The following is a 57,671-nucleotide window of genomic DNA, read 5'->3' as shown; positions in this document are numbered from 1 at the left end:
GAAAAAATTCTTCACATTAAAGGTCTGCTGCCCGTGAGCTTGGTCTTGTTCAATCTGATAGAAATAGTAGTGATTACCCCAACGTAAGAACACGCCAAAAAACTGCTTGGTCTGCACGACTTGACCGTTGATATCATAACCAACATAACGCATCTTTGAACGGCCATTCTTCAGATCCAGCGTCAGCACTTCATAACCGACGTTTTCATAGATACCCTCAAACTGATAAGCCCCTCGAGTCATCACACCAGAAATGACACCAAACAGTAAGATAGCGGACAAGGTAACCACGATAGGGAGCCAAAACTTACGCTTCATCGACCGTTCCTTCTGTTGCTTGGTTTATTCCCAGTCTATTAATGGGTTCGATCTCGTAGAGCCCGGCTTGCGCGTCGTTACAGTGCGTTAATTCAAAGCTTGAGCTGATGTCTTTCCAGCCACTTTGGTTCAATATCACCACTTGTATGGCGCCGCAATCAACACCCATACGATGCAGGTATATTGCTTCGACTCCAGGTTCAGCAATCGATGATAAGTCTTCCACCAGCATCGAATCTAAATTGACGCTATCGTGGTACACCGCAATTCCATTGATGGACGTTCTTTCCATGAATAAACCGAGGTAAGAGAGCACAACGACTAACAAAGCACTCACCACGATACCTGCAGTTAGTGGCACTAGATGAGGTTTACCTTTGCGATTAAAATAACTAAGCGATGTGTGATGCTTAGAAGCAGGCACCTCAATCACATCGTGATCAGTCATCGAACCACCAGTGATTGGGTTCTCAACTGCATCTACTACGGTTTCTGTCGTATCATCAATAGAGTTATCTATCAGCTCATCCGCATTAGCCACGTCGTTTTCAGGCGCGACAAAGCAGTATCCCTCTTTCTGGACAGTAATCACCTTACAATCAGAACCAACAGTTCGAAGTGCAGTACGAACATTCTTAACCGCTACATTGAGAGAGCTATTGGTTACCACCCTTCCCGGCCAACAATGTGTCAGAAGAAACTCTCGTCCTATGGTTTGTGTGCAGTTGTCCATCAAGTGCTTTAAAAGCAAACATTCTGATGGTGATAAAGTGATGTGCTTATTAACAGAAAGATTAAGCAATTGGCGGTTATCAAGGTCAATAACCAAGTTATATTCTTGTATTTTATTATTCATAAGGCGAGTTAAAAGTGTTAAATAACTCACCTTAGAATAGCATGAGAATTTACTTTATTTCAAAATCACAGCGCGAGTTTAAAACCTAATTCGCTGATATTTACAGTAGCGAACCCTAGCTTAACGGCATTAAGATCGTTAGCAATTTCGAGTGCGTGTTTTTCATTTCGAGCTAACACAGCAATAGAATATATTGGTCTGATCATAGCGGTTTGATTTGGTTGAGATTCAGCAATCGCTTGGTTTTTTAAATAAGCCGAAGTAATAACGCCTTGAGCACTCCAATCAACCACTTTTTGCAAATCCACACTGATTATTTTATCTGCAATTAATTGGTCTTCTGGCTCTTTCCAAGACAACTCAATCGCATAATTGGTAAACACGACTTCCGTATCCAACCACTTACTACCAATGTCTCTCACTTCTGTTATTTCAGCTAACTCTTTAAATTGCAAAGGAAGGTTACCAATAACACGTCTTACTTCTTCTTCACTGTCCGCTTCCATAACGAATTTAATGATTGGAAATGCTTGGTCACCAATAAAGCTTTCAGAAACAAACATATCGTGAATTAACCCTGCATCAATCAAATTGGCGAACGCCTTTTTCTGATTAGGCATCGCATCAAATACCGCTTGGGCATCCTGTGTTTTCCATGCGACCGAAACGCCATAAGCCGCAGAATAACTGCTGACGGAGAATAAAAAACTAAAAAGAACTAAAAACACTCGTGGTACATATTTCATTTGAACAGACTCTCAATTAATGGCGGATAACTTCGTAAAGATTAGGATCGGCAGTCACACCCTCAATATCGAGTGCTGGCAGCTCATTCCTCATCACAGAGATCGCATCTAAGAAGTGCTTTTGGCTCTCCCAATTAGCAACATTCACGTATCGATAGGTAGCATCAGCACTCAGCGAACGATGCAATGTGGTTGAGATATAACCCGGTTGCTCTACAAGTACATCCCTAGCGCTTTCCCAATACGCTAACGTTTCGGCGTCTTTGCTTGCTTCAACTGAAATGTGTTAATCAGTACTACAGGGTGTGCGAACAGTAATGGGCTCACACTCAATAAACTCAATGTAATGGTTCGCTTGATCAAACTCTTGATGCTTTGGTACTTCATGATCTTATTCTCCATGCTCTTGCTCTCCATAAAAGCCTCCGTGGGTTAGTTGCAAACACGCTAACAGAGATATCCGCACCATCAAGAGCAAGAGGAACGATTTAATATTAATTAAATCGATGCATGATTATTAATATTAAACATCGAGCAAACATATTCATAACACATCGTCGGTAAATATAATGGTGAATTAAAGACCAATAATGGATTATCGAATGAACCAAGAAATAATAAGCAGCAGTATAAATAATAGTGGTGATGCAAAAGAGAATAGAAAAGTTGATTCACTTCATTGGGCAATGTTTTGTGCAGTCATGGTTACCTTAACTCTTGGATTTATATCGAGCCGACTACTCCCGTTTCCTGAAAAATATCCAACGATATTGATACACCAAATTTTTGGCTCTGTTGTTTTAGTGCTCATAAATCTTCTGATTGCAAGAATGATCGCCAAACCCAAAAGAGGCGAAAATAGATTTACTCTTCCTAAGTTGGTGCAAATTGTTCAAGCAGTGACACTGACCTTTATCGCTGTGTCCGAATTAAGCATTGCACTAATCGAGACCCCCGTATTCAGTGTCTATTCATGGGTATTTAGTGAAGGAGCAACGAAGAAAGAAATGGTTGGCATGTTGTTTTTTATTCACGCGACAGCGATTAAAGTTTTCATGTCATTAGTGACGTTACATCTTTTAGGGGCAATGAAGCATCACTTTTTCGACAAGGGTAATAAGCTTAATAAAATGCTAGGTAAGTAACTATCTTGGATAAATAGCTGAAATAAATAGCTGAGATGAATTATGAAACTGAATAACCAACCTAAATAACTAGAATCAAAAGTTTGATTTACTTTTCGCCTTTCTCCAAATAACAAAAAGCCACCCAGTCTTTTATATAATGACTTAAAGGTGGCTTCTTATTTTCTGCTGTTTATCCACAGACCAAACGTTGTCAAAAACTACAGCATGGTCAATGTGAGTTTCGCAAGGTTATAGGCATCAACATAACCCGAGTGCTGACGACCTTCCCACTCAATGTTTTTGGCTTCTTGAGCAGCGCGGTGACCAATGCGTTTGTCTTTCAAGCGATTCTGAACACGGTAAAGCGTTGCGATGTTTAAGAACTCGCTAAACGGAGGTTCAATGCCTTTCTCTATACACTCTTTGTGTAAGATCAGGTCATCACGACCCCAGGCTGCATAGATCTTGTTTGGACCACCAAAGTTCTTAATCATCGACTTGATGACAGACTCTAGCGGGCGACCCTGCTTTTCGATCTTGCGAGGTGTAATGCCCGTGAGTTCGGCGCAGAACAGAGAGACTTCGTCTTTCTCTGGCTTAACGTAATATTGTGCGCGCTTCACGATAGTACCGGATGCGAGATCAATCTCAGCAAGACCAACTTCAATGATCTCACCTGTTGTCCCTACACCGTCTTCGCTCCAACAGCACATTTCCAAATCGAAACACACCACTCGATTGTGATTCATACGTCGCCTAATTCTCTCGTCAAAAATTTCGTGAAATTGTACATGAGCCCAATAAAGAACTCGACCCCAGTTGTATCAAGTGCTCATTTAGCCTGCAATTGTGACTCTATTTCGGCCATTTGACTTACTTTGGTAGAGCATGCTGTCCGCTTTTTGCATGATCTCTTCAGAGTCCTCGCCACTACGAATGGCAGCACCAATACTCAGGGTACAACTAAGTTGTCGACCTTTGTGTTCACAGTGAGAGTGACTCACGGTATTTAGAATGCATTCTAAATAACGATTCAACGCTTCATGATTTGAGATGCTAGAGATGATGCAGAACTCATCCCCCCCCAAGCGGAACAGGTCGTCCCCTTGTTTCAGGTTCACAGAAATCAACTTGATGACATGAATCAGTAAAGCATCGCCTGCCGGGTGACCAAACTCATCGTTAATGCCTTTGAACTTGTCGATATCAAACCCAATCAAACTAAAAGGTTGGTCTCGCTCAATCGCCTTGTCCAGCTTCTTATTGAAAGCGCGTCGGTTATAAATCTCCGTCAGGCTGTCGTGGTCAGCTAAGAAACGAAGCTCCTCTGTCCTTTTATCCAGCATTCGATACAAGCGCTCTTTTTCTCTGATTTGCATGTTAACGATATACGCCAACAGTAAAGAGATGGTTGTGCCAACCAAAGCGATTCCGGTTAATACAAGGTAACCATAAAAAGAGATGCACGAGTCGATCTTGTAGTCGATCTTCCAGTCACGATTAGTCAGTGCGATCGTTTTAGTAATATGGTGCCCAGATACCGCTTCATAACCTTCGGTTTCAAATAAGATTGGTGAATCCTCTGCCTCGAACCCGGTATCGGTAACACGAATATACACATCCATGTCACCCACCGCTGACGCCAAAAGGTTTTCAAAATAATAAGTGGTGCGCACTACACCAATCACAACACCGAGCAAATTGTCGCTTTCGCCTTCAAACACTGGGTGGTAAACCAACATGCCGCTCTTTGGGGTATCTCGATCTAGGCCGTCTTGTATCAGACGCACCTTATCTGAAATATTCGCTTCTCGGGTTTGTTTAATGTTTTCTAGAACACGTTTGAATCGCTCACGAGAAGAGTAAAAGCCAAGAACCTTGTCGTTAGCAGCAGTATTGGGATACAAGTCAGTCGCGATAAAAGCTGGCTCGCCATTTAAGACGTAGCCATAGGTTTTTGCTTCATGCTTCGGGATGGTGAACAGCTTATAAGATGGATACTTTTCTTTCATCTGAGCCGTATGTTCAGCAATCTCATCCGGCTCCACTTTTTGCATCCACTGCAAGCCAATCAGACTCTTTGAATCATTAATGGTTTGCTGAGCAAAACGGTCAAATTTATCCCAGTTCTCAGGATCATTCGAATAGAAGAAATTGGCGCCGGAACCTATGTAAGCCACATCATTGTCGATAAACGCTTCCAAGCTCAGTGTCTGGTGAGTAGCAAAGCTATTCAAATTCATATTCAGGGCGCGGTTTTGGTTCAGCGCGACTAATATAAAACACAACACAGTAATCAAAAAGCTGACCGAAAATACGACCAATGGGAGAGTTCGTCTCTTCAACCCTGTTAGAGGGTCGGTAGTGTGCGGCATAGATGTTCCAATTAGGCGTTAATGAGCTAAAAGTATATAACGGAAGGGATTCATGCTCCATTTCTGTTTCGTCTTAAAACTGACATAAAACGGGCATTGTTTACCTCTCGCTTACATCAGCGGCCAATATTCAGGCAAATCTCGGCTAAATTTCAAGCTAACACACCAAAAACACACTTGATTGAAAACATTAAATACCACTCTTAAGCCTTGAATATGCTAGTATCCATCCATATTTATAGCTTGAAAGTGACCATTTTGGCCTTGTGCCACTGCGTTCCTTTCCAACCTGTATATTCCTTTGAACCGACGAATATACCGTTAAATCAATTTTAAAGAGAAATCACTATGATCGTTGATTTGAACCTAATCCCACAAACGTTTGATATGCTTCACGCAGGCTTAACTGCATCAAGCGTTTTACTACTGCTTATTGCCGTTTCTCGTAAATCCAAAGTGGTTGAGAAAGTCGTAGAAAAACCAGTAGAAAAGATCGTTGAAGTTGAAAAGCCAGTTGAAAAAATTGTCGAAGTAGAGAAAGTTGTTGAAGTTGAAAAAGTGATCGAGAAAGTAGTCGAAGTTGAATCTAAGCTTGCTACAGCACCGACAGATTCTGCAATGCAACTTCTGTCTATCATGCAGCAAGAGGCGCGCTTAATCGACTTCCTAAAAGAAGACCTAACGTCATTCTCTGACGAAGAAGTTGGCGCAGCAGCACGTGTTATTCACACTGGCGGCCAAAAAGTATTAGCAGACTACGTAACGCTTTCTCACATCCGTAGTGAAGATGAAGAAACGCGCATCACGGTAGCTGAAGGTTTCAACCCGCAAGAAATCCGCCTAACAGGCAATGTAACGGGTAATGCACCATTCAACGGCACACTTGTTCACAAAGGTTGGAAAGCAACTGACATGAACCTTCCAAAACTTGCTGAGAACTATGATGCATCTGTGATTGCCCCAGCAGAGGTGGAGCTATAATGGAACACCAAAGTCATTCAGCTCAAGAGCATTCTTCTCAAGAGCATCAGGCACCTAAGTTCAGTGTTGGTATTGATTTAGGTACTACACACTGCGTTTTATCTTTCATCGATACGACCAATGAAGACGCTCGCGTTGAGGTAATGCCAATCCCTCAACTGACGGCTCCAGGTACAGTAGAAACTCGCAGCCAACTTGGCTCGTTCCTATACCAGCCGCACGAACATGAAATGAATGCGGGCTCTCGCGTTCTTCCTTGGTCTTCTGAGCCTAAAGCCCTAGTTGGTGCTATTGCGCGTAACCTTGGTTCGAAAACCCCTATTCGTTTGGTAGCCAGTGCAAAATCTTGGCTATGCCACGGTGGTGTAAACCGTCGTGATGCATTCCTTCCTGCAGGTAGCCCTGAAGAAGTGGAAAAGGTATCTCCGCTTAAGACTACTGAACTGTACCTTGAGCACCTTAAAGATGCTTGGAACCACGCGAACCCAGAACACAAACTGGCAGACCAAGACGTAACAATCACGGTTCCAGCTTCGTTTGATCCTGCTGCACGCGACCTAACAGCTGAAGCTGCACGTAATGTGGGTTTCACTCATCTAACGCTTTTAGAAGAGCCTCAAGCTGCTCTTTATAGCTGGATCGATAACAGCGATGACAAATGGCGTGACGAAGTTGACGTTGGCGACATCGTTCTTGTTGTTGATATCGGTGGTGGTACTACCGACCTCTCGTTAGTTGAAGTAACGCAAGACGACGGCAACCTAAGCCTGAACCGTATAGCAGTAGGTGAACACATCCTACTGGGCGGCGACAACATGGACTTGGCTCTTGCTTACCGCTTGAAGATGAAACTGGCGCAAGACGGCAAAGAACTGGCACCTTGGCAAGTTCAAGCGATGACTCATGCTTGTCGCGATGCTAAAGAAGCGCTTCTTAACGATGCTGAACTGCAATCTGTGCCAATCGTAGTACCAAGCCGTGGCTCTAAACTGCTTGGCGCGACACTGAAAACAGAACTGACTCAGCAAGAAGTTCAACAAACATTAGTGGACGGCTTCTTCCCTAAAGTTGCTGTAACTGAGCACCCTGTACAAAAGACGCGTGGCGCACTGACTCAAATGGGTCTGCCTTACGCTCAAGACGCAGGCATCACTCGTCACATTGCTGCATTCCTTTCTAAGCAAGCGAACGCGCTTTCTGGAAATAGCGAAGCCGCTCAACAAGATTTCAACCCGTTTGCAAACATGCCTGGTATGCCAGGTGCAGAAGCGCCTGCAGCTGACTTCATCAAGCCAACAGCAATCCTGTTCAACGGTGGTGTTCTAAAATCTAACCTACTTGCTGATCGTCTTTCAAACACCATCAACGAGTGGTTGATCAATGCTGATGCAGAATTTGCTAAACAGCTTTCAGGTTTAGACCTAGACCTAGCAGTTGCAAGCGGTGCTTCTTACTACGGCGCAGTACGTCGTGGTCAAGGCGTTCGTATCCGCGGTGGTATCGCATCTTCTTACTACGTAGGAATCGAGAGCGCGATGCCAGCAATCCCAGGTATGGCTCCTCCTATGGAAGCGCTGTGTGTTGCACCATTTGGTATGGAAGAAGGTTCAAGCGTTCAAGTGCCTAGCCAAGAGTTCGGTCTAGTGATTGGTCAGCCTGTTCACTTCCAATTCTTCGGTTCAACGACACGCCGTGAAGATGAAGCCGGTACTCACCTTGATCACTGGACACCAGAAGAGCTAGACGAGCTTCCTGAAATCCAAGTGACACTGCCTGTTTCTGAAGGCCGTCACGAAGGTGAAGTGGTTCCGGTTACTTTAGCTTCTCGCGTTACTGAACTAGGTACTCTATACCTAGAAGCGATTGCCACTGACAATGGTCAAAAATGGCACGTTGAGTTCGACGTTCGTGAAGATTCGAACAACGACTCAAGCGAAGAAGCATAATGAATCAACGGCACCTTAGCGGGTGCCGTTACTTTATCAGTACCGTTCCCAACCTAGTCCTGCCTGTATCTCAGGAATGACGTTTACGAATAACAACAATAAGACCAAAGCATCAGCAAACTGGTCATCACTCTGGAAGAATAAGGTTTTGTATGGCAACTCCTCGTTTTTTAGTCGGCATTGACTTAGGCACAACCAACACTGTGGTTGCCTACTGTGAAATCAACGACGACCTACAACACGCTCCCGTTTCTCTTTTCGATATCGATCAGCTCATCGGCCCCGGTGAAGTGGTTCGTAAGCCCTTACTTCCATCATTTCGTTACCACCCAGCACAAGGTCAAATCTCCCCTTCTGACCTGACGATGCCGTGGGAACCAAGCCCAGTACAAGGCGACATTAAAAATGTGATCGTCGGTGAATGGGCACGTGAACTAGGCGCTAAGGTCGAAGGCCGCCAAGTATCGAGTGCGAAGAGTTGGCTATCGCACCAAGCGGTGGATCGTAGCTCAGACATTCTCCCTTGGGCTGGCGCAGCGGATGTCGATAAAGTATCGCCGGTTGTCGCAAGTGCGAGCTACCTGAATCACATCCGCCAAGCGTGGAACTACCGTAATCCAAGCAACAAACTTGAAGACCAAGATGTTGTTGTAACGGTTCCTGCATCATTCGATGAGACAGCACGTAAGCTGACACTTGAAGCCGCAGAACTTGCTGGCTTAGGTAAGATTCTATTACTCGAAGAGCCTCAAGCGGTTTGTTATGACTGGTATGCTCGTCACCAACAAACGGCTGCGGAAGAGCTTCAACAGATCCCATTAATCTTAGTGTGTGATGTCGGTGGTGGTACCACCGACTTGAGCTTAATTGAAGCTAAATTCGATGCAAATAACGATGCGAGTAACGCTGGTCATAACGAGCTCGCTCTCGATCGTATCGGTGTTGGCGAACACTTAATGCTGGGTGGTGATAACCTAGATTTAGCCCTCGCTCACCAAGCCGAACAGCGCTTCAATCAAAACAAGAAGCTGAACGCCTCTAGCCTAACCAAACTGATTCAACAAACTCGCGCTGCAAAAGAGAGCTTACTTTCTGCTAATGCGCCTGACGATGTAAAGATCACCATGTTGGGTAGTGGCTCGAAGCTGCTAGGCGGCACCAAGAGTATTGGCTTAACCAAGCAAGAAGTTCATCAAATCGCTTTAGAAGGCTTCTTCCCTCTTTCTGAATTTACGGAAACACCAGACAAACGTCGCAGCGCCGTGGTTGAATTCGGCCTGCCTTACGTTGCCGATCCTGCGGTCAGTAAGCACGTTGCAGAATTCCTAACGACACACCAACAAGTGTCTAAAGCTGCACTGGAAAACTCTGAGTCTATTGAATTCGATGACACCAAGCCGGCTATCCCTGTCGGTGTGCTGCTTAACGGTGGTGTGTTCAACAGTGAACTTGTGACTGAGCGTATTACTCAGCTACTGGGCAATTGGAACGGTTCTCCAATCACAGTATTAGATAACCCTCATCCAGATTGGTCAGTGGCGTTAGGTGCAGTTGCGTTTGGTAAAGCTCGCCGTGGTGCACAACTGAAAATCGGTGGTGGTGCTGCTCGTTCTTATTTCTTACATCTACAAGAAAAGAACAAGATGGGTAAGGCACTGTGTCTCCTGGCCAAAGGTACTGAAGAAGGTCAAGAAATCCGTTTGAACAGCCGTCGCTTCTCGCTGACATTAGGCGAACCGGTTCGTTTTAACCTACTAACTTCAACACACGATCAAATCGCTCACGACACTGCCATCCAAAACGGTGTGATGGTGGATGTGGATGCCGATCTGTTCTCCCCTCTTCCACCTTATATTTCTACGTTGGAAGGTTCGGGCACTGCAGAGCTGCAAGCTAACCAGAAAGAACGTGTTGAAGTGCTACTCGCTTGTCAGTTAACCGAAGTCGGCACACTGAAAATGGAATGCGTGAGCACTGAAGACGACTCGAAACGTTGGTTGTTAGAATTTGAAGTCAGAAACAAACAGGGTGACGAATCCGATAACTCTAAACTTCATCCGAGATTGGATGAGTGTAAGGAACTGATTTCTCGCCTGTACAGCGGCAATAAAAAGAGTGCTGAATCGAAAGAGATCAAAACTCTGTCTAAAGATCTTGAGAAACGACTCGGTAAACGCGATGAGTGGGACTTCACGACTCTTCGTCACCTTTTCGATAGCTTCTCATTGGGTCGCAAACGTCGTCGCCGCTCAGAAGCACACGAGAAGAACTGGCTGCGTTTAGCGGGTTACTCGCTGCGTCCTGGCTTTGGTGATCCAACGGACTCATGGCGTATTGAGCAGATTTGGGGTCTTTACCAACAAAACATCCAGTTTAAGAACCACCAAGGTTGGACGGACTGGTGGGTATTCTGGCGTCGTGTTGCAGGTGGTTTAAACCAAGAGCAGCAAGAGACTATCTTGGCAGACATTGCTAAGTACCTTCACCCGGGCGCAATGAAGAACCCTAAAACGGCCAAAGATGCACAAGACAATGGCTATGAAGCCATGGTGCGATTGGCTGCATCGCTTGAGCAACTGGAAGTGGAAGACAAGGTACTGCTAGCAACATGGTTCTTAAGCAAAGCGATTAACCATAATCAGTTTGAGCAAGCGCACTGGTGGGCTCTGGGTCGATTGGCTTCAAGAACGCCTTTGTATGGCAGCCAACACAGCGTGATTCCTCGCGAGCAAGCAGAACAATGGTTACCCAAACTGCTTGAGCAGAACTGGCAGAAAGAGCAGATGATTGCCTTCGCTGCTGTGATGATTTGTCGTAAGACCGGCGACCGACAGTTTGATATCTCTGACGATTACCGTAATCAAGTTGTTGAGAAGCTGAAGCAAAGCAAGGTGCCAGAGTCTTGGTTAACACTCGTCAGTGAAGTAACTGAGCTTTCTGAAAGTGAGTCTAAGCGTGTGTTTGGTGATGCATTACCAAGCGGCTTAAGCCTAATCAATAACTAGGTTTAGAAACGATTAGCTTTCGTTGTTAATGGTAAAGAAGCTAACAAGAAAAGAAAAAGCCACTTTCGATTCGTTGAAAGTGGCTTTTTTATTGGTGGCTTAAGGCTGGTATGTGTCGTTGATCATCAGCTTTCGGGTTAAGAGCCTCAGCCGCGTTGCAGTTAATCATTGTTAATGTTTCGTTCCAGTTGGGTTGATAGGAAAATCCGTGTTTTCATAAATATCGGACAATTTTTTCGGTTTCTTCTCTTTGACTCCTTTCTGAGATTGGTTATGAGTTTCGCTTAAAAGCCATTCCTCATGCATTTTTGCTGAATCCAAAAACTCTGGATCCTCCATTGCTTCCTTGCGAAGTTTATTTACACGTTCGAGAGTATCCCAAATCATAATACTTCACCTCCACTAAGGCAGTACTATAAAGATAGCCCAAAGGCATAAAACTTCAACTAAGCCAATGAGATAGCGATCTCAATTTCGTAAATTTCCGTCTTTAAACGAGTAGGAATGCGATTCAATTTTCAAGGTCAAACAGTGGGTGTTTCGCAACAATCTTCAAAGATCCACCGGCACAAAAAAAGCGAGCTCGATGCTCGCTTTTTTCAGCTTAAAACTCGTTGTCAGATTATGCTCGGTTACCGATTTTCACAGTACCGTTTGTTGCAAACCACAGTGCTTCTGAACGACGGCGACCTAGTAAAATCGGGCCATCATCGTAGAACAAAAAGTTCTTCCAATGCTTCTTGAAAATCGCCCACTTGGTCTCAAGTACATTGTATTTTTCATAGCAAAAATAAACAGTTACGTCATCTTGCCAATCAATGAATTTCAAGATCTCTTCTGGCATTTCTGGCTCATCGGCTTCCCAATGTGCCATCCAGCTGATCTCTTCATTCCAGTTCGATGCTTTGCTCGGCCAGTCTTGCGAGCTTAGTCGTTCTGCGTCTGGGCTTTGAGGGCTTACGTTCTCTTTCCAGAACTGAGATGCTCTTGCCTGTGTCATTGGCTTAATCTTTTCCAAGTCCTCAGCGGGTAGTGGCATCGACTGGTGAGTGAAAATCCATTTTCTTTGGTATTCGTCCAAAGTTGTGTATGACATCAAAATTCCTCAAATTTCTTCTCAGGCTTATGGATTACCATGCCTATATGTTCTTTTTGATGCAGCGGCGATTAGAGATCGCTTGATATTCGCTGCCTTTAAATTCGTTGTTAGCTTGTTAACTTAAATACGCTTATTTTTTTAAATACGCATATTGGTAAATGCGTTCGTTGCTAACTACAACTGCGTCTAAACCTTGCGTCTGTCTTCCCAGTTCGGGTTAACTAACGCGGTCAGTATATGGTCTTCCCATTTACCGTTAATCTGTAGGTAGTCTTTAGCAAAACCTTCACGAACAAATCCAAGATGTTCCAACACACCAGCACTTCGCTCATTGTGAGGCATATAGCCCGCCATTAAGCGGTGCATGTTCTGCACATCAAACATGTAGTCCTTCGCCATGCTCAAGCCTCTGCGCATGTAACCGTGGCCCTGAGCGCGCTCTGCGAGTGAGTAACCAACGTTACACGCGTAGAACGGGAAACGGGACAAATTACTGAACGAAATCGTCCCTAACATTTCGTTAGAGTCTGCATTAATCAATAAACAGTAGTAGCCAAGCCCCATTTTATGAAGCTCGTTTAACTTAATTAGGCGCTGCGCCCAACCCGTTCTATCAAAAAACGCATCTTCGCGAATCGGTTCCCAAGGCTTAAGGTACTCTCGGTTAGTTTGAAAGTACTCGCTGATCATGTTCGCATCGTCTATCTCAGCGGTGCGTAGAATCAGGTTTCCATCGCGCTTATAAATGCGTTCTGGTGTGCTCAAATCTTCCATAATCTTGTTCTTATTCGATCAGTTCTTTCTGATACCGTAATCGCGCAGTTTGTTGGCAATTGAGGTGTGAGAAACATTCAAGCGTTTTGCTAGCTTACGGCTCGATGGGAACGACTGGTAAAGCTTCTCTAGAATCTGAGATTCATAGTCTTTCATGATCTCATCCAGAGACCCATCTAAGGTTAGATTCGCCATGCCTGCCGTCATGGTTTCTAACTGAGGCAAGTGGAATTGCTCAACCGTTAAGGTATCTGAATCCAACTCTGTCAGTGCGCGTAGAACCATGTTGTCTAATTGACGAATGTTACCTGGCCATTGGTAGTTACCAAGCTGGTCAATCAACTCTTGAGTAAGCTTTGGTTTTAGCATACCTAACTGCTGTGCGTACTTAGCAACAAACAGTTCCAATAATGGTGCGACGTCGTTAGAACGTTCACGCAATGCAGGGATAGACAGAGTCAGTACATTCAAACGGTAGAACAGGTCTTCACGGAATGAACCAGAATCAGCAAGTTCAGAAAGACGGTGACGCGTTGATGCGATAATACGAACATCAGCATGCATCTCTTCTTCTTCACCAACACGGCGGAATGAACCATCCTGTAGGAAACGAAGCAGTTTGATTTGTAGATGCGGGCTCATTTCGCCAATCTCATCTAAAAATACCGTGCCGCCATTCGCTTGTTCGAAAATACCTTTATGACCTTGCTCATGGTTGAATGACCCCGGAGCATGACCAAACAATTCGGTTTCTGCTACGTCATCAGGCATCGATGCACAGCTTAGAATCAAGAATGGGAAAGACGATCGATTTGATCGGTTATGACACGCTTTAGCTAGCATCTCTTTACCCGTACCGGTATCGCCTTCAATTAATAGCGGCTGATCCAGCATCGCCAATTTCTTAGCTTGGCTGATCAAGGCTTTATGGCGATTAGAGACACCAACAAAGTGTTCAAAACCAAGATTGTTCTGTTCTGGGATAGCATCTGGCGTGTTCATCTCTTGATTACAAGAACGAATCGTCATTACTGCACTGGCTAGCACTGCTTCGTTAACGTCGCCACCAAGATAAATAGGTAGGATCTCAATCGAGAAATCTAAACCATCCAACACCACAACTTCACGATGACGAGTCACATCGCCTTCGATCCAACGAGCAAAGTTAAAGCTAGGCACGAACGTCGATAGCGGTTCACCGATCACTTCGTCTTCTTGCTTGTTGAATAGATTTAATGCAGCGTGGTTTGCCATATCGACTGAGCCTTTAAGGTCAATCGCAATCACGGGGTCAGGTAGGTTAGCCAGCAGAGCAATCAGCTCTGTGTTATGCCTTTCGCTTGGCATAAATTGAATTTTACGTACATCCTTCACACCTGAAATTCGGCGAATTTCAGCCATAAGTTCACTAAAAGCATCAAAATCGATATCAGGGCAGTTTAAGTAAATAATACCTTTAACATCAATTTCGATTCCTCTTAAATCAATGCTTTTTGAGGCCAAGATATCGAGCAACTCACGCGTTAAGCCGAGTCTGTCTTCACACAATACTTCAAGACGCACAAATAGTCCTATTATAGGTGTCAGGATAAGTTGACAGTAGTGTGAATTAAGGTCTGAGTTCAGTCAAGAAGAAGAGTAAACATATGTTTACTCTTCGCTCGCAAACCACTCAATGTCATACATTTTGTTTCAAAGTGGTATGTACTATTTCAGCGTGATTCGTTTTATCTCAGAAAGGACGGCTTTTCGCATATCGGCCAGTTTCACTTTGCGCTCGTTATGCCAAGGCATTGGGCGAAGCAGTGTCATGGCTTTTAAGCCCAATCGTGCAGTCAGGATACCAACACCTAGCCCCTGCCCTGCACGCGCCGACACTTTACCTGCAAGATCCATCGAGACTAAGTCCATGCTCGCATCAATTGCCAGTTCACTTGCGCCCGCTGCCGCCATGTTGATTAACACCAACTTGAACAACTTAATGCGAGACCAGTAACCAAGCTCAATGCCATACACATCAGCGAGCTTGTCTATCATGGTGAAGTTACGCCATGCCACCAGCAACATGTCTGCCGCTGCTAAAGGGCTCACCGCAACTAAGGCCGCCGATTCGGTCGAGAACTTAGTCACGATTTGAGTCGCCACCTTATCTTGTTGGCTCACGACGAGTGCATCGTACATATCCAATACTTCAGAATCACTGTGTGCAGGGTTAATGCTGTTTCGCCATTTATCGTAAGCTGGAGACTCGGCAATAATACCGCCCTGCTTGGCGATGTTTTCACAGAATGCTTTGCCTTTACCAACACTTTGGCTTTGAATTAGCTCTTCACTCTGCTCTTGTATGCTGAAGTGATCTTTCAGCGAGCGCAGTTTCCACAGCTCTTTACCTATTGCACCTAAACCTAACGAAGCAATAGCAGCAATAAAGCCTGCCCAACCTAGCGCAAGCCAATCTGCTGACTGAATAGCGGTGATGACAGAATCAATCGCTTGCCAACCGACTAAGCCAGAAAAAGCGACTAACAAGCCTGAACCCAACCACTTTCTCTTTTTGCTAGGTCGAATAACTTGTTCCAATTGTTGCTCAGCTTCACCATCAAGATCGTCTTGCACTTGCGGTGCTACGGGAACAAATTTTTCTTGCTCAGTGAACAGTTGTTGAGCACCTAAATCACGACTAACTTCACTCTTATCTTGCTCATCAAAAGAGGTCTTCAACGGTTCATTAAAGACCTGCTTTGTTTTTAATTCACTCATTTTGATTGCCTCAATTACTTCAACTTATCGCCAATGAGATACTCTAAAACCTTGTCGACTCTTAAATGCTGGCAAGGCTCATCAGAGTGTTGTTCCATTGGCCTAAAGCTCGTGAAATCAAACTGGTTAGTTTCCCAATACTGTTTGTTCGGCAGCTTACGTGGCACCTCACCCGGATACATGGTTTGAGGCACGTTATCCAAGGTCACACCTTGCAGCGCAGGCACATTGTCTGAACCTGAAGAGATATAACCAGCACTGGTCGCTTGAATAGATGCGATGCTCATACAGCTCATATCGATATGTTCAAACGCTGCCTGTTGCCACGCAGGGTGTACCATCTGTTGTAACAGTGACACCAAGTTTGGATGCTGGTCTGGTGTTACGTGGTCGGCTTTGGTCGCTGCAAACAAAATCTTGTCGATCTTCGGTGCAAACAAGCGTCTTAGGATGTTACTTCGACCGTACTTAAAGCTCTTTAATAACTGCTCAAGTGCGCCACGCATATCCATGAAAGAGTCATAACCTGCATTGAGTGGCTGCAAACAGTCCACCAGCACGATTTGTCTATCGAACGTCGCAAAGTGATTCTTATAGAACGCCTTCACTACCTTTTGTTGATACTCTTCATAACGCGCTTTCAGCACGGCATAATTACTGGTTTTCGAGAACTTACCTTCCGGTGCAGCACACGGGAAAAACTGCAGCACAGGCGCGCCTTCAAGCTCACCCGGCAATACGAATCGACCCGGCTGTACCCAATGCAGTCCGTTACTTTTACAAGTATGAAGGTACTGAGTGTAGCTATCGGCAATCGCGACCAGTTTCTTTTCATCCGCTTCGGCTAACAAGTCGATATCACCGCGCAAGGTATTCCACTCTTGCGAATAGGTTTCTCTGTCACCTTTTAGCGCTGCGAATTGAGATTGGCTCCAAGTCTCGAAATCCATATCCAGTAGTGGCAAATCGAGTAACCATTCGCCCGGATAATCAACGATATCGAGATAAAGTGTGCTGTTTTTGCTCAGCAGCTTCTTTGCACCTTTAGCCGGCTTATATTTGATCGCTAATCGAATTTCACTGACATCACGCGTCGGCACTGGCCATTCTGGTGGCTGAGAAGTGAGTGACTCCATCGCTTCATCGTACGAGAAACGGGGAATCATCATGTTGTGCTGAGGGATACGCTTTGCACCAATAATCCTTCCATCTCTCGCTGATGAAAGAAGCGGTAAATTTTTGTGAGTAGAGGTATGAAGAAGCTGGTTAACCAACGAGGTAATAAAAGCTGTTTTTCCGGCACGAGACAGACCCGTGACCGCTACTCTAATGTGAGAATCCGTTCCTCTGCTTATAAAGTCACTCATTTCTTGAGTTAGGTGTTTCATTTGAACGACTCCGTGATAAATAGGCTAGCTGATTATGATAATAGAGAGGCAAGCCTATGTTCTTTCCCTGTTGGGATAGTTTGTATGCTTTTGCTTTTCTTTTGCTTATGTTGGTGAGTATGCAATACCCATTCTTAATGCTAGATGAATAAAAGCCCCTGACTACATTCATAATCAGGGGCTTTGAATTTTTTCGTTGATGTCGGACTAATCGTCTTCTATCAGCTTGTAGATAACAAACAGTGTTATCTCAGAAATCAACCACAATACACATGTGATAGTTACGTATTTTTCGTTAAAGATGCTGATTCCGTGCAAGATCAAATCGTAACCAATGAAACTACCAATCACCACTGCCAAGATAATCTGTAGGATCTGAATAAAACGAGGCATTCCTCTCTCCTATGTTCTTATATCAAACGATGTGTTTATCACTATATCATTGATAATAAGACAAAAGTGCAGATAATGCTGCACTTTTGTCTTTAACTTTCTGTCAAAATTTGCAATTCAAACAGTGAAGCCAACATCCATTACGATTTTTTGGCTTCGTTTAATTAAGCTTTTTCAGCTTCAGCAATTTTCACTTTCCACGTGTCAGGGCCGATCTGGTGTGCGTTAGCACCCGTTGAATCAACCGCAACCGTTACTGGCATGTCTTCAACTTCAAACTCGTAAATCGCTTCCATACCAAGATCTTCAAACGCTACCACACGTGCTTTTTTGATTGCTTTCGCTACTAGGTAAGCTGCGCCGCCGACTGCCATCAAGTAAACCGCTTTGTGTTCTTTGATTGACTCAACCGTTGCAGGACCACGCTCGGCTTTACCGATCATACCCATGATGCCTGTTTCGTTTAGCATCATGTCTGTGAACTTATCCATACGTGTTGAGGTTGTTGGACCCGCAGGACCTACCGCTTCATCGCCAACTGCATCAACAGGGCCAACGTAGTAGATGAACTTACCTTTGAAATCAACGCCAGCTGGAAGGCCTTCGCCGCTTTCTAGCATGCCTTGGATACGTTTATGTGCTGCATCACGGCCGGTTAAGATCTTACCTGATAGAAGAACAGTTTCGCCTGTCTTCCACTCTTGTACGTCTTCTTTGGTTACTTCATCGAGGTTAACACGACGCGTGTTTGCGCCCGCTTCCCAAGTGATGTCTGGCCACTCTTCTAGCTTAGGTGGCGTTAGCTCTGCTGGGCCGCTGCCATCTAGTGTGAAGTGAACGTGACGAGTCGCTGCACAGTTCGGGATTAAGCAAACTGGCTTAGATGCTGCGTGTGTTGGTGCTGTTTTGATTTTCACATCAACCACAGTCGTTAGACCGCCAAGACCTTGTGCACCAATACCCAGTTTGTTTACGCGGTTGAAGATATCTAGGCGAAGCTCTTCTTCTGCGTTCTCGGGACCTTTCTCGATAAGCTCTTGGATATCGATATGTTCCATCAAAGATTCTTTCGCAAGTACCGCTGCTTTCTCAGCTGTACCGCCGATACCTATGCCTAGCATACCCGGTGGACACCAGCCCGCCCCCATGGTTGGTAGCGTCTTCTCTACCCATTCTGCAATATCGTCAGAAGGGTTCAGCATAACCATCTTAGTTTTGTTCTCAGAACCGCCGCCTTTTGCTGCGATTTGGATTTCAACTTTGTTGCCCGGAACCATATTAATATGAACAACCGCTGGCGTGTTGTCTTTAGTATTAATACGCTTACCTGCAGGGTCCATTAGGACAGATGCACGCAATGGGTTATCTGGGTTGTTGTAAGCTTGACGAACGCCTTCATCAACCATCTGTTGTACTGTTTGATCCGTTTCCCACCTAACATCCATACCGATGTTCACGAAACAAGTAACAATACCCGTATCCTGACAAATTGGACGATGGCCTTCCGCAGACATACGCGAGTTGATAAGAATCTGAGCGATCGCATCTTTAGCTGCTTGGCTCTCTTCTTTCTCGTACGCTTTTTCTAGGGCTTGGACAAAGTCTAAAGGGTGATAATAAGAAATGTACTGAAGTGCGTCAGCGACACTGCTGATCACATCTTGCTTACGAATAACCGTCATTGCATGCCTCTTTATTGTTCTGGTTCCATGTGGGTTCACGGTTTGGCTTTTATGCCGAATCGAATTAGTGGGTTTAGCTTTTTATTGTGTTGAGCTGTATTTAGTTGCTTTAGCAATCGCTTGCATAGCTGTAAACTAAACCACTTGGATTACTCCGTTCTAATCAAGAACCCATTTTATTTTCAATTTATGATACTCTTGCTTCCTCTCACACGCCATGCAGTGATCGAACTCTTTGTCACAAATTAAACAAATGAATAACAACGAATTTCGCTCTATCCAAATCAAGCCGCTTGAATATCAATCAACTTTAGCTAAACAGCTGTTTTCTCATATTGAAAGCCTGCCGTGGGCAATGCTATTACGCTCAGCCTCAGAAAGCCACGTTGATAGTCGATACGACATTTTAGTTGCTCAACCCATCGCCACCTTTGAAACGATCGGTGCAAAAACCACCGTTAATGTTAATGAGACGTGCGAGGTTTCAGAGTCTGATCCTTTCGAACTACTCGACCAATATCAGCAGCAATTATTGCCTGCAACCAAAGACCATCCTGAATTGCCATTCGTTGGCGGCGCATTGGGCTACTTTAGCTACGATTTAGGCCGGAGAGTAGAAACACTTCCGTCTCTGGCAAAGCGTGATATTGAAGCACCCGACATGGCGGTGGGTCTTTATGAATGGGCTATCGTGGTTGATCACAAGCTTAAGACAGCGTGTGTGGTTGGACAGAATATCGAAGCTCACTGGAATTGGTTATCTGAGCAGCAAGACAAGCCTCAGGCAGCAGAGTTTAGCCTCACGACACCGTGGCAATCGAACATGAGTGAACAGAGCTATGCGGACAAATTCGATAGTGTTCAAGAATACCTGCTTTCTGGTGACTGTTATCAGATCAACTTGGCTCAACGCTTCAATGCCAAATATCAAGGCAGCGAATGGCTGGCCTATGAAAAGCTTGAGCAGTATAACTCGGCGCCTTTTTCCGGTTTTATCCGTTTAGCCGACAGTGCCATCATCAGTGTCTCACCCGAGCGTTTCTTAGAACTTAAAGACAACGTGATTGAGACTAAGCCGATTAAAGGCACACGCCCTCGTTCTAACGACCACGTGATTGATGATGCGAACGCACAAGACTTAGCCAGTGCCGATAAAGATCAGGCTGAAAATCTGATGATTGTTGACCTACTTCGTAATGACATCGGCCGAGTAGCAAAACCGGGCACCGTTCATGTCCCGAAACTGTTCGATATTGAAAGCTTCCCAGCTGTGCACCACCTAGTGAGCACAATACGAGCTGACCTGGACTATCAATATTCGGCGACGGATCTATTGAGAGCTTGTTTCCCTGGCGGTTCGATTACTGGCGCTCCTAAAGTTCGCGCTATGCAGATCATTGAAGAGCTAGAGCCTCATCGTCGCTCTGCTTATTGCGGCAGTATTGGTTACATCAGCCGAAACGGCAGAATGGACACCAGCATTACTATTCGTACCTTAGTAGCAGAGAACAACACGCTTTATGCTTGGGCTGGCGGTGGTGTGGTTTTTGATAGTGATTGCGCTTCTGAATACCAAGAGACGCTAGACAAGCTAAGCCGTATCTTACCCGTACTTGAAGAGTGCTAAGCTAACTAAACGCTAAAAGCATAAAAAAGCCGAAGTCATCTAAATGATCACTTCGGCTTTTTACTGTCTCAAATAATATATGGATACCGTCAGGCGGCATTGGACGGTGTCATGCCCCACTTTTTAAGCATCTCTTTTAGGTCATTGGCGGTGTATGGCTTACTCAAAATGTCATCCATCCCACACTTGATGCAACGCTCTCGCTCTTCTAAAGTCGTACCAGCTGTTAGCGCCACAATCGATTTGGCGTAACCTTTCTCTCTGAGCTTTTCTGTCGCCTCAAAGCCATCCATGACAGGCATTCTACAGTCCATAAATACAATGTCGTATTCATTGTCTGATGCGAGTTCTAACCCCTCTATACCATTACTAGCTATCGCGGGCTCTATTTCATGTTTACGCAGCATCTGTTGGATGATTATCTGGTTCATCTTAATATCATCGACCACCAGCACTTTCAGTAGAGACAGCTCTCCCTCAGATTCAAAGCCTTTCGATACTTGGTCGCTCTCTGTTGGCATATCGACCACTTGAAGAGGAATCGAGATGGTAAAAGTCGTGCCTGAGCCAACAACACTGGTCACGCTAATATCACCGTGCATCAAACCTACTAGCTTACGACAGATGGCGAGACCAAGCCCAGTCCCTTCGTAGTTTCGACTACTTGAATTATCCGCCTGAGTAAAAGGTTCAAACAGTGTCTTATGAGAGGATTGAGCGATCCCAACTCCAGTGTCCTCTACGGAAAAAATAAATTGGTCTCTCAACCATTTAATCTCAACGCTCACATGTCCTTTATCCGTGAACTTGATGGCGTTTCCAATCAAGTTTACGAACAGTTGAGTAATACGCTCTAAGTCACCATAGAAATGGCTCGGTACACCTTTGTCTACATCAACATCAAACTTAAGCTGCTTTTCAAGTGCTCGATTGGTAAAGATACTATCGATAGTATTTCTCAAATCATGAAGCGCGAACTTCTTCGGTATTAACTCCAACATTCCCGCGTTGATTTTACTGTAATCCAATAGGTCATTAATGATGGTTCTGAGAAACTCTCCAGATTGACTTAAGTTGTTCACTATTTCACGTTGAGAGCTATTCAGTTCGGTATCGCTGATCAATTCGGCACTACCTAGTAGGCCATTAAGCGGGGTTCTTAATTCGTGGTTGATCATTGCGACAAAGTCACGCGTTGCTCTTTCAGATTCTTCTGCTCGTTTACGTGATTCAATGTTTCGATTGATAGCAAGCTGGTGGGTTAAGGCACTACAAATAAGGTCGGTAACTAACAACAGTTGGCTTTGGATGAATTCGAAATCTTGGTCTAACACCCTGACCTTCACAATTAACGCGCCGACTATGACCTTTTCAACCTCTAATGGCACGGTAAGGTGGTTGCCTTGCCAATGAGGCTCTTGAATATCTTGCTCTATCACCTCGACGGTTTCATCACCATAGTCATAAGTGTGTAATTGAGGGAGCAGCTTGGGAGGCAAAATCAAACGACTGGCTTCAATCAGATAACTGTTGGTCACACTTGTCGTCAATTGTGACAACATGACGTCATCAAGATCATTACTCAGAAAAGCGCGTCCGAAATCAATCAACAGGTTGTCGATTTGTTCTTGGAATTCAATGCGACGTATGTTTGCATTGGAACGCTTCTCTAACTGACGCAGTGCAAGCTCGAGTTGTTGGTTGGCCTCAAAAAGTTCAAGGCTCTTTTGTTCCAACAAAGCTTCTGCTGCTTTTCGCGCAGCAATTTGGCGTTTAAGTTTTTTCTCTAGGGCTGAGGCCGGATCCATATCACTTTTCTACTTTGAGATTAAACCTAACCACGCTCTGGTCATCATTTTGTGGCGTCATCTCCACCGCAATAGATTCACCGTGGTATTCAGCGCACCCTTCGATAAGCCCTAAACAAACATGAGACATACATCTTGCGCTTTTGTAGTCAAAAACAAGCTGTGCTTCTGTTGTGGTGATAAAGCTAAATTCTGGTGGCTCAGCGTCTGGATAGAGCTTCTTCACTTCTACGTGAATATAGCGCTCTACGTGCTGAATAAATTGGAAGGTGGTATTGCTATGAGCAAGGCTCGCTTTATTCGGTAAAGAGGCCAGTAAGTTCTTAAATACTGACTGTCCAAACACACGCTGGAGGCTGGCCGCATCAATATCTGTTTTTTTACTGAGGTTAATGATGAGTTTAACGAGATCTTTGTGGTCGTAACTACCAACCGATGTATAGATCCCTTCATCTTCCGACATTTCTAAAACTTCTTCCAAAAGCTCTAAACCGAACTTATCTTCAACAAGCTCTAAGAATTCGGTGAATATGATTCCTTTCATTTCATACCTTTTGATCTATTTCTTTTTAGAATGAGCCACTAAGTTGTTGTTATCAAATTCTTAATCAAAAAAGATGCGTTTTATTGCTCAATTTTATGACATTGATAACGGTTACCTACTCATATGCCCATATTGAATATAGCAAAAAGTGAGAATTTGAAACAAAAGCCCGATTCATAAGCGGTTAACTTATAAGGTAGACAGGTTTTATACTCAAACAGACCCGCTTTGTTAACTAATTAGACCCAATTTACACCAAGGTTGGCGTTAGCTTACGGGTTATGCCTATACTTAAAGGCATAATAATCAATATATTGGCATGATATGAACCGAGATAACTTCCTTCAACAGTTTCAACTTAACCCAGCCGTTGGCTACCACCCTGAGTCTGTCGAGCGTGTTTCTCACATCAGCGGAGAAGAGCTTCGTAAGGCAGCAGTCGTTGTCGGTTTAGTTGAAAGAGAGGATGGTTTACATGTCATTTTTACTAAAAGAGCAGCACATCTTAAGCACCACCCTGGCCAAGTCAGTTTTCCGGGTGGCAAACATGAGCTTTCCGACCCATCTATGCAATTTACGGCACTAAGAGAACTGCACGAAGAGGTGGGGATTCGATCGGATCAGGTTAAAATTGTTGGGCAATTACCCGCCTTGAGTACCATTAGTAAATTTTCTGTTACGCCGATTGTCGCATTAGTTGATCCTGACTATAACCCCATCATCGATGAGAACGAAGTAGCCTCCATTTTTGAGGTTCCTGCCACTTATGTTTTAGACCAAGCGAAATTGCACAGCCACATGGTCAACTTTAAACAAATCAAGCATCGCGTTTTTGCCATGCCCTTCCAAGAGCACCTAATTTGGGGCGTTACGGCTCAAATCATTCAGTCACTGCAGCAACATGTAGTGCAACGAATTACATAGCAACTACGTTTTGTTTAATCTCTGTTAACAAATCGCAAGCTTTGTATGGAACAGAATTATTAATGCAATTTTACGCAAACGTTTACCTGTTATAGATCTATACAACCCGCCCTTTCGCATAAAAAAAACTAATACCAAGCATAAACATAAATCACCTGTGGCACGCTATTTTCGTGATCAAAAATCCGTTTTTCGCATATCATGTGACACGCCGTTTCATTACATGATTTAGATCTATTTTTTGCAGACGAAAATTCTGCAGAATTAGCCCCGACTTATTTCCTGTTCCCAAAAAATGAGTAATTTAACATGAACACAACAACTTCTTCGGCAAATGCCGTTAAAGATTCAAGCAAGTTTAACTATAAAGATTTTACCTGGTGTTTATCACTATTCGGTACAGCAGTTGGTGCTGGCGTACTATTTCTTCCAATCAAAGCAGGTGCGGGTGGTTTTTGGCCATTAGTTATCCTAGCTCTAATCGCGGCACCAATGACTTGGTTCGCACACAAATCTCTAGCTCGTTTCGTACTGTCAGCTAAAAACCCTGAAGCAGATATTACAGACACAGTTGAAGAACACTTCGGTAAGACTGGCGCAAACATTATTACTTTCGCTTACTTCTTCGCTATCTACCCAATCGTTCTTATCTACGGTGTTGGTATCACAAACACAGTTGATTCTTTCCTAGTAAACCAAATGGGTATGGAATCTATTCCACGTCCTCTTCTTTCTGGTGCGCTTATCCTTGCTATGACAGCGGGTGTTGTATTCGGTAAAGAGCTGATGCTTAAAGCAACGTCAGCGATGGTTTACCCACTAGTATTCATCCTACTAGCACTGTCTTTCTACCTAGTTCCTGACTGGAACACTTCAATGATGGAAGTTAGCCCAGAATGGTCAACAATGCCTTCTATTATCTGGCTTGCAATTCCAATCATCGTGTTCTCTTTCAACCACAGCCCAATCATTTCACAGTTCTCTAAAGAGCAACGTCGTGTATACGGTGAAAACGCAGTTAAGAAAACTGACGCTATCACTGGCGGCGCAGCAATGATGCTGATGGGTTTTGTAATGTTCTTCGTATTCTCTGTAGTTCTTTCTCTATCTCCAGAGCAACTAGCAACAGCACAAGCACAGAACATCTCTGTTCTTTCTTACCTAGCAAACGTACATGAGTCTCCACTTATCTCTTACATGGGTCCTCTAGTAGCGTTCGCAGCGATTACTTCAAGCTACTTCGGTCACTTCCTAGGTGCTCACGAAGGTCTTGTTGGTCTAATCAAGTCTCGCTCTGGTTCTTCAGTAAGCACTATCGAAAAAGCATCTCTAGCGTTCATCGTTGTTACAACTTGGATTGTTGCGGTAGTTAACCCAAGCATCCTAGGTATGATTGAAACAATGGGTGCTCCAATGATTGCAGCTATCCTGTTCCTAATGCCTGTATTCGCGATGCAAAAAGTACCAGCAATGGCTAAGTACAAAACTTCAGCACCTGTACAAATCTTTACAGCTTTATGTGGTCTAGCGGCTATTAGTTCTGTAATCTACGGCGCTCTTTAATCTTAAGCACTTTTTATAAGATGGCTTTCATCTTATATCGCGAGATTAGACACAAAATATAATGATAATAAATGAGCCTCCCTACTCCCCTTGGGAGGCTCTCTTTTTGAGGTAATCGCTATGATTAGTGTATTTGATATCTATAAAATCGGTGTTGGTCCATCGAGCTCACACACAGTTGGACCAATGAAAGCGGGTAAAGAATTTATTGATGACCTACGTTCAATGGGAAAATTGCGCGACATCACTAAAATCACCGTGGACGTATATGGATCACTATCACTGACAGGGAAAGGTCACCACACAGATATCGCAATCATCATGGGTCTTGCTGGCAATACTCCTGAGCGTGTTGATATCGATTCTATCGCTGGCTTCATTGCTCGCGTAGAAGAAACTGAACGCCTTCCTGTTGGCATGCACTGTCATACAGTATCGTTCCCACGCGATGGCGGTATGAACTTCCATACTAGCAACCTTTCTCTACACGAGAATGGCATGAGCATTCACGCTTGGGTTGACGACGAAGTAGCATACTCAAAAACTTACTACTCAATTGGTGGCGGTTTCATCGTTGACGAAGAGAACTTCGGCAAAGAAGAAGAAAACCCAATCAAAGCACCTTACGAATTTACAACAGCTGAAGAGCTGGTTAATCAGTGTAAAGAAAGCGGTCTTTCTATCAGTACACTGGTTATGAAAAACCAAGCGGCTTTCCACTCAGACGAAGAGTCTCGTACTTACTTCGCAAACATCTGGAAAACGATGCGTGAGTGTATGGATCGCGGTATGAATACTGAAGGTATCCTGCCTGGTCCACTGCGTGTACCTCGTCGTGCTGCAGCACTTCGTCAACAGCTAATCACTTCAGAAAAAACAACGAACGATCCAATGACGGTTGTTGACTGGGTGAACATGTTTGCTTTCGCAGTAAACGAAGAAAACGCTGCGGGCGGTCGTGTAGTAACGGCTCCAACAAACGGCGCATGTGGCATCATCCCTGCAGTACTGGCTTACTACGATAAGTTCATCCAAACAGTGACAGAGAAAGACTACACTCGTTACTTCGCAGCCTCTGGCGCGATCGGTGGTCTTTACAAGCGTAACGCTTCTATCTCTGGTGCTGAAGTTGGCTGTCAAGGTGAAGTTGGTGTGGCATGTTCTATGGCTGCTGCTGGTCTTGCTGAGCTTATGGGTGGTAGCCCAGAGCAAGTTTGCATGGCTGCGGAAATTGGCATGGAACACAACCTAGGTCTTACATGTGACCCAGTTGCAGGCCAAGTACAAGTACCATGTATCGAGCGTAACGGTATTGCTGCTGTTAAAGCAATCAACTCTGCTCGTATGGCACTTCGTCGTTCTTCTGCTCCTACTGTTTCTCTAGATAAAGTTATCGAAACGATGCTAGAAACAGGTAAAGACATGAATGCTAAATACCGTGAGACTTCTCAAGGTGGTTTGGCTGTTAAGGTTGTTTGTTAATCATTCTGAATTAATAAACCGATAATAAAAAAGGAACGCCACGGCGTTCCTTTTTTTGTATCTGAAGCTTTTGGAGCTAAAGCTTGGTGACTAGGGCGTGTTGATCTTTCGAGCTGATTTTTGCAGCGAGTTGCTGGGTATTTATACAAGGCAGAGGCTTTGATGTGTAGCTAACCTACATGAGAAGCCGATAACGTAGTAGAAATGACCAGCAAACGCTGCCCGAAGGGTTCGAGCTGGGCGCCCCCGCAAAAAGCGTTTTACTCTTTGTTGAGGGGGATTTGCTTAGAGTGACTAGGCTACTTCCCCCTCGCCGCGATTAAAACGCTTTTATCTCGAACAAAATTTAACCACAAAAGGTCAACACGCCCTAATTATTCAACCGAAGAAATTGTTTTGTTAAATCACTTGCGAGATAAGCAAGAAGCAACCAAACAACAATGAGAAAAGCATCATCGGCTTGCCACCTTCTGCGCTATATCTGTCTTCAGCTACTTTCATAAAGCGTTGCTTATGAACCATCACCAGAGGAACAAATACAGCTAAGAACACTAAGATGATACCTGCGTAGTTCAACACTTGTAGGAACTTGTCTGCCGCAAGCAGTGAACCCGCTAGCGGCAAGATGAAGCTAATGCAGTAAGTCACTGCTGTGTTTTGGTTGAACATATCTTTATTCTGGTTGAACAGAGCCATCGCCACACCAAAGAAAGAAGTCAACAACGCCAAACCTGTGAAGGTAGAAAGCACGTTACCCACCCAAGGAGATTGAGCCTCAAACGCCGCCATCAAATCAGAAACATTCTTAAAGCTACGGAATTGCTCTTCACTCAGGTTACCGACTACCGCAAACAGCCAGCATAAGTAACACACCAACGGAATCAGAGAACCAACAATCACCATGTTACGTAACTGTTTATCTGTCGCTTCGTGGTTGTAAGACACCAAGGTTGGAATCACAACCATAAAGCCAAAGCTGGTGAACAGAATTGCGCTGGTTTTGATCAGATCAACGTGATTGTGGCTGGTTACCTGCATCAAGTTCTCTTGCGTCATGCTTGGTGCCAAAAACGCCATGGTTGCAAACAAGCTTGCTAGCATCACGAAGAACAATGCACGGTTCAGTTTATCAATCACACCTGTACCACTTGCAACAACGGCACCGGCAAGCAAGGTGAACGTGATTTGGCTAGACGTTGCGGTAATGTCTACACCGAAGTTAGACAGTAACTTACTCAGCAAGTCACCCGCGCCCAAAATGTAAGCCATTAATAGGCAAATCAATAACGCGTAAAGCAAACCGTTGGTAAGCAACTGGCCTTGTTTGCCCAAGGTTTTTCGAGCAATAGAGTTCAACCCTAGACCGCCACCGGCTTTGATGGTCGCTTCTAGAAGTAATAGAGCTGCATAAGTGGTACCGAAACAGATCAGAACCATAAGCAACGTGCCGTAAAGCAATCCGAATTGAGCTAAAACCATTGGGATCGCGAGCATACCAGCACCGAGAGCGGTACCAGCGATAATTAGGGAGCTACCCATCATTTTAATATTCATTATTTTTAACTTATTTGTTTAGTTTTTATAGGTGTGAGTCTTCGTACATCAAGCGGATGACAAAGGAGTTCAGATAGAAATAAAGTTATAAAACGAATAACAATAGGAGCGATAAGCGGTAAAGAAGCGTGCAGAGACGTTGTCGAACAGGGCGTTCAAAGGGGAGCTTGTCTTAAGAGAGGTAAAACGAGAAGCGTGAGTAAGCGTTAACTGATGTGGTGAACCTTCCGTAGGTTCAATAATCGGCGATGTAATCTTGAATTTCATGTATGTGTCCAATAATTGAGTCACATTCCATAGTATTTGAAGCAGCGTATCCGTTGCTGCCCTACCTCTAGCATTAGAGGTCGTTTCATCTTATCGAATGAGACTCGAAACACAACGCTATAGCCACACTTTTTGCTATTAAATTGAACAAAACAGCAGTTTGGATACAAATCAACCACCAAACCACATAAAACAATAATCATTACTGATAAAAATCAGAACGATAAATTCACCAACACCATTAACCACAATGCCTGTACAAAGAACGTTCAAAATCATATAACAGCCGTAAAAGTGGCATTCTTACCGAAACGATTAGCTGTCAATACCCTAGCAATAGACCAAAAGTAGACGCGAGCTTATTTGAACCTCAAATACAGAATCAATTACAACACAAACTCGCTACATCACAGAAACATAACCACAACCGGAGTGTGGTCACACAATTCACTATACCCCATAGGGGGTAGGGTCTATTACACGTAAAGTATGCGCGTCATTATAATTAATAAAAACAAACACCTTATGCGCTCAACAATCACCTTTAAAATCCTAGTGGCCCTCGCCATCGTGTTCACTTTTTTGCTCGCGATATCGACCTATTTTCAATATTCACAGCAAAAACAACTTGTTAATTCAGTGCTGAGTGAACAGCTACACGATAAAGCGAGTAACTATTTCGATAGTCTCAATATGATGATGCTGACTGGCACCATGGCACAGAAAGAAACCCTGCGTCAGAAAGCATTGGCACAAGAAGGTATTGAAGACGTTCGTGTATTACGCGCCGATGCTGTGAGCAAACTCTACGGCCCAGGTAATGACAACCAAACACCCGTTGATGATATTGATAAGCGCGCGCTAGCTGGTGAAACCGTGATCGAGCCATTCTCTGCTGATTGGGGCAAAGGCTTAGTGATTGCCTTGCCTATGAGGTCGAGCGAAAATTATCGTGGCACCAACTGCGTAGCATGCCACATGGCACCAGAAGGTGAAGTGTTAGGTGCTATTCGCTTGGAGTACAACCTTAGCCACGTTAATTCGTTGATTAACACTCAAACCATGGCTGCGATTGGCATTATGGCGGTGATCTCCTTTGCGGGTTTTGTACTGACGATGGGGCTGATTCGTAAGATCATTGTTCGCCCTCTTCAACAGACTTCTCGTTTTATGACGCAAGTTAGCAGCGACAAGAACCTATCGACCCGTTTACCAGCGCAAAGCAAAGATGAGATTGGTACGCTCGCCAACTCCATCAACTCTTTTATGGGCACGGTTTCTGACAGTTTAGAGAAGGTACAAGATACTTCGCACAAACTGAATGCGTCTGCCAACCAACTGACCAGCGTTGCACAAATTACGGAACAAGCAGCGAGCGATCAGCAACATGAAACCGCGGAAGTACAAAACAATGTTGAAGGGATACAATCTCAACAGGTTAATGTAGAACAAGCGACGTTAACCGCATCAGAGCTCATCAACCACACCGCCGATGTGGCGTGCAAAAGTGCTAACCAAGCGCACGATGCAAGCAGTGAAATAAAGAACCTAGTGACCAGCATTGAAGAAGTGAAGCACAAGATACAAACACTCAATGAGCAAACCGGAGAAGTCTCTTCAATATTGAGCGTGATTCGTGGCATTGCCGATCAAACCAACCTGCTGGCACTCAATGCAGCCATTGAAGCCGCGCGTGCTGGTGAGCAAGGTCGTGGTTTTGCCGTCGTTGCTGATGAAGTCCGTCATCTCGCATCACGCACAGCAGAAGCAACAGGCAGTATTGAATCAATTATCCATCAGTTCCAGCAAGGCAGTGAAGAGTCGTTGACCTCTGCTGACCATGTTTGCGAACAAGCACATCAAAGCTCAAGCGATATCGATGCTCTGTCTGTTGAAATGAATGGTGTGGTAGAAGAGATGAAGCAAGTGTTGGCACATGCGCAGAACATTCAACAGCAGACCCAATCCACCACACAGGCTACTAAAGATGTTCAGCAGAAAGTCGAAACCATCACTTCTCACGCTAATAACACATCGCAATCTGCGGCTGAAACCCGTGACATCAGCAATGACCTAGAAGAGCTGTCTGATCATCTTGAATCGCTGATTAATCAATTCACCTTGTCTCAGTCAAAGCCGAATTCAAAACAGAGCTCAAAGACCAACATCAAATCTTAAGTCGATAGAGTTACGTTACTGCCAACCAACAAAAAAGCGCTCCTTCATGAGCGCTTTGTGTTCTTTAGCTGTCTTTGCTGAGAGTTCGAGATCGGACTCAAACCAAACAGTGACTAGTGCGTAATTGAAACCGCCGTTAAGTCTTTATGCTTATGATACATCGCATGTTTGAAGATGAGGTTCGCACTCACAGTATCCATTCCAGAGACTTCTACATAAGCCCCCTTCTTACGGAACTTGAACACCACCTTGTCGAGCGCTTCAACCGACGTGTTATCGAGGAAAGACGCATCGGTAATATCGATCGTCACCAGCGACGTTGCATTGTCGTAATCAAATAAGTCGACAAACGCATCAGAAGAGGCAAAGAACACATGACCTTTCACTCGGTGAATAGTGTGCAGCTTATTAGTGACCACTTCATCAGAAATAAAGACCATCGATTTGCTGGCATGCGCATAAAATAACGCAGACAGAACCACGCCCACCGCAACACCTATCGCTAGGTTATGTGTAAACACCACCACAACCACCGTCGCTAACATCGTCACATTGGTAGGAAGCGTGTGATCCTTAAGTTCAACAATAGAACGCCAAGAGAACGTGCCGATTGAAACCATAATCATCACAGACACTAACGCCGCCATTGGTATCAATCTCAACCAGTCAGACGCAAACACCACCATCAGCAGCAAAACAACACCAGCGATCATGCTTGATAGTCGGGTTAACCCACCAGATTTGATGTTGATGATCGATTGGCCGATCATGGCACAGCCAGCCATACCACCAAACAGTGAAGCCACAATATTGGCTACGCCCTGCCCTTTACATTCGTTGTTCTTGTTGCTTTCCGTATCAGTCAGGTCATCGACAATCGTTGCTGTCATCAAAGACTCCAGAATACCAACAACAGAAAGAGCAATGGAGTAAGGCAGTATGATTTCGAATGTCTCAAGCGTGAATGGGATGTTCGGGATTAAAAACACAGGCATTGAATCTGGGAGTTTCCCCATGTCACCAATCGTTCTAACATCTAAACCAAGCATCAAGCTGATGATAGTAAGCACAACAATCGCGACCAGAGGTGAAGGTATCGCACGGCCATATTTAGGAAGATAAGGAAGCAGATAAATAATGGCTAAGCCGAGAACAACTAATAGGTAAACACTCGAAGGTACGTTAATTAACTCGGGGAGCTGAGCCAAAAAGATAAGAATAGCGAGTGCGTTAACAAAACCAGTGATCACCGATTTTGAAACAAAGTTCATTAAGTTGCCCAGCTTTAAATAGCCCGCTGCGATTTGAATAAGACCAGCTAAGAATGAAGCGGCGAGCAGATATTCGAGTCCGTAGTCCTTCACCAAGGTAACCATAAGCAGCGCCATTGCGCCTGTTGCTCCGGATATCATTCCCGGGCGACTACCAACTAAGGCGGTAACCACACAAATACAGAATGAAGCATACAAGCCAACCTTAGGGTCGACGCCTGCAATAATGGAAAATGCGATGGCTTCAGGGATCAATGCGAGTGCAACCACAATCCCAGATAATGAATCTCCTTTAACGTTAGATAACCAGTGTTTTTTTAAATAATTAAGCATGTAATTCTCTTTTACTTGTACAGCCAGTCCTGCCTTGTTCAGACATAATTTGATCGACTGTTTTTCATGAATGAGCGAGCGCTCGAAAAGTGCGGGTGTAGAGAGAATGCAGGGGTTAAGGCGGCGTAATTAACACGTGAATATTAAACTCCTCTAGTAGGTTGTTCATTGAGTTTCTAAATAAGCTGATAGCCAGCTCAGTGATGGGAAATCGACTTCGCCGCTCAATTGGTTCAGTTCAAAGAGAGTGAGCTTAAACAAAATGGGCTAAAGCCGCGCCAATATAGAGTGAGTCTGAGCCCAATCACACAGTCATTATCGAAAACAAAGATTGCGATTGTGCATCAATTCACCAGTGTGGCTCAATGTTGATTAGTCAGCATTGATTCCCCGTTGATAAGCTCTTGATTCATTGCTTATTCTCTTGCTTTAGTACTCTGGATATTGATATCTAGTCCCTGTTTTCCAAAATAGCGCCTCGTGAGATTGAACAAAAAACCAACCCTCAATGATTTTTCTTGCTTTGATTCGAAATATTTCTTTCCACAAGCAAGAATAAAGGTTGAAGCTCTCTGTATGACAGGTAATATGTTCCATTGATTTAAAAAGTTTATACAACCCAATGTTTCGACTGTTTTTTGTTCAGAATTTAGCGAACTATAAACAATCGGTTGCAAACATTGTGTTGAATTTGTCCCTCAATGGAGAATGAAACCAACATGACTTACGCGCCTGTAACAGACGTACTTGGCGGCAAGCTAGCGGTAGACAGTGAAGTAACTGTTCGCGGCTGGATCCGTTCACGTCGTGATTCCAAAGCTGGAATCTCTTTCCTTGCCATTTATGACGGCTCTTGTTTCGACCCGATTCAGGCCGTGGTCCCTAATAATCTTAATAATTACGAAAACGAAGTACTAAAGCTAACCACTGGCTGCTCTGTTGAAGTAACTGGCAAGATTGTTGAGTCTCCTGCAAAAGGTCAAGATTTCGAACTAGCAGCAACTGACGTTAAAGTTGTTGGCTGGGTTGAAGATGCTGACACTTACCCAATGGCTAAGACACGTCACTCTATCGAATACCTTCGTGAAGTTGCTCACCTACGTCCACGTACTAACGTGATCGGCGCAGTAGCACGTGTACGTAACTGTCTATCGCAAGCGATTCACCGTTTCTACCACGAGCAAGGTTTCTTCTGGACTTCGGCTCCACTTATTACTGCTTCTGATGCTGAAGGCGCAGGTGAAATGTTCCGCGTATCTACGCTAGATATGGAAAACCTACCTCGCACTGACGAAGGCAAAGTTGATTTCAACGAAGATTTCTTCGGTAAAGAAACTTTCCTAACAGTATCTGGCCAACTTAATGCTGAAGCTTACGCTTGTGCACTAAGCAAAGTTTACACGTTCGGTCCTACGTTCCGTGCTGAAAACTCAAACACAAGCCGCCACCTAGCTGAGTTCTGGATGGTTGAGCCTGAAGTTGCGTTTGCAGACCTTAACGATGTAGCGAAACTGGCTGAAGACATGCTTAAGTACGTTTTCGCAGCTGTTCTTGAAGAGCGCCGCGATGATCTTGAGTTCTTCGCTTCTCGCATCGACAAGCAAGCAATCACTCGTCTAGAGCAATTCGTAGACGCTGATTTCGCACAAGTTGACTACACAGACGCAATCCAAATCCTACTAGACTCTGGTAAGAAATTTGAGTTTGACGTTGAGTGGGGTATCGACATGTCTTCTGAGCATGAACGTTACCTAGCTGAAGAGCACTTTAAAGCTCCTGTTATCGTTAAGAACTACCCGAAAGACATCAAAGCTTTCTACATGCGCTTAAACGACGACGGCAAAACAGTTGCAGCTATGGACGTACTTGCACCAGGCATCGGTGAAATCATCGGTGGTGCACAACGTGAAGAGCGTCTAGACATTCTAGACGAGCGCATGGTTGCTATGGGTATCGACCCTGAGCACATGAGCTGGTACCGCGACCTACGTAAATACGGCACAGTGCCACACGCAGGCTTCGGTCTTGGCTTCGAGCGTCTAGTATCTTACGTAACTGGTATGGGCAACGTTCGTGACGTTATCCCGTTCCCACGTACACCACGCTCTGCAAACTTCTAATTCGATACGTAATCGAAATTAAAAGTTAAGAACAAATAAAAACCTCCGCACTTGCGGAGGTTTTTTTATATTCGGGATAAATTAAACGATTAAGGCTAACGGTATAACGCTGACAAAAACTAGCTATTCAGTGCTTAATTGGCATTTCAGTGCTTAGTCGATATAACAAAGCTCAATCAACATCTTGAGCGCTAGCGTACTTTATCGCGAGACCGCAAATTGCCATCATAACGAATGGGATTGCTGCGGTTGTGTATTCTGCCCAAGCCATATCAGCGAAAGCTTTTGCGAGTAGTACGTGGCCGAGGATAAGCAGAAGAGCACACACAATAGCAACGATGATTAGCTTAACTTCGTTTCCCATGGTCATTTTCAACATAACGGTATCTCCAATATTTAGTCTACCGTCATTGAATCACAACTCTCTGCTCTATAAGGCGTACAGTTACGCCACAAACAACCCGTACAGTTGCAATCATTTTCTGTTTTATGAGCGACTTAAGGTTTTACGAGTGCGTAAGTTGATGTGCAAGCTTGCCTAGTAAGATCAGGGCTTGCTCTTTCTCTTCGGTAAGCTCGTAAGAGAAGTTCAACCGAATCGCGTTGTCTACCCTGCCCTGCTCACTAAACAAATCTCCTGACGCGACACTGATGCCTTGGGCAATAGCTAATTGATGGAATTGATGACTGTCGAATTTTTCAGAGAAACGAACCCAAACGAAGTATCCACCAGCAGGCTCTTCAATCTCGATGGAATGCGGGAAGTACTGTTTGAGTACGCCAATAAAGCGCTCTTTTCTGAGCAACAGGTTTTTACGCAGTTTACGAAGGTGATTATCGTAGCTTTCATGAGTGAGAAAGTGGGCAACCCCGAGCTGGACAGGCGCACTGCTTGATAGCGTAGAAAGAAGTTGAAGCTTTTGAATGGCATCGTTGAAGCGTGTGTTAACCACCCAACCGACACGATAACCGGGGCAAAGGCTTTTTGAATAAGATCCACAAAGTAAAACAGAATCAGTTTTATCAAAGGCCTTTAATGGCTTAGGTTTATGTCCTTCGTAATAAAGATCGCCATACACGTCATCTTCAATAATGCAGGTATTGTATTGCTCACCAATCTCCACGATGCGGCGCTTTGCTTCTTCAGTAAGGCTGGTTCCAGTCGGGTTTTGAAAGGTCGTCATTAGCCAACACGCTTTCACGTCTTGTGTTTTTAAGACATTTTCAAACTGTTCGATGTTCAGTCCGTTAATAGGACAAACATCCACTTCAATAGGGTTTAGTCCTAACCTCTCAACAGCCTGCAAAGCTCCGTAGAACGCAGGTGACTCAATCACCACATTGTCACCAGATTTAGTGACAGTTTGTAGACTCAAGTTGAGCGCTTCCATCGCACCTGACGTAATCACGATGTCTTGATGATTAACCGTAATTCCTTGTTGTAGATAACGCTGTGCTATCTGCCTTCTTAAAGACTCACTTCCAGGTGGCAGATTGTTAATCACACTGGCACCAGTCATCTTCCTGCCTGCACTGGCTAGATTACGAGTCAAAGTCGGTAAAGGGAACAAATCTGGATCTGGGAATGCCGAGCCAAAAGGAATCACACCCTCAGCAGAACTAGATTTCAAGAAATCGAATAAGCGATCGTTGATGGCTTTCTTTTCGGGAGCTGATGGCAGATCGTAATCAACACCATCCACTCTTGGGGCCACGAAATAACCCGACTGAGGTTTAGCGATGATCCAACCTTCGCTTTCAAGCAGTTGGTAGGCTTGTAAGACAGTACTATTGCTGACGTTGTAATTGCGACAACTCATGCGCACAGAAGGGATCTTCTCTCCTGAACGCCATGTGTTATTAGCGATCTGAGTTCGAATATCCTTTGCAAGCTCTTCATAACGCGCCATCTAATTGTACTACCTAGAGAAATTTTGTTGGCCGGAGATTTTATCACTAACGCCATCAACTATTGCTGCTATCCATATGATTGCACCTAATTTCTATAATTGTGTGAATTGGTTCACAGATAACTTTGTAAGCTTTGCTAAGTTTGTACCCAAGGCAGGAGCTAAGTTGGCTTTCTGCCTCAATAATTTGATGTAATCCAAAAACATGCGAGATAACAATGAAAAAAATAGAAGCAGACCAATTAAGTTATAAAGGAGAGTCAAACGGTGTTCATAGTTGGACAACACCGAGCGGCCAACCATACTACTGGCATCCAGACTGGCTACACATTGCGGAAGACGCAACGGGCTCACATCCAAAACAGAAACTCGATGTAGACCAAGACCAAGCACCAACAGAAAAGCACGCGGTGTCTGCAATTCTAAAACACATTAACCAATGGGCAGCTGACAAACTGGCATCGCACCCTGAGATTGAAACTGGCTCAATTGAAGCTGAAATTAATCTGAAAAAGTGATTCGGTGTACTGGCTTTCGCAAGGTTAACTACTCGCGATTTCAGTAAGCACATCGACGGAATAGCCTCGTATCTCAACCGAGGCTATTCAAACCTCTTCATAATAACGCTGTAATAATCCCCACCTAGCTAACAAAAACCCAACACCAACCACTTTCTTGTATCAATCCACGAAAGCTATCGATAGAATTTCCGGTCTTATTCACGTCAGTTATACAAATTGCATGTAATTCAACAAATCGTGAATCAGTAAAATTGTATAGATCTATAAAATTGCATGCATCTTTACAAGTTATGTAGATCTAAAAAACAAATTTTTGAACCTGAGAATAAAGGCTTATTGATGGATAATTCGAACTACAATCAATCACTAACGACTAAGTTATATCTCATTGCAGGCGTGCTATTTGGGACTTATGGCAGTCGGGTATGCCCTATGCTCGAAAGCTTAACGACGTTAGAGATTTTCACTCAAGTTAGTATTGTCTTCGTCTTACTTTGGCTGGTCCGTCATTACCTATTAGCACAGCACACTTTGGTCAAACAAGGTCGGTTTGCTCAGCTTGATACCCTACTGTTTTTTACTGCAAGTGTCCCTTTCGCGCTCTATTACAACCTAAGCTACGAATTCACCATTGATAGCAATTTGAAAGTACTGTTCGGCATGAGCTTATTTGGTTTCTTTACTGGAACGATTCTTCAATTAAGCGCCAAGCTCAATCAAATGGATAAGATGGAAGCGACGGGTCAGTTTGATTTCCAATTGATTGGAGAAAGAAGCTCTCTAGTAAAACAGATGATTGGCTTGGTGATGGTGCTTTTAGTCACACTCACCACCATGCTCACAATGATTGCCGTTAAAGACATTTTCTGGCTCGAGCACAACCCAGATCGCTTGCTTGATGGCACAGGCAAGATCAGTGTGATTAAGGAATTTATTTATCTGGCTCTGGTACTGGGTGGCTACGCGATTACCATAATGACACTGTGGAGCAAGTTGATTAAACGTATTCTACTTAGCCAAGAATGCGCATTGAACAAAGTAACCAATGGCGAGCAAGGTGTTCGCTTACCTATTTTCGGTTACAACGAACTTGGTTCAATGGCCTCAATGACCAACACCATGCTTGATAGCCTAGAGACGGCGCAAAACGAAGTGAAAACCACACGCGACGTTGCGATTGTCAGCCTATCTGCGCTTGCTGAATCGAGAGATAATGAAACAGGCGCGCACATCCTCAGAACTCAAGAATACGTTAAGGTACTCGCTCAGGAGCTTAGCAAGTCTGAAAGCCATTCAGCCTTATTAACTCCAAACTATATCGAACTGCTTTATAAGTCTGCGCCATTGCATGATGTCGGTAAGGTTGGTGTTCCTGATAGCGTGCTGTTGAAACCGGGCAAATTGACTTACGAAGAGTTTGAGATAATGAAAGGTCACCCAGCGATTGGCGCAGAAGCCTTATCTATTGCAGAGAAGCAACTCGGGAGCAGCTCTTTCTTAAGAGTGGCAAAAGAGATTTCCCTAACTCACCATGAGAAATGGAATGGCAGTGGCTACCCAAATCAGCTGTCTGGTGAAGATATTCCACTATCGGGTCGTTTAATGGCATTAGCCGATGTTTATGATGCACTCATTTCGAAGCGAGTCTACAAGCCAGCCTTTACTCATGAGCAAGCTAAACAGATCATTTTAGAGGGCAATGGGACGCATTTTGATCCGCAAGTTGTCGACGCATTTCTAGCGGTTGAACAAGCGTTTGTTTCAATTGCCGCGACCTATAAAGATGGCAAAAATATCGCAAGTGAACTCGAACGAGAAAGCCTTGTTGCTCAGCCCGCATAATCCTTTCAAAAACCACTAACTTCTTGCACCCTATAGGTTAATCCGTAGGGTGTTTTGTTATCAAATACCCTCTTTAGTCAATAAATCTGATTGAAATGGATTTTTTTTGGTCTTTCTGTTCACTTCGTATTGTCTTAAAAATTCCATACAGGTATAACTACCCATAGATACTATCCCCTCTCAATTGACATGGATGAAGATTATGTTTGAAAAAGTGTTAGCTGCTCCCGCCGATCCTATCCTCGGCCTTACTGAAGAGTTTAAAAAAGACTCTCGTGCAGAGAAAATCAACCTTGGTGTTGGCATCTACAAAAATGAAGATGGTCAAACGCCAGTACTTAAAACAGTAAAGAAAGCAGAAGCTGCACTTCTTGAAAACGAAAAAACCAAATCTTACCTAACGATTGAAGGTACAGCTGAATACGGTCTAGCGGTTCAGAAACTTCTTTTCGGTTCAGATGCAGAGATCGTAACATCTCAACGCGCTAAAACAGCACAAGCTCCAGGCGGTACAGGTGCACTTCGCGTAGCGGGTGAGTTCATCAAACGCCAACTGGGTGACGTGAAAATCTGGATCAGTAACCCAACTTGGGCTAACCATAACGGCGTTTTCGCTGCTGCAGGTATCGAGACGGCTCAATACAGCTACTACAACGCTGAAACAAAAGACAAAGACTTCGCAGGCATGGTTGCTGACCTAGAGAAAGCTTCTGCAGGCGACATCGTTCTTCTTCACGGTTGTTGTCATAACCCAACAGGTATCGACCCAACAGCTGAAGAGTGGGAAGTGTTGGCTAAACTTGTTGCTGAAAAGAAACTGCTTCCTCTATTCGACTTTGCTTACCAAGGTTTTGCAAAAGGCGTTGAAGAAGATGCTGCTGGCCTACGTGTGTTTGCTCAGTACAACAAAGAAATCCTAGTAGCGAGCTCATTCTCTAAGAACTTCGGCTTGTACAACGAGCGTGTTGGTGCATTCACACTGGTTGCTGAATCTGCAGACGTTGCAACAACAGCATTCTCTCAAGTTAAGAGCATCATCCGCTCTATCTACTCTAACCCACCAGCGCACGGTAGTGCTGTAGTAACTCACATCCTTGGCGATGCTGATCTACGTGCTGAATGGGAAGCGGAAGTAGCAGAGATGCGTGACCGTATCCAAGAGATGCGTGAGCTATTCGTAACAACACTGAAATCTGAAGGTGTTGATGCAGACTTTACATTCATCGAACGTCAAAACGGCATGTTCTCTTTCTCTGGCCTAAGCAAAGAGCAAGTAACTCGTCTAAAAGATGAATTCGCTATCTACATTGTTGGTTCTGGCCGCATCAGCGTTGCAGGTATGACTAAGTCAAACATGGGTCCTCTATGTAAAGGTATCGCTGCGGTTCTTTAACCGTAAAGCTCTACCTGTATTTGCAAACCAGAAACCTGCACTTGCAGACCAATAGATATGCAAAAGCCAGCAATTAAGCTGGCTTTTTTGTACCTGTCTATAACCTATTAGGTTTAACTAAGTTAGTACTCTAGGAAGAACTCAACACCCAATTCGTTGGTTCGTTCGCTACGAATTTTACCTTCACCATCCCGATGTTGGTAAGAGCCGCCAATTGCAAATTTGTTGGTCACGAGATAACGCAAACCTAGGTGATAAATCTCTTCGTCGAACAAATCACTGCGGTTCACCTGCACGCTGCCATTGGCAATCCAACGCTTTGCAAAACCATAGTTAAGCTCTGCTTTAACGCCTTGGACAAATTCAGTATCCGATTCTAAGGTTTCATTGCTGCCGTTGAGCTCAACCTCACCTTTGGTAACACCCAACAAGTAAGAAGCCACTATATCTAAGTCTTTCTTGATGCTGTAACGATATCCTGCCCCTGCCATTAAGGTATCAATTCGAGTCGTGCTTTCATCAGGGTGAATAAAGCGAGCGCTATAATCACCGAGCAACAACCAATCATCCGTCATGGTGTAACTCACCCCTAAACCAAACGACGAGGCGTTATTATTACCACCAGCATCTTCATTCAAACTACCCGAATGAGCGGTTGCGTATATATGGTCATAATCAAGAATATCCACACCGTCAGTGGCTGCCCACAAACTTGGAGAAAACATAAAAACTGCAGATACAAAACTAAGCTTCCACTTCGACATTCCTATCATCCTTAAACTGTCACTCCATTAATTGAAAGGTTAGTCTATCCCTAAGACTTTAAAAAGGTTTTAGCTCACAGATTGATTTGTGACGGCAAATTATTATCAAATGTTGTACCATGAAATCATACAAACTAATGGATGATCATTATGGATGCTGAGTTATTAGAGATTCAAAACTTTCTGGCACAATACCCCCCTTTCACAGAACTCCCTGAGGAGATGTTGGCGAAAGTGACCAGTAGCGTGGAAATTTCTTACTACCGCCAAGACACACCTATCATTCACTTTGGTGACCAAATTCATGATCTCTACATTGTTCGAAGCGGCGAAGTAGAAGTCTACCGTCGTAAAGGCGAGCTCTATAACCGCCTGGATGAAGGCCACTTATTCGGCCAAATGGGTCTACTGACCAACAACAAGGTTCGTTTCCCAGTAAAAGCGACCGAAGATACCCTGCTCTACTGCATTCCTGAGCCAATTTTCCAAGAGCTCTACGACAACTACGACTCCTTTGCAGATTTCGTAGAAGTAGAAGATAACGCGCGTCTTCGTCAAGCAAACTCGAGTAATAACGATGCCAACGATCTCACGACATCCAAGGTAAAAACGCTGCTGACCAGCGAAGCGCCGATGATCGAGAAAACTCGCACGATTCAACAAGCCGCGACCATGATGGCTGAAGATAATGTCTCTTCCCTGCTGATCATTGACCCAGAAATCGTTGAAGATGATGAAGATGACTCAACACCCGTGATTGGCATCATCACCGACCGAGATTTATGTACTCGTGTACTGGCTGAAGGTCTCGACCCGTCGGACGAAGTCTCTAGCGTAATGACACCAGAAGTTATCTCACTCGACCACAATGCTTATGTTTACGAAGCCATGATGACTATGCTTCGCTATAACGTGCACCACTTACCAGTGCTTAAAGATAAGAAGCCAATCGGTATTATCGAGGCGACTGACATCGTGCGTTATGAGTCTCAAAACTCGCTGTTACTGGTAAGTAGTATCTTCCAACAGCAAAGTATCGAAGATCTGAAAGTGCTTTCCGAGCAAGTGAAAGACAGCTTTGTGCGTTTGGTTAATGAAGATGCCAATGCTCACATGGTGGGTACCGCAATGTCGGTAATTGGTCGTAGCTTTAAGCAGCGTATTATCGAGTTGGGTGAAGAGAAGTTAGGTAAATCGCCAATTCCATACTGTTTCCTTGCGTTAGGTTCTATGGGACGTGACGAGCAGCTACTGGTTACCGACCAAGATAACGCCATCATTCTTGATGACACATACGACGAAGCAAAACACGGCAAGTACTTTGAAGAGCTTTCAAAGTTCATTTGTGACGGCTTAGACCAGTGTGGTTATGTTTACTGTACTGGCGACATCATGGCAACCAACCCAACTTGGCGCATGACACGTCGACAGTGGGAAGAGTGCTTTGCCGATTGGATTGATGATCCAAACCCGAAAGCCTTGCTGAATGCCTCTATCTTCTTCGACTTAGATGGTGTCTATGGCCGCTTAAAATGGGCTGAGCAATTGAACAGCTTCATTGTAAGACGTGCACGTAAGAACAACCGCTTCTTGGCCTGTCTTGCTCGTAACGCACTCAACCGTACTCCACCACTGGGCTTCTTCAAAGATTTCGTGATGGAAAAAGATGGCCGTCATAACAACTCGATCAACCTTAAGCGTCGTGGGACTGCACCGCTGGCGGATCTGATTCGTGTTCACTCTTTGGCTGTCGCGTCTCGTTCGAAGAACTCTTTTGAGCGTTTAGATGACATTATTGACGCGGGTATTCTTCCAAAAGGTCGAGCGCAGGATCTGAAAGATGCCATGGAATTCATCTCCTTGGTTCGAATTCGTCACCAAGCGCACGACGTTGATAACAATGTCGAGCCCGATAACAACATCGAACCGGAAAACCTGTCTGACTTTGAACGACGTAACTTGAAGGATGCATTCCAGATTTTAAGTAATGCGCAGAACTTCCTTAAGTTCCGTTACCAAGCTAGCAACAAGTTTAAGTAGGGCCTATGAACAAACTATTTAGATCACCTGCGGTTGACTGGCCATTTAAGTTTGCTCAAAAGCTTGAGCGCGCGAGAGATGAACGCTTAAAGCATTTTTATAGCCAACCTCTTCCAGCACCTGATACACCCATTTCAGAAGTGACCTTCTTGGCGGTCGACTTTGAAACAACGGGGTTAAACCCAAACAAAGATGGCATCATTACCATTGGTCTAGTGCCGTTTACGCTCAATCGCATCTACTTGCGACAAGCGAAACACTGGACTCTGAGGCCAAAGCAGAAGTTGGAAGAAGAGTCCGTGGTGATTCATGGCATTACTCACAATGACATTATTGATGCGCCAGATCTTAGTGAAGTGTTAGACGAAATTCTTGAATCAATGGCGGGACACATCCCAGTCGTTCACTATCGTCGTATTGAACGTGACTTCTTAGATAACGCTCTGAAGGTACGACTTGGTGAAGGGATTGAATTTCCAGTGCTCGACACATTAGAGATTGAGTCTCAAATCCAGAACAAACTGGCGGGCGGATTGTGGAACAAACTGAAAGGTAAAAAGCCAGCGTCTGTAAGACTAGGTCAGAGCCGTCGTCGGTACCACCTACCCGACTACACACCTCACCACGCACTAACCGATGCTATTGCGACTGCAGAGCTACTCCAAGCACAGATCGCTCATCACTTTGACTCTGAGATGCCGTTGAAGAGTTTCTGGCTCTAATTGAGTTAGGCAAACTTAGACATCAGTGACCTAAGCACAAAGCCCACTAACTTCCATTAGTGGGCTTTATTATTTTTACCATCCGAGCTTATTCTACTGTTGGACCAACTAATCGCATTTCCCAATCTTCAACTTCACCAGTTTCAAGGCGACGAGCAACGAGTGCACCCCAAGATTCAACCAGTGGCAATTCCGTCATCTGACTCAGCAGTTCTTTATCTAAGCTTCCCGTGAAAACTGCGCCCATAATGCGAGCGAGCGACCAATCTGGATAAGGTCTTTCACACAGAGTAATCTCGTCGCCTTTACCAATGTCACCTTCTTCTAATACACGGAAGTACCACCCTGTGCGAAGCGTGTCTTGTAGCCTTCTCGCCATGTCATTTTGTTCGAATCGTACGTTAAGCTTCCAACAAGGCATACGCCCCTGTGAAACTTCCAACAATGTTGAACCAATGCGAATCTTATCTTTCAAGCAAATCGATTCTTCGGTTATGCCAGATGAACTAATGTTCTCACCGAATGCACCTGCAGATTGGAAGATCGCTTTGTCGCCCAGTTCTTGTTTCCAAATTGGGTAGTGCTCTCTTGGGTAGATATGAAGGGCTTTTTGAATGCCACCATGAAAGCGAGGGTCGCCTTGCTCATCATTAGTGAAACCTAGCTCCGTGGCATACTGACGCTCCGATAAAATCTGCTTATCAATAGCACTGTTTGCACCATGTGCAAAAGCTACGGTTTTACCTGCCAAGACACTGTTTACTACGCCTAACTTCTTCATATCCCTTCCTTCTTACTGGAAACTTTCCTGCTGAAAACATACTTGTTGAACCGCATGAAATAATACGACACTGATGATCGACTTCATTCATATTGCCGAGCATGATAGCCTAGTCACGCCACGTCAGAATAGGGACATAAGGACAGTTAACCATGCTAACCCGCCAAATAGATTCTCACTCAGGAGTAATGACTTCAAATGAGATGATGGTCGCCTATCCTGCATCACCAGCATTAGTGAAGACCATCGACATGCCCAAGGGCTATATCGATGCAATGCACCAACATACGTGGCATCAAGTGATATTTCCAATCAAAGGTCTATTACAAACGAAAACCGAGCATTATCAGCATCTAGTGCCTCATACTTCTGCTTTGTTTGTACCCGCGGGTATTCAACATGAATCTATCGCTTTAAGCCATACGACGTTTGTCGGCATCTATCTCAATCCAGCTTTCGGCACAGAGTATGAACCTCAAGTTCGAACCATTACACTGACGCCGTTTTTAAATGAGCTATTACAGGAGATCCGCAGACAATGCGAAGGGTTAGTGAGTGATGACGAGGTGTCGCGCTTACTCTCGGTATTGCACGACCAGATCATGAAAGACAATGTTCAGACCTTTCAGTTGTTGTTACCCGAAGACAGACGCTTGAAGCTTATATTTGAAGCGCTGACAGAGACACCAACGTTGGATTTGTCGTTAAAGGAATGGGGAGAGAAAGTCGGAGCATCAGAACGAACCTTGTCGCGTTTATTCTCAAAGGAATTCAACACATCATTCCAACGGTGGCGACAACAAATCCGCCTGATTTACTCATTGTCTTTACTCGATGAAGAGCTCTCTATTCAAAGCATTGCTGACCAAGTCGGCTATCAGAATGACTCATCTTACATCAAAGCGTTTAAGACGACGTTTGATGTCACACCACAGCAGTTTCGCTTTAATGGTCGAAAAAAGCAGTGAGAGCCGACTATTTGCCGACTGTCGAAAGAGTCTGATAATAACGACGCTTTTGACGATACATATCTTCATCCGCTTGAGAGAACAACTCATCGATATCTGTCGACTCTGTTGACGCGACTCCAATCGAAAATCGAACTGGAATACTCACGCCGACCTGCGTTTCGACTGTTTGGTCAATTTGATCAGCATAGAGTCGTTCAGCCAGTTTCTGGGGCTCTTGCACTGGTTGTTCAGCAGGCATCAAAGTAAGAATGGCAAACTCGTCACCGCCTAATCGATACAGGTTGCTGGCACCGCATAACCGATTGCGAATGACATCTGTACAACCTTTTATCAGCTCATCACCCACCGCATGGCCATACTGGTCGTTTGCGGCCTTTAATCCATTAATATCAATGATAAGCAGAGATAAACTGTCTTTGTTCTCAGTAGCGCGCTGTTTAGAGAAGTTCAAGTCTTCATCGAAAGCTTTGCGGTTGTAACAGCCTGTCGATATGTTGATACGATTCATGTTTTCGAGCTCTATCCAGCCAGCTAACTGCTTTTGGTATAAGTCGAAAATCAGCAAGTCTTCCTCACTCAACAAAGTAAAACTTTGAGAATAAAAGTAGCCAATCGTTGTCTCTTGCGAGTCTTTTAAAACCTTGTAGCTATTAGTCATGTCGCTATCAGCAGTATCGCTACCAGTAATGCTGACATCATAAATATCGCCACAAGAAACCGAGTTAAAGCTGAACTCAATTGGGCAATCCGGGAGTAACGATTTCAGTTGTCGATTCACGTGTTCTGGAATCAATCGGTAATCAACACTTTGCCTCATGGATGCGAACTTAACGATCTTCAGAATACGGTTTTTCTGTGACTCTTCACGAGCCAGTGAATGCGTTAATCTACTCGTCTTCTCTTCAACTGTTTGCTCTAGCTGGGTGTTAAAGGTTTCAAGCTTGAGGTTGTTCTCTTTAATCTGCTGGTAAGCGGATCTCAATTGGTCATTACGTACCGTCAGTTCACTCAGCTGACGCTGTATGCGAGACCACATTTTTTCCAACAAACGGCTGAATCCAGTGAACTCGGTAAAACGATGTTCATCTGCGTTGTGCGTTGGTGGCTGATTATTGGAATAAGACTCTACCGAACCGGTCAGTAGGTTAAGTTGTCTTGAAAAGGCGCGATTCAACAACAGCGCAAAAACGATTGCAACGGCTAGTGTCACAAATAGGATTCGAACAAACACCACTTGGGATTGCTGCATCTCTTGTAAACGAGCACTGTCCGACACATGATGTTTCAGCGACAATGTTAACGCTTCGGAAAACAGCTTATTGTCGTTAGTGATTAACTTAGTGTCGGTTTCCGCGTGTTGCTCACTGGCGGGAGCCAAATAATCAAACTCGACAAACTCTTTGTCATATAGGAAAGGCGCTACTTTAGACTCTAATCGGTCGTACCCCATTAACACGACCAGATAACCTTGCGGCGTATAACTTGAGCCCTCAATCAGTCGATACGGTAGAATCGGAGCAACAAAAGCGAGCCCTGCATTCGCTTTATCGGCAATATCTGACTCTACAAATTCGGTATGAAATTGCAGCCCTTGTTTAGAAGCTGTCCGCGGGCGCTTTATATCATCAAGCAATTGGCTTTGTTCGAAATGATACAAACTGCCTTTGCTGTCATAAATCGGCTTCCAGTTACGATCCAATATATAGGTCGCCGACACGCTGTCTGCTAGCGCGTTGAAGCTCTCCATTTTGTCCCAAACCACGCTGGAGAAGAAGATATTCCCACCCGCTTTAATCAGTGAACGATCTTGTGAGAACCACTGCGTAAGGCTCGCTGTAAGGCTAATCTGTTCTTGTACCGTTTGCTTGATACCCGCAGTTGAATTGGCAAGCTTGATCTCTTTTTGTTCAAGCGAGCTTTCGTTTTGCTTGTTCAATATAAGCTGCCCCGCGAAATAAGCAGGTAACAGCGCGCAAGCCAATAACACCAAGCCCATGCTGTATTTCAATGAGAGTTTCAATTGCCTGACCTCATGTTCGCTGAGTAGTACTCCACAAAGTCATCATAAAACTTGTGCAGTTCTTGCTTAGGCATATCCGATTTGTATCGCTCATAGGCTCTTGCAGAAGCTTCCCAAACTATCGCCATTTTGTAATCACTCGACATCATTTGCGACGACTGAAATTCATCGTACATGTTAGAGAAGGTGGTGTTTCCTTCTTCGACACGACGTTGGTTCGCTTCTCTAAATGGTGAGATCATTGCGTTTGAATGTGCTAAATAGGTAAAGCTGTTCGACTGTAAGTACTGAACCACCTCTTTGAGTGCCTCTCTTTTCTCCGGGTTGTTCATCCCTTTCTTGGTGATTGCAAAAATCTTCGCGCCACTGAACGAAGACATCGCCTTGTCACGATAGGTTGGTAAAGAGTTAACGTGCAAATGCTCGCCGTACGCCTGTTCAAGTTCGCTGAAAGCCCAATCCCCATCAATCAAAAACTCGACCTCGCCGTCAATGAAACGCTGTCTTGCACATATCTCATTGCACGATTGTTCAATTGTTTTTGTATCCTCAAGTTTATCGATGAATTCAAAGATTGAGACTAAACCCTCTCCATTGATATTCCTTGATGAAAGCATGTCTTCTGAAAACAGTTGGAAGAACGCCAGATAGAAGTACATGTTCGGATTTGGGAAAAGAACACTGGCACGCTTCGACTCAGAAGACTGTTGAATCAACTCTTCCCAGCTGATGGCATGGTCTTGTGGCTTGTTCGAATACAGGACCAACTGGTTACCGATTCCTACCGGTAGCGCCTTAAGCTCACCATTAATCATTACGGCATCAAGAGCCTTATTTTCATAACGTGAGCTATAGACCCATGCAGAAGGTAAGGTTGCCAGTTCAATATATTCAGTCAGCCCTAAGAAATCCGAAGGCACCCAAATAACATCAGGGAAGGTATTGTCTCGAGGGTCAGCCACAAGAAGCTCAGAGCGGATGCTATTGATGTCGAATGGACGTATTTCAACACTGTGCTCAGTCATCGACTCGATGTGTTCTTTGACGTAATCCGCCGTTTCGTAATTGATACCAGCCCATATTTCGAGGGTAGAAGCGTAAGTAAGCACAGGGAACAAAGCCGCTAATATACTCAAAAATCTCACACCTAATTCCTCTTGGCGAAAAGTATCATCTATTGAAGTGATGCCAGAAACCATCAAGAGTGGAGACGGCATTGGCTGTTGGAGTTTATCGTTATTTTGGGGAAAGACGTTATATAGTAAAAGGTCAATAATAAACAGAAAAACCACGCTTTCTATTGGCTATTTTTATTAGTTATTTTTATGGATGCAAAGTTGCTCTCCCCCGATAACAACTAAGCACTTTGTCATTCGCTTCACTCTGAACGACAAATGCAACACATCATACCCTTTATGTACTCTCAGGCAAAAAAAAATGCCGCAAAAGCGGCATTCATCTCGTTTAGGACATTCGACACGATACAAAGCAAATAAGCGATGTATCAATCAAAGCCTTGTCATTGATTAAGCGTATTTTTCTTCGAAATCTTTCATGAAGCTTACAAGAGCTTGAACACCTTCTAGAGACATCGCGTTATAAAGCGAAGCTCTCATGCCGCCCACCGCTCTGTGGCCTTTTAGTGATTTAAGACCCGCGGCATCAGCCAACTCTAAGAATTTACCGTCTAGCTCTGGTTTCGCTAGTTGGAATGGCACGTTCATTCTTGAGCGGTTTGCTGTGTGAACGTCGTTCTTGTAGAAAGCAGAATCATCAATTGCGTTGTAAAGTAGCGCTGCTTTTTCTTGGTTAACACGCTCCATCGCTTCTACACCACCTTGAGCTTTCAACCACTTGAAAACTAAGCCAGATAGGTACCAAGCATAGGTTGGTGGCGTGTTGAACATAGAGTCTTTTTCAGCAAGCACTTTGTAATTCAGGATGCTTGGCAATACATCGTTCGCAAGCTCCAAAAGATCATCACGTACAATTGCAATACAGATACCCGCTGGGCCAATGTTCTTTTGAGCGCCTGCGTAGATAACGCCGTACTGAGACACATCAATCTTGCGAGATAGAATGTTAGATGACATATCCGCTACGATTGGTTTGTCAGTTTGTGGAAGCTCACTGATCTCAATACCATCGATGGTTTCATTTGGACAAAAGTGCACGTATGCCGCTTCTGGGTCGATTTTCCAATCTTTAGCTGGAACAACAGCCGCTTTGCCGTCAATTGACGTCTTAGCGTTAAATACGTCGATTTCACAGTACTTGCTTGCTTCAGTTACTGCACTTTCAGCCCAGTAACCAGCATCAATGTAAGTCGCTTTTGTCGCGTCACCAAGAAGGTTTAGAGGAACAGCAGCGAATTGAGCACGAGCGCCCCCCTGACAGAAAAGCACTTTGTAGTTGTCTGGGATGTTCAGAAGATCACGTAGGTCTTGCTCAGACTCATCGGCAACTTGAATAAATTCTTTGCTGCGATGGCTGATTTCCATAACGGAAGTACCTAAACCATTCCAATCAATGAAGTCAGCTTGTGCTTGTTTCATTACCGGTTTAGGCAGTGCCGCTGGGCCAGCACTAAAGTTGAATACGTTATCTAATGTAAGTTCCATGGGGATCATTGCTCCTGCTAAATAATAACTATGCAAGTAATACCATGTTTTACCCAACATAAAAACAACAAAAGAGGTCTTAAGACCTCTTTTGTTTTGTACCGTATAAAATGTTTAAACTTAATCCGCTAAATCACCCTATCAGTATTAACCTTTGCTCTGTTTATTGAACAAAAGCAGGCATAAGTAGCGCAATTAATGGAATTTCTTGTCCATTTTCAAACACTAGGTTTCCATTTTCTAGGTCAGCACTGATTTCATAACCACTTTCGGTTTCTTTGATCATTTCCATCACGATCAATTCATCGATGCCTTCGCGAATGAATGGGTATTCTTCAACCAACTCATTTGAGAAACTAGAATGAACATTACCCGTCAGTGCAGGAACAATCATTGACGGGTTGCTGCTGATGTTTTCTGTGCCTTCCGGTACGCTCACCAACCATTTAGATTCAAACTGCCCCTTACCCAATTCTAACGACATGTTGTTCATTGAAAGGTCGAAGCCTTTAGCAAACAGTATGTCGATGAATGGAATGATCTCAGCTACGTCTTCTTGAGTCATAACTGGATTCGATTGGTAGATCTCAAAGATCTTCTCAAACGATTGGCTGTCCAGTTTCGACATTTCAAAATCAACGTTTAGGTTATTCAATTGACCTTCATTGGTTTCGATGTTTGCGATATCCAGTTTAAGGTTGCTGCGCAGGCGCTTAGTCGCTTCGTCTAGGTGCGATTCAAAATCATACTTAGAGTTTTCAATCGTCATGAATGGTTGCATTGTTGAATCTGTAACCAAGAAGCTATCGATCGTAAAGTTCTGTGTACCTAACCAGTAACCTTTCGCTTGCTGACCTGAACCAACGCCTTTCAGGTTAGACAGTGTTACCTCTTCACCCGTTTCAAAATCAATTTGAACCGAAGGGATAGAAAGCTCGTAATCCACTTGGCCTAACACAGTCGCGTGGCCAGACAGGTTCGATTTCGTGATAGATACTGAAGTACCATTCTCATCAGAACCTTGATGATTGAACTGGCTTAACTCGAAGTTGAAGTCCGTGTTGCCGTTTAGTTCCGTGCTGGTAGTCAGAGTAAGAGGCAGAATGTCAGCGTTCTCAAACGTTGATAGCGCGTTTAAGCTCACTAAACCGTGGCTAACCGCACTATTAATGACAAACTCACTAGGTAAGCCATCAATCGCAAGTTGCTCTTTCAGGCTTTCATCGGTCACTGTTACACGAGTGGTGACATTAGAAGACAAGTAACCTCTATCGTATTCCACGATCTCAGCTTGAATGCTTGAATTGTTAAGCTTTGCAACGCCATCAGTAATCGCGTTTTGTCCAATTTGCCCAACCGCTAGTGGCCAACAAAGTGCCAATGAGATTGCTCCGCCGATTGCGCCAATTTTTCTTAACTGTTCCATGAGTTCTCTTTCTACACGTGTCTGTTTTTTTTAGTCTAACCCATCAGTCGCAAACAAGAAACATTGAGTTAAATCAGTCTATTGCTCGATACTTCAATTCCCTCAACAAATTAACGGCTAGCTCTCATCCTTATTGAAGACTTCTTGATAGGCTAGAAGCGTCGCTACTACTAAGGTAAAGCCGTGAATCAATACGCTGTTATTTGTTTGGACAATAATCCGGTTAGCATTGAAAGAATACGATCGGAGCTTGCTCCGTTATCTTGTGTATTCGACATTTATACTGCCGAGAACATAGAAGACGCGCACCACGCATTAGAAGATATCCATGATCATCACCAGACCGTTGCCTTGGTGATCACTCATCATCATTCTGAGTTTAATGGCGTACAGTTTCTGATTGAACTTGAACAGCTTCCTCATAGTAATACTGCTAGAACCATCTTGGTCAGCGCCTCGTCAGACATTCAATCGATCCTGACGGCAGTAAACGAAGGTAGGCTCAACCATTGCTTAACCAAACCGGTTCAAGATCAGGTGCTCTTCAAGTCAGCACAAAAAGAGCTGACGTCTTTTGTTATTCAATATGACTCTGAAAATCTGTTGTCTTACAGCGACGCACTCGACCAGCAGCGTTTACTCAGAGCACACATCGAACAAAAGATTCAATCGTTTCAATCTGGATTCATTCATGACTACCACCAGCTTTCTGATAATGCCCTTGCCGAGCGTGTCGTTAGTGCATTGCAGGAGGTCTTCTCTAAAGATGACAAATCTAAAGCGATTCGTGATTACTCACCAGAACACTTATTAACGGTTGAAGGTGAAGACAATCGCTTCCTATGGTTAATCATCGAAGGCGAAGTGGCTCTCTACAAAAAGGATGAATTGGGACAACAGAGAGAGGTAGTCCGCCACTCAAAAGGGAACATTGTTGGCGGGATGTCATTTGTGACAGGCGAACCTTCGTTCTCTACTGGAATAACTCTTACCCAAACGCGAGTGATTAAGCTTGATAAAGACAGCTTTGCCCAGGTAATGCATTCCAACAATACCCTACTTCCTCTATTTACCAATCTATTGCTGCGTCACTTCAATCGACGATTACAGCGAAGCATCACCAATAAGATCAAGCTACAGCAAACCCTCGAGTCACTGGAATCTGCCCACCAGCAATTGATCGAAAAAGAAAAGATGGCGATGTTGGGTCAACTGGTAGCAGGCGTTGCTCACGAACTGAATAATCCGATTGCAGCTATATTGCGCAGTATTGAAACTCTATCTGAACATCTAGACCAGATACTTGAGAACTCGTCACTCCCTGAATCAAACAAAGGGACTGACGTATTAGCGCATTCAAAATTAGCGAAACCATTATCCACAGCGCAGGAAAGACAGCTAGTCAAACACCTCACATCGACCATCGATGATCGTGCTCTGGCCAAAAAAGCAGTGAGGCTCAACTTAAGCCAAGACGCTGCTGTCTTAGATACCTTAAAAGACTCCCCTGTCGCAGGCAAAGAGCTACTCAACGACTTAGAGCATTATCATTATGTCGGGAACTCTATCCGCTCAATCAAAGTGTGCAGCAAACGTATTGCCGATATGGTCAAAAGCCTAAAAAGCTATGCCCGAGAAGATGAAGAAGTGCGTCACTATGCGGATATCCATGAAGGGCTTGAAGATACCTTAGTGATCTTTGAAAACAGACTGAAGCATCACCGACTCGAAAAGCACTACGACACCGATTTACCGCCTTTGTTGTGCCAGTCACTTGCGCTGCAACAGGTGTGGACCAACCTTCTCTCTAATGCACTTGATGCTCTTTCGGTGCGAGGCAAAGTCTCTATCACCACGTCTCAAGAAACTAAAGGTGAAGACGCTTTTCTGGTGGTGCAAATATCGGACACCGGCCATGGTATCGCCAAAGAAGACATCAACACTATTTTCAATCCAAACTTCACCACCAAAAAAGAAGGCAACTTTGGTTTAGGAATTGGGTTGTCCATTTCTCAACAAATCGTTTCGGCTCATCAAGGGTTTATTTTGGTGGAGTCTGAGGTAGGCAGCCATACTAACATGCAAGTATGGCTTCCATTCAAACAAGAAGGAGCACCTCATGAATAAGTACCTAATTTTATGTGTCGATGATGAACCTGAAGTTCTCAACAGTGTGCTTCAAGATTTAGCGGTATTTGAAGAAAACTTTATCGTTGAAGGGGCTGAATCGGTCGATGAAGCCAATCAAGTGATTAAAGAAATGGGACAAGATGGTATCAAGCTCGCTTTGATCTTGTGTGACCACATCATGCCAGAAAAAACCGGCATCGATTTTCTTATCGAACTTAATCAACAAGACTCGACTAAGCCAACACGCAAGCTGTTGCTCACAGGACAAGCTGGCTTGGAAGATACGGTCACCGCCATTAACAACGCAGCTCTCGATTTCTATATCTCCAAACCTTGGCAAGGCGATCAACTCAGAGACACCATTACTCAGCAGCTGACTGACTATGTTATTGCCAACGACAAACAACTACTTAACTGGACGGCCATTTTAGACACCGAACGCATCCTTACTTCGATGGCAGACAAACGAACAAGCTTCGGGGAATAGCGCTAACGATGAGTAGCGTTTAATAGGCAGTGAGAAAAGCGGTATCCGATATAAGAACCGATCGAATACATATAAATTTTGGATAATTCGCTCGCCTCTTTTTCTTATTCAGCGTAAAACATGAGATCTCCGTTACAGACTGATCCTTAATTTGCTTATTTTTTAACTAAATGAGTAAGGATTTACATTTTAATGGATTACTTTTCCGTGAGTTAGATTAAACTGTCTCAATGTTTATGGTTTGCCTGATTTTTCTCAAACCAAAGGAATTAACACTAATAAAGGTTTACGGTCGTTATGCGCAAAATACTACTTACTACCGCTATGCTATTGGCTTCTAGTCAAGCGCTAGCTGTCGATGAACAACCACAAGTAATGAGCAACTTCAGCTACGATTACTTCGAAGCACGTATCGGTGCTAGCCCAGTTACATTTGGTGGTGCGTTCAGTAAGTCAATCCACCCGAATGCTCACGCTGTAGCGCGTATCGATTCAGAATTTGAAGGCGATTACGACTCTGCTGTAGGTCTTGGTTTCCACGCTCCAATCAACAACTGGGCTGATCTAACAGGTGAAATGCTAGCGCGCATCGTTCAACCTGAAAACTCAAGCTCTACTGATATCGGTATGGAAATCAACGTTGGTGTTCGCCAATGGCTTGGTCCACAACTAGAAGTTGGTGGTAAAGGTGGTTACGTTTCTATCGATGATAACGATGATTGGACAGGTTCTGTTTACGCACGTTTCCACTCTACAGAGCTATTCTCTATCGGTGCTGAAGCTCGTATCAACGACTTCTACGGTGACCAGCTAATGTTCACTACTCGTTTCAAGTTCTAAGACTTAACGAGGCAGCTCCCATGAGCACTTAGTCTTTTCATACTTAATCTTTTAAGAAATGCGACTAAGACAGAAACAAAAAAACCGAGGACATTCCTCGGTTTTTATTTATTAACAGTGATCTTAAGCATATAAGGAAGACTTCTTTAGTGGCAGCTCTTTAATAATTGCTGCTTGCGTGGCTCTTGTAATAGTTTCCAGTGAATACCATCAATCGCGCCCGCAAATTTCCAAAGTAGTTTTAGGTCAACATCGTTTCCGTACGCTTTGCGAACCTTATTAAACACTTCAGGCGCGCCCAACTGCATAAACATTGATACATCATCCACACCAGCCTTCTTAACCATGCGCTCTAGTGTAAGCTGCATGTTTGGCAGATCTCTTAATCTACGGCTTGCTGATGATTTCTTGAAGCTGCGTTGCTGAATTGAATTATCGATTGAAGTACGAATAATGCTATCCAATTCAGGATGTTCGCATGTAAACAAGTCAGTAATATCGTAGTAATTTACGGTTGCTGTTGTCTGTTTTTTCACATGACGATACTTTTCACAATCAAGATCGGTCAGTTTTTTATCTAATGACTTTCCACCTCTAATGAATAAACAACCTTCACTCAATAAAGCGAACATAGCGTCATTTTGAAAGAGGCCAATACCTCCAAACATAGAACGTTTTTGATGCTCACCAAATTGATTCACGTAATTAATAAATGCTGTCTCGGTCATATCCGTTGATCCTTAATCAAATTACCCCGATTAGGTTGATCACCAGACAAGCAGCTTTTTATGCGAAAAATTTTAAATCTATTTTTTTATTCTTTAGGTGAATATTATGATTGCGTTTTTCACCTTTAAATAAATGATACTTCGAAAAGAAAAATAAGTCTGGACTTAGTTCACATCAATCAATTGTGTATTCCGGTTTTTCATGATTGACATCACAGTAAAGTATCAAACTATGATTGAATTTTGACGCTTGGTGATACACCCGTTCAAATTATTAAAGCTTATGTTGTCCGATGAGTATTGCCTCGCAGCATCGCGGCTTGTAAAATGGCAGGACATACATGTTTTTACTTTTTATATGAATCATTTATCGTTTTTCTGGCTACCACAAAATAAGGCTCTTCTCTTAAAGGGTCTAGAATCAGAGTTTGCCCAACTGGTTGGACATTCTATCTCAGCGGGAAAAATAACACTTCCTCCTATCCCCAACGTTGTACTGAAAATTCAAAAGCTGTGTACCCTTGAATCCACAGGGATTGCCGAAGTTGCCGAGTGCTTACTCGAAGACCCTGGCTTAACAGCTATCGTGATTCGTGTTGCAAATTCCGTGGTCTTTAACCGACGCAACATTACGTGTGTCGATATTATGACGGCGGTATCGCGTCTTGGCATATTACGTGTGCGTGACATCGTTACAGCTCAAGCAATTGAACAGCTCAAGCATTCCGTTAATCTGAGCAAAGAGTGTAATCAACTGTTGGTTCAGAGCGCTTCTGTATCCAAAGAGCTGGGTGCCACTATGGTCTTGGTGACCAACGGTTTCAAAGAGCTCTCCCCTCTTGAATACCGCTACCTAGAACATGAAAAGTCATTGCTTGTAGGACTACTCGCTGACATCGGCTTGTTCTGTTTGGTTAGCGAATACCACCTCTATCTCGAAAACGGCAACTACCTAGATCACGACATTGCTTTGCAGATCTTCCAAGGCCAATGTTCTGCAACCAGTAAGTTGGTTCTTGACCGCTGGGGTTTCGACAGCGACTTCATTGACGTGTGCAGCAACACCATCAACAAACAAGAAGAACGTGAAGTGTCTTACTTAGATATTGCACGAATCGCTAACCACCTATTGATGTTCAGAAACAAGGACGAGAACATCGACGATCACGAAGTTGAACTAAACGTGACGGGTGCAGAAGTGCTTTATAAGTTAAGCAACTTGAGTAAACATGATTTTAATGCAAAGCTAAACGACGTTATCAACGCTAGCGGCTTCTAAGTCACCGTTATATATGAAGTAAATGCAATGGGGAAAGCATGTTTACAGGGATGATCTTTATATTTGCTCCACTGG

At 44.1% G+C, this 57,671-nt stretch carries 48 protein-coding genes and 1 pseudogene (2 of these 49 cut by a window edge); 21 read left to right on the top strand and 28 right to left on the bottom strand.

Translation table 11 applies throughout. From position 1 onward, the window contains the following. The 4 genes and pseudogenes from OCV12_RS06410 to OCV12_RS06395 form a co-directional block, all read right to left on the bottom strand. Window positions 1–318 carry the 5' portion of a hypothetical protein gene (locus OCV12_RS06410; protein ID WP_176681488.1) on the bottom strand. Its footprint begins 120 nt before the window's first position, so 318 of the gene's 438 nt are visible here — the first part of the coding sequence; the start codon lies at window positions 316–318; its stop codon lies beyond the left edge, outside the window. Beyond that, window positions 308–1,174: a winged helix-turn-helix domain-containing protein gene (locus OCV12_RS06405; protein ID WP_261885652.1), complete on the bottom strand. Its 867-nt coding sequence runs from the start codon at window positions 1,172–1,174 to the stop codon at window positions 308–310. Before OCV12_RS06405 ends, OCV12_RS06410 begins: the two co-directional genes overlap by 11 nt. A gap of 65 nt (window positions 1,175–1,239) precedes the next feature. After that, the gene (locus OCV12_RS06400; RefSeq protein WP_261885651.1) at window positions 1,240–1,920 is read right to left on the bottom strand and encodes a hypothetical protein; all 681 of its coding nucleotides are present in this window, start codon (window positions 1,918–1,920) and stop codon (window positions 1,240–1,242) included. A gap of 16 nt (window positions 1,921–1,936) precedes the next feature. Continuing rightward, window positions 1,937–2,307 (bottom strand): annotated as a pseudogene (locus tag OCV12_RS06395) (antibiotic biosynthesis monooxygenase family protein). Between the two features lie 215 nt (window positions 2,308–2,522). Between OCV12_RS06395 and OCV12_RS06385 the strand changes: the two are divergent. Then, on the top strand, window positions 2,523–3,065 hold the full coding sequence (locus OCV12_RS06385; protein ID WP_261885649.1) for a cytochrome b/b6 domain-containing protein: 543 nt from the start codon (window positions 2,523–2,525) through the stop codon (window positions 3,063–3,065). A 200-nt stretch (window positions 3,066–3,265) separates the two neighbouring features. Here OCV12_RS06385 and OCV12_RS06380 read toward each other — a convergent pair whose 3' ends face one another. Then, window positions 3,266–3,796 (bottom strand): 3'-5' exonuclease, encoded by a 531-nt coding sequence (locus OCV12_RS06380; protein ID WP_123283105.1) that lies wholly within the window; start codon window positions 3,794–3,796, stop codon window positions 3,266–3,268. An 87-nt stretch (window positions 3,797–3,883) separates the two neighbouring features. Continuing rightward, window positions 3,884–5,422, bottom strand: coding sequence for a sensor domain-containing diguanylate cyclase (locus OCV12_RS06375; protein WP_261885648.1), 1,539 nt, complete (start codon window positions 5,420–5,422; stop codon window positions 3,884–3,886). A gap of 348 nt (window positions 5,423–5,770) precedes the next feature. On the opposite strand from OCV12_RS06375, the gene OCV12_RS06370 reads away from it, so the two are divergent. From OCV12_RS06370 to OCV12_RS06360, 3 genes are all read left to right on the top strand, one after another. Next, window positions 5,771–6,403, top strand: a complete 633-nt coding sequence (locus OCV12_RS06370; protein ID WP_176681494.1) for a DUF2760 domain-containing protein — start codon at window positions 5,771–5,773, stop codon at window positions 6,401–6,403. Next, window positions 6,403–8,349, top strand: coding sequence for an Hsp70 family protein (locus tag OCV12_RS06365; RefSeq protein WP_261885647.1), 1,947 nt, complete (start codon window positions 6,403–6,405; stop codon window positions 8,347–8,349). The genes OCV12_RS06370 and OCV12_RS06365 overlap by 1 nt, the downstream gene beginning before the upstream one ends. A gap of 152 nt (window positions 8,350–8,501) precedes the next feature. After that, window positions 8,502–11,354 (top strand): Hsp70 family protein, encoded by a 2,853-nt coding sequence (locus OCV12_RS06360; RefSeq protein WP_261885646.1) that lies wholly within the window; start codon window positions 8,502–8,504, stop codon window positions 11,352–11,354. A 171-nt stretch (window positions 11,355–11,525) separates the two neighbouring features. On the opposite strand, the gene OCV12_RS06355 is transcribed toward OCV12_RS06360, so the two are convergent. The 8 genes from OCV12_RS06355 to OCV12_RS06320 form a co-directional block, all read right to left on the bottom strand. Further along, the gene (locus OCV12_RS06355) at window positions 11,526–11,741 is read right to left on the bottom strand and encodes a hypothetical protein (protein WP_161672636.1); all 216 of its coding nucleotides are present in this window, start codon (window positions 11,739–11,741) and stop codon (window positions 11,526–11,528) included. A gap of 235 nt (window positions 11,742–11,976) precedes the next feature. After that, on the bottom strand, window positions 11,977–12,450 hold the full coding sequence (locus OCV12_RS06350) for a DUF2947 domain-containing protein (protein ID WP_261885645.1): 474 nt from the start codon (window positions 12,448–12,450) through the stop codon (window positions 11,977–11,979). A gap of 189 nt (window positions 12,451–12,639) precedes the next feature. Then, a complete protein-coding gene (gene rimJ, locus OCV12_RS06345; RefSeq protein ID WP_210444576.1) occupies window positions 12,640–13,227 on the bottom strand; it encodes a ribosomal protein S5-alanine N-acetyltransferase in 588 nt (195 codons plus the stop codon). An 18-nt stretch (window positions 13,228–13,245) separates the two neighbouring features. Continuing rightward, window positions 13,246–14,790, bottom strand: coding sequence for a transcriptional regulator TyrR (gene tyrR, locus OCV12_RS06340; protein WP_261885644.1), 1,545 nt, complete (start codon window positions 14,788–14,790; stop codon window positions 13,246–13,248). 144 nt (window positions 14,791–14,934) lie between these two features. Continuing rightward, entirely contained in the window at window positions 14,935–15,987 is a 1,053-nt protein-coding gene (locus OCV12_RS06335) for a YcjF family protein (RefSeq protein WP_261885643.1), read from the bottom strand. 14 nt (window positions 15,988–16,001) lie between these two features. Continuing rightward, window positions 16,002–17,375: a YcjX family GTP-binding protein gene (locus tag OCV12_RS06330; RefSeq protein ID WP_261885642.1), complete on the bottom strand. Its 1,374-nt coding sequence runs from the start codon at window positions 17,373–17,375 to the stop codon at window positions 16,002–16,004. Window positions 17,376–17,582: 207 nt separating this feature from the next. Continuing rightward, complete coding sequence (locus OCV12_RS06325; RefSeq protein WP_010441392.1) at window positions 17,583–17,768, bottom strand: hypothetical protein; 186 nt, start codon at window positions 17,766–17,768, stop codon at window positions 17,583–17,585. A 164-nt stretch (window positions 17,769–17,932) separates the two neighbouring features. After that, window positions 17,933–19,450, bottom strand: a complete 1,518-nt coding sequence (locus tag OCV12_RS06320) for a fumarate hydratase (protein WP_176681501.1) — start codon at window positions 19,448–19,450, stop codon at window positions 17,933–17,935. A gap of 253 nt (window positions 19,451–19,703) precedes the next feature. Here OCV12_RS06320 and pabB point away from each other — a divergent pair, with 253 nt between their 5' ends. Then, entirely contained in the window at window positions 19,704–21,077 is a 1,374-nt protein-coding gene (gene pabB / locus OCV12_RS06315) for an aminodeoxychorismate synthase component I (RefSeq protein WP_261885641.1), read from the top strand. 89 nt (window positions 21,078–21,166) lie between these two features. Here the strand turns inward: pabB and OCV12_RS06310 are convergent, their stop codons facing one another. After that, the gene (locus OCV12_RS06310) at window positions 21,167–22,885 is read right to left on the bottom strand and encodes an ATP-binding protein (RefSeq protein ID WP_261885640.1); all 1,719 of its coding nucleotides are present in this window, start codon (window positions 22,883–22,885) and stop codon (window positions 21,167–21,169) included. A 1-nt stretch (window position 22,886) separates the two neighbouring features. Beyond that, window positions 22,887–23,429, bottom strand: a complete 543-nt coding sequence (locus OCV12_RS06305) for a heme NO-binding domain-containing protein (RefSeq protein WP_017065424.1) — start codon at window positions 23,427–23,429, stop codon at window positions 22,887–22,889. Window positions 23,430–23,753: 324 nt separating this feature from the next. Between OCV12_RS06305 and OCV12_RS06300 the strand changes: the two genes are divergently transcribed. From OCV12_RS06300 to OCV12_RS06290, 3 genes are all read left to right on the top strand, one after another. Further along, entirely contained in the window at window positions 23,754–24,353 is a 600-nt protein-coding gene (locus tag OCV12_RS06300) for a CoA pyrophosphatase (protein ID WP_261885639.1), read from the top strand. A 309-nt stretch (window positions 24,354–24,662) separates the two neighbouring features. Then, a complete protein-coding gene (locus OCV12_RS06295; protein ID WP_239848656.1) occupies window positions 24,663–25,916 on the top strand; it encodes an aromatic amino acid transport family protein in 1,254 nt (417 codons plus the stop codon). Between the two features lie 120 nt (window positions 25,917–26,036). Then, entirely contained in the window at window positions 26,037–27,398 is a 1,362-nt protein-coding gene (locus tag OCV12_RS06290; protein WP_176681506.1) for an L-serine ammonia-lyase, read from the top strand. A 399-nt stretch (window positions 27,399–27,797) separates the two neighbouring features. Here OCV12_RS06290 and OCV12_RS06285 read toward each other — a convergent pair whose 3' ends face one another. Both OCV12_RS06285 and OCV12_RS06280 read right to left on the bottom strand, forming a co-directional pair. Beyond that, complete coding sequence (locus OCV12_RS06285; protein WP_239848704.1) at window positions 27,798–28,940, bottom strand: amino acid permease; 1,143 nt, start codon at window positions 28,938–28,940, stop codon at window positions 27,798–27,800. 81 nt (window positions 28,941–29,021) lie between these two features. Next, window positions 29,022–29,219 carry a hypothetical protein gene (locus OCV12_RS06280; protein ID WP_123923953.1) on the bottom strand — a complete coding sequence of 66 codons (198 nt, stop codon included), beginning with the start codon at window positions 29,217–29,219 and terminating at the stop codon, window positions 29,022–29,024. 525 nt (window positions 29,220–29,744) lie between these two features. Between OCV12_RS06280 and OCV12_RS06275 the strand changes: the two genes are divergently transcribed. Next, entirely contained in the window at window positions 29,745–31,397 is a 1,653-nt protein-coding gene (locus OCV12_RS06275; protein ID WP_261885638.1) for a methyl-accepting chemotaxis protein, read from the top strand. Between the two features lie 113 nt (window positions 31,398–31,510). Here OCV12_RS06275 and OCV12_RS06270 read toward each other — a convergent pair whose 3' ends face one another. After that, window positions 31,511–33,001: a SulP family inorganic anion transporter gene (locus OCV12_RS06270; protein ID WP_261885637.1), complete on the bottom strand. Its 1,491-nt coding sequence runs from the start codon at window positions 32,999–33,001 to the stop codon at window positions 31,511–31,513. A 719-nt stretch (window positions 33,002–33,720) separates the two neighbouring features. Here OCV12_RS06270 and asnS point away from each other — a divergent pair. Continuing rightward, window positions 33,721–35,121 carry an asparagine--tRNA ligase gene (gene asnS, locus OCV12_RS06265; RefSeq protein ID WP_176681509.1) on the top strand — a complete coding sequence of 467 codons (1,401 nt, stop codon included), beginning with the start codon at window positions 33,721–33,723 and terminating at the stop codon, window positions 35,119–35,121. 172 nt (window positions 35,122–35,293) lie between these two features. Here the strand turns inward: asnS and OCV12_RS06260 are convergent, their stop codons facing one another. Together OCV12_RS06260 and OCV12_RS06255 are read right to left on the bottom strand one after the other, a co-directional pair. Next, the gene (locus tag OCV12_RS06260; protein ID WP_176681510.1) at window positions 35,294–35,500 is read right to left on the bottom strand and encodes a hypothetical protein; all 207 of its coding nucleotides are present in this window, start codon (window positions 35,498–35,500) and stop codon (window positions 35,294–35,296) included. Window positions 35,501–35,627: 127 nt separating this feature from the next. Continuing rightward, window positions 35,628–37,031 (bottom strand): aminotransferase-like domain-containing protein, encoded by a 1,404-nt coding sequence (locus OCV12_RS06255; RefSeq protein WP_261885636.1) that lies wholly within the window; start codon window positions 37,029–37,031, stop codon window positions 35,628–35,630. Between the two features lie 218 nt (window positions 37,032–37,249). On the opposite strand from OCV12_RS06255, the gene OCV12_RS06250 reads away from it, so the two are divergent. From OCV12_RS06250 to OCV12_RS06240, 3 genes are all read left to right on the top strand, one after another. After that, window positions 37,250–37,549, top strand: a complete 300-nt coding sequence (locus tag OCV12_RS06250) for a hypothetical protein (protein WP_004741582.1) — start codon at window positions 37,250–37,252, stop codon at window positions 37,547–37,549. A 342-nt stretch (window positions 37,550–37,891) separates the two neighbouring features. Next, the gene (locus OCV12_RS06245; RefSeq protein ID WP_261885635.1) at window positions 37,892–39,394 is read left to right on the top strand and encodes an HD-GYP domain-containing protein; all 1,503 of its coding nucleotides are present in this window, start codon (window positions 37,892–37,894) and stop codon (window positions 39,392–39,394) included. A 202-nt stretch (window positions 39,395–39,596) separates the two neighbouring features. Then, entirely contained in the window at window positions 39,597–40,787 is a 1,191-nt protein-coding gene (locus OCV12_RS06240; RefSeq protein WP_261885634.1) for an amino acid aminotransferase, read from the top strand. A gap of 122 nt (window positions 40,788–40,909) precedes the next feature. Here OCV12_RS06240 and OCV12_RS06235 read toward each other — a convergent pair whose 3' ends face one another. Further along, window positions 40,910–41,551, bottom strand: coding sequence for a hypothetical protein (locus OCV12_RS06235; protein ID WP_261885633.1), 642 nt, complete (start codon window positions 41,549–41,551; stop codon window positions 40,910–40,912). 150 nt (window positions 41,552–41,701) lie between these two features. Here OCV12_RS06235 and OCV12_RS06230 point away from each other — a divergent pair, with 150 nt between their 5' ends. Together OCV12_RS06230 and OCV12_RS06225 are read left to right on the top strand one after the other, a co-directional pair. After that, window positions 41,702–43,591, top strand: coding sequence for a DUF294 nucleotidyltransferase-like domain-containing protein (locus OCV12_RS06230; RefSeq protein ID WP_176681516.1), 1,890 nt, complete (start codon window positions 41,702–41,704; stop codon window positions 43,589–43,591). Window positions 43,592–43,596: 5 nt separating this feature from the next. Then, window positions 43,597–44,313 carry a 3'-5' exonuclease gene (locus tag OCV12_RS06225; RefSeq protein ID WP_176681517.1) on the top strand — a complete coding sequence of 239 codons (717 nt, stop codon included), beginning with the start codon at window positions 43,597–43,599 and terminating at the stop codon, window positions 44,311–44,313. An 88-nt stretch (window positions 44,314–44,401) separates the two neighbouring features. Here OCV12_RS06225 and OCV12_RS06220 read toward each other — a convergent pair whose 3' ends face one another. After that, window positions 44,402–45,094 carry an MOSC domain-containing protein gene (locus tag OCV12_RS06220; protein WP_261885632.1) on the bottom strand — a complete coding sequence of 231 codons (693 nt, stop codon included), beginning with the start codon at window positions 45,092–45,094 and terminating at the stop codon, window positions 44,402–44,404. Between the two features lie 152 nt (window positions 45,095–45,246). Here OCV12_RS06220 and OCV12_RS06215 point away from each other — a divergent pair, with 152 nt between their 5' ends. Next, window positions 45,247–46,062, top strand: a complete 816-nt coding sequence (locus OCV12_RS06215; RefSeq protein WP_261885631.1) for an AraC family transcriptional regulator — start codon at window positions 45,247–45,249, stop codon at window positions 46,060–46,062. 7 nt (window positions 46,063–46,069) lie between these two features. Here the strand turns inward: OCV12_RS06215 and OCV12_RS06210 are convergent, their stop codons facing one another. The 4 genes from OCV12_RS06210 to OCV12_RS06195 form a co-directional block, all read right to left on the bottom strand. Beyond that, entirely contained in the window at window positions 46,070–48,061 is a 1,992-nt protein-coding gene (locus OCV12_RS06210; protein WP_261885930.1) for a GGDEF domain-containing protein, read from the bottom strand. 20 nt (window positions 48,062–48,081) lie between these two features. Further along, window positions 48,082–49,230 carry a sugar ABC transporter substrate-binding protein gene (locus OCV12_RS06205; protein ID WP_261885630.1) on the bottom strand — a complete coding sequence of 383 codons (1,149 nt, stop codon included), beginning with the start codon at window positions 49,228–49,230 and terminating at the stop codon, window positions 48,082–48,084. A 381-nt stretch (window positions 49,231–49,611) separates the two neighbouring features. Beyond that, the gene (gene serC / locus OCV12_RS06200; protein WP_261885629.1) at window positions 49,612–50,706 is read right to left on the bottom strand and encodes a 3-phosphoserine/phosphohydroxythreonine transaminase; all 1,095 of its coding nucleotides are present in this window, start codon (window positions 50,704–50,706) and stop codon (window positions 49,612–49,614) included. 163 nt (window positions 50,707–50,869) lie between these two features. Next, the gene (locus OCV12_RS06195) at window positions 50,870–52,132 is read right to left on the bottom strand and encodes a YdgA family protein (protein WP_261885628.1); all 1,263 of its coding nucleotides are present in this window, start codon (window positions 52,130–52,132) and stop codon (window positions 50,870–50,872) included. A gap of 183 nt (window positions 52,133–52,315) precedes the next feature. Here OCV12_RS06195 and OCV12_RS06190 point away from each other — a divergent pair, with 183 nt between their 5' ends. The 3 genes from OCV12_RS06190 (at window position 52,316) to OCV12_RS06180 (ending at window position 55,589) form a co-directional block, all read left to right on the top strand. Beyond that, window positions 52,316–54,259: an ATP-binding protein gene (locus OCV12_RS06190; RefSeq protein ID WP_261885627.1), complete on the top strand. Its 1,944-nt coding sequence runs from the start codon at window positions 52,316–52,318 to the stop codon at window positions 54,257–54,259. Then, on the top strand, window positions 54,252–54,749 hold the full coding sequence (locus OCV12_RS06185; RefSeq protein ID WP_261885626.1) for a response regulator: 498 nt from the start codon (window positions 54,252–54,254) through the stop codon (window positions 54,747–54,749). The genes OCV12_RS06190 and OCV12_RS06185 overlap by 8 nt, the downstream gene beginning before the upstream one ends. Before the next feature lie 297 nt (window positions 54,750–55,046). Further along, window positions 55,047–55,589: a hypothetical protein gene (locus OCV12_RS06180; RefSeq protein WP_060467931.1), complete on the top strand. Its 543-nt coding sequence runs from the start codon at window positions 55,047–55,049 to the stop codon at window positions 55,587–55,589. 146 nt (window positions 55,590–55,735) lie between these two features. On the opposite strand, the gene OCV12_RS06175 is transcribed toward OCV12_RS06180, so the two are convergent. After that, entirely contained in the window at window positions 55,736–56,317 is a 582-nt protein-coding gene (locus OCV12_RS06175) for a TfoX/Sxy family DNA transformation protein (protein WP_019822603.1), read from the bottom strand. Between the two features lie 358 nt (window positions 56,318–56,675). Here OCV12_RS06175 and OCV12_RS06170 point away from each other — a divergent pair, with 358 nt between their 5' ends. Further along, window positions 56,676–57,596, top strand: coding sequence for an HDOD domain-containing protein (locus OCV12_RS06170; protein WP_017630378.1), 921 nt, complete (start codon window positions 56,676–56,678; stop codon window positions 57,594–57,596). Window positions 57,597–57,634: 38 nt separating this feature from the next. Continuing rightward, window positions 57,635–57,671, top strand: the start of a protein-coding gene (locus OCV12_RS06165) for a lysine exporter LysO family protein (protein ID WP_176681525.1). 869 nt of this gene lie beyond the right edge of the window; the window shows 37 of its 906 coding nt (coding positions 1–37); its start codon is at window positions 57,635–57,637; its stop codon lies beyond the right edge, outside the window.

Source organism: Vibrio pomeroyi, assembly GCF_024347595.1.
In the GTDB taxonomy this organism is placed as follows: domain Bacteria; phylum Pseudomonadota; class Gammaproteobacteria; order Enterobacterales; family Vibrionaceae; genus Vibrio; species Vibrio pomeroyi.
This window is presented reverse-complemented; position numbering and strand designations above follow the sequence as displayed.

Excerpts from the sequence above, each read along its gene's own strand:
- OCV12_RS06405 (WP_261885652.1), bottom strand. The coding sequence starts at position 1,174 with ATGAATAATAAAATACAAGAATATAACTTGGTTATTGACCTTGATAAC.
- OCV12_RS06240 (WP_261885634.1), top strand. The coding sequence starts at position 39,597 with ATGTTTGAAAAAGTGTTAGCTGCTCCCGCCGATCCTATCCTCGGCCTT.
- OCV12_RS06220 (WP_261885632.1), bottom strand. The coding sequence starts at position 45,094 with ATGAAGAAGTTAGGCGTAGTAAACAGTGTCTTGGCAGGTAAAACCGTA.
- OCV12_RS06380 (WP_123283105.1), bottom strand. The coding sequence starts at position 3,796 with ATGAATCACAATCGAGTGGTGTGTTTCGATTTGGAAATGTGCTGTTGG.
- OCV12_RS06295 (WP_239848656.1), top strand. The coding sequence starts at position 24,663 with ATGAACACAACAACTTCTTCGGCAAATGCCGTTAAAGATTCAAGCAAG.
- OCV12_RS06255 (WP_261885636.1), bottom strand. The coding sequence starts at position 37,031 with ATGGCGCGTTATGAAGAGCTTGCAAAGGATATTCGAACTCAGATCGCT.
- OCV12_RS06360 (WP_261885646.1), top strand. The coding sequence starts at position 8,502 with ATGGCAACTCCTCGTTTTTTAGTCGGCATTGACTTAGGCACAACCAAC.
- OCV12_RS06305 (WP_017065424.1), bottom strand. The coding sequence starts at position 23,429 with ATGAAAGGAATCATATTCACCGAATTCTTAGAGCTTGTTGAAGATAAG.
- OCV12_RS06290 (WP_176681506.1), top strand. The coding sequence starts at position 26,037 with ATGATTAGTGTATTTGATATCTATAAAATCGGTGTTGGTCCATCGAGC.
- asnS (WP_176681509.1), top strand. The coding sequence starts at position 33,721 with ATGACTTACGCGCCTGTAACAGACGTACTTGGCGGCAAGCTAGCGGTA.
- OCV12_RS06175 (WP_019822603.1), bottom strand. The coding sequence starts at position 56,317 with ATGACCGAGACAGCATTTATTAATTACGTGAATCAATTTGGTGAGCAT.
- OCV12_RS06170 (WP_017630378.1), top strand. The coding sequence starts at position 56,676 with ATGAATCATTTATCGTTTTTCTGGCTACCACAAAATAAGGCTCTTCTC.
- serC (WP_261885629.1), bottom strand. The coding sequence starts at position 50,706 with ATGGAACTTACATTAGATAACGTATTCAACTTTAGTGCTGGCCCAGCG.
- OCV12_RS06370 (WP_176681494.1), top strand. The coding sequence starts at position 5,771 with ATGATCGTTGATTTGAACCTAATCCCACAAACGTTTGATATGCTTCAC.
- OCV12_RS06275 (WP_261885638.1), top strand. The coding sequence starts at position 29,745 with ATGCGCTCAACAATCACCTTTAAAATCCTAGTGGCCCTCGCCATCGTG.
- OCV12_RS06355 (WP_161672636.1), bottom strand. The coding sequence starts at position 11,741 with ATGATTTGGGATACTCTCGAACGTGTAAATAAACTTCGCAAGGAAGCA.
- OCV12_RS06225 (WP_176681517.1), top strand. The coding sequence starts at position 43,597 with ATGAACAAACTATTTAGATCACCTGCGGTTGACTGGCCATTTAAGTTT.
- pabB (WP_261885641.1), top strand. The coding sequence starts at position 19,704 with ATGAATAACAACGAATTTCGCTCTATCCAAATCAAGCCGCTTGAATAT.
- OCV12_RS06385 (WP_261885649.1), top strand. The coding sequence starts at position 2,523 with ATGAACCAAGAAATAATAAGCAGCAGTATAAATAATAGTGGTGATGCA.
- OCV12_RS06350 (WP_261885645.1), bottom strand. The coding sequence starts at position 12,450 with ATGTCATACACAACTTTGGACGAATACCAAAGAAAATGGATTTTCACT.
- OCV12_RS06325 (WP_010441392.1), bottom strand. The coding sequence starts at position 17,768 with ATGCCTCGTTTTATTCAGATCCTACAGATTATCTTGGCAGTGGTGATT.
- OCV12_RS06330 (WP_261885642.1), bottom strand. The coding sequence starts at position 17,375 with ATGAAACACCTAACTCAAGAAATGAGTGACTTTATAAGCAGAGGAACG.
- OCV12_RS06195 (WP_261885628.1), bottom strand. The coding sequence starts at position 52,132 with ATGGAACAGTTAAGAAAAATTGGCGCAATCGGCGGAGCAATCTCATTG.
- OCV12_RS06180 (WP_060467931.1), top strand. The coding sequence starts at position 55,047 with ATGCGCAAAATACTACTTACTACCGCTATGCTATTGGCTTCTAGTCAA.
- OCV12_RS06400 (WP_261885651.1), bottom strand. The coding sequence starts at position 1,920 with ATGAAATATGTACCACGAGTGTTTTTAGTTCTTTTTAGTTTTTTATTC.
- OCV12_RS06270 (WP_261885637.1), bottom strand. The coding sequence starts at position 33,001 with ATGCTTAATTATTTAAAAAAACACTGGTTATCTAACGTTAAAGGAGAT.
- OCV12_RS06260 (WP_176681510.1), bottom strand. The coding sequence starts at position 35,500 with ATGTTGAAAATGACCATGGGAAACGAAGTTAAGCTAATCATCGTTGCT.
- OCV12_RS06375 (WP_261885648.1), bottom strand. The coding sequence starts at position 5,422 with ATGCCGCACACTACCGACCCTCTAACAGGGTTGAAGAGACGAACTCTC.
- OCV12_RS06335 (WP_261885643.1), bottom strand. The coding sequence starts at position 15,987 with ATGAGTGAATTAAAAACAAAGCAGGTCTTTAATGAACCGTTGAAGACC.
- OCV12_RS06230 (WP_176681516.1), top strand. The coding sequence starts at position 41,702 with ATGGATGCTGAGTTATTAGAGATTCAAAACTTTCTGGCACAATACCCC.
- OCV12_RS06300 (WP_261885639.1), top strand. The coding sequence starts at position 23,754 with ATGAACCGAGATAACTTCCTTCAACAGTTTCAACTTAACCCAGCCGTT.
- OCV12_RS06215 (WP_261885631.1), top strand. The coding sequence starts at position 45,247 with ATGCTAACCCGCCAAATAGATTCTCACTCAGGAGTAATGACTTCAAAT.
- OCV12_RS06185 (WP_261885626.1), top strand. The coding sequence starts at position 54,252 with ATGAATAAGTACCTAATTTTATGTGTCGATGATGAACCTGAAGTTCTC.
- OCV12_RS06365 (WP_261885647.1), top strand. The coding sequence starts at position 6,403 with ATGGAACACCAAAGTCATTCAGCTCAAGAGCATTCTTCTCAAGAGCAT.
- OCV12_RS06235 (WP_261885633.1), bottom strand. The coding sequence starts at position 41,551 with ATGTCGAAGTGGAAGCTTAGTTTTGTATCTGCAGTTTTTATGTTTTCT.
- OCV12_RS06320 (WP_176681501.1), bottom strand. The coding sequence starts at position 19,450 with ATGACGGTTATTCGTAAGCAAGATGTGATCAGCAGTGTCGCTGACGCA.
- OCV12_RS06280 (WP_123923953.1), bottom strand. The coding sequence starts at position 29,219 with ATGAAATTCAAGATTACATCGCCGATTATTGAACCTACGGAAGGTTCA.
- OCV12_RS06285 (WP_239848704.1), bottom strand. The coding sequence starts at position 28,940 with ATGATGGGTAGCTCCCTAATTATCGCTGGTACCGCTCTCGGTGCTGGT.
- OCV12_RS06250 (WP_004741582.1), top strand. The coding sequence starts at position 37,250 with ATGAAAAAAATAGAAGCAGACCAATTAAGTTATAAAGGAGAGTCAAAC.
- rimJ (WP_210444576.1), bottom strand. The coding sequence starts at position 13,227 with ATGGAAGATTTGAGCACACCAGAACGCATTTATAAGCGCGATGGAAAC.
- OCV12_RS06245 (WP_261885635.1), top strand. The coding sequence starts at position 37,892 with ATGGATAATTCGAACTACAATCAATCACTAACGACTAAGTTATATCTC.
- OCV12_RS06310 (WP_261885640.1), bottom strand. The coding sequence starts at position 22,885 with ATGGATCCGGCCTCAGCCCTAGAGAAAAAACTTAAACGCCAAATTGCT.
- OCV12_RS06210 (WP_261885930.1), bottom strand. The coding sequence starts at position 48,061 with ATGGGCTTGGTGTTATTGGCTTGCGCGCTGTTACCTGCTTATTTCGCG.